General features: G+C 70.5%; 44 protein-coding genes (1 of these 44 cut by a window edge). 25 read left to right on the top strand and 19 right to left on the bottom strand.

The window, feature by feature from the left end; translation table 11 throughout:
* Nucleotides 1–47 precede the first annotated feature (47 nt).
* Entirely contained in the window at nucleotides 48–1,949 is a 1,902-nt protein-coding gene (locus ACFSVL_RS17575; protein ID WP_378305408.1) for a glycosyl hydrolase family 18 protein, read from the bottom strand.
* A 391-nt stretch (nucleotides 1,950–2,340) separates the two neighbouring features.
* Here ACFSVL_RS17575 and ACFSVL_RS17580 point away from each other — a divergent pair, with 391 nt between their 5' ends.
* Nucleotides 2,341–3,477, top strand: a complete 1,137-nt coding sequence (locus tag ACFSVL_RS17580) for an acyltransferase (protein WP_378305410.1) — start codon at nucleotides 2,341–2,343, stop codon at nucleotides 3,475–3,477.
* 330 nt (nucleotides 3,478–3,807) lie between these two features.
* Here the strand turns inward: ACFSVL_RS17580 and ACFSVL_RS17585 are convergent, their stop codons facing one another.
* Nucleotides 3,808–4,518 (bottom strand): aspartate/glutamate racemase family protein, encoded by a 711-nt coding sequence (locus ACFSVL_RS17585; RefSeq protein ID WP_378305412.1) that lies wholly within the window; start codon nucleotides 4,516–4,518, stop codon nucleotides 3,808–3,810.
* Entirely contained in the window at nucleotides 4,518–5,945 is a 1,428-nt protein-coding gene (locus ACFSVL_RS17590) for an NCS1 family nucleobase:cation symporter-1 (RefSeq protein WP_378305414.1), read from the bottom strand. Before ACFSVL_RS17590 ends, ACFSVL_RS17585 begins: the two co-directional genes overlap by 1 nt.
* Before the next feature lie 134 nt (nucleotides 5,946–6,079).
* Between ACFSVL_RS17590 and ACFSVL_RS17595 the strand changes: the two genes are divergently transcribed.
* Both ACFSVL_RS17595 and ACFSVL_RS17600 read left to right on the top strand, forming a co-directional pair.
* A complete protein-coding gene (locus ACFSVL_RS17595; RefSeq protein WP_378305415.1) occupies nucleotides 6,080–6,757 on the top strand; it encodes a GntR family transcriptional regulator in 678 nt (225 codons plus the stop codon).
* Between the two features lie 100 nt (nucleotides 6,758–6,857).
* Nucleotides 6,858–7,703, top strand: coding sequence for an alpha/beta fold hydrolase (locus tag ACFSVL_RS17600; protein WP_378305417.1), 846 nt, complete (start codon nucleotides 6,858–6,860; stop codon nucleotides 7,701–7,703).
* On the opposite strand, the gene aroA is transcribed toward ACFSVL_RS17600, so the two are convergent.
* On the bottom strand, nucleotides 7,696–8,982 hold the full coding sequence (gene aroA / locus ACFSVL_RS17605; protein WP_378305419.1) for a 3-phosphoshikimate 1-carboxyvinyltransferase: 1,287 nt from the start codon (nucleotides 8,980–8,982) through the stop codon (nucleotides 7,696–7,698). The two genes, ACFSVL_RS17600 and aroA, sit on opposite strands and share 8 nt — an antisense overlap.
* A gap of 97 nt (nucleotides 8,983–9,079) precedes the next feature.
* Between aroA and ACFSVL_RS17610 the strand changes: the two genes are divergently transcribed.
* The 9 genes from ACFSVL_RS17610 to ACFSVL_RS17650 all read left to right on the top strand — a co-directional run bounded on the left by ACFSVL_RS17610 (nucleotide 9,080) and on the right by ACFSVL_RS17650 (nucleotide 18,527).
* Entirely contained in the window at nucleotides 9,080–10,780 is a 1,701-nt protein-coding gene (locus tag ACFSVL_RS17610) for a CTP synthase (RefSeq protein WP_378305421.1), read from the top strand.
* Nucleotides 10,777–11,409: an NUDIX domain-containing protein gene (locus ACFSVL_RS17615; protein WP_378305422.1), complete on the top strand. Its 633-nt coding sequence runs from the start codon at nucleotides 10,777–10,779 to the stop codon at nucleotides 11,407–11,409. Before ACFSVL_RS17610 ends, ACFSVL_RS17615 begins: the two co-directional genes overlap by 4 nt.
* A 39-nt stretch (nucleotides 11,410–11,448) precedes the next feature.
* A complete protein-coding gene (gene xerD / locus ACFSVL_RS17620; protein WP_378305424.1) occupies nucleotides 11,449–12,381 on the top strand; it encodes a site-specific tyrosine recombinase XerD in 933 nt (310 codons plus the stop codon).
* A 132-nt stretch (nucleotides 12,382–12,513) separates the two neighbouring features.
* Nucleotides 12,514–13,563: a ParA family protein gene (locus ACFSVL_RS17625; RefSeq protein ID WP_378305426.1), complete on the top strand. Its 1,050-nt coding sequence runs from the start codon at nucleotides 12,514–12,516 to the stop codon at nucleotides 13,561–13,563.
* On the top strand, nucleotides 13,560–13,979 hold the full coding sequence (locus ACFSVL_RS17630) for a cobyrinic acid a,c-diamide synthase (RefSeq protein ID WP_378305428.1): 420 nt from the start codon (nucleotides 13,560–13,562) through the stop codon (nucleotides 13,977–13,979). The genes ACFSVL_RS17625 and ACFSVL_RS17630 overlap by 4 nt, the downstream gene beginning before the upstream one ends.
* Nucleotides 13,979–14,956: a segregation and condensation protein A gene (locus ACFSVL_RS17635; RefSeq protein ID WP_378305429.1), complete on the top strand. Its 978-nt coding sequence runs from the start codon at nucleotides 13,979–13,981 to the stop codon at nucleotides 14,954–14,956. Before ACFSVL_RS17630 ends, ACFSVL_RS17635 begins: the two co-directional genes overlap by 1 nt.
* Nucleotides 14,953–15,795 carry an SMC-Scp complex subunit ScpB gene (scpB, locus tag ACFSVL_RS17640; RefSeq protein WP_378305431.1) on the top strand — a complete coding sequence of 281 codons (843 nt, stop codon included), beginning with the start codon at nucleotides 14,953–14,955 and terminating at the stop codon, nucleotides 15,793–15,795. The genes ACFSVL_RS17635 and scpB overlap by 4 nt, the downstream gene beginning before the upstream one ends.
* Nucleotides 15,785–16,537: a pseudouridine synthase gene (locus tag ACFSVL_RS17645; RefSeq protein WP_378305433.1), complete on the top strand. Its 753-nt coding sequence runs from the start codon at nucleotides 15,785–15,787 to the stop codon at nucleotides 16,535–16,537. The genes scpB and ACFSVL_RS17645 overlap by 11 nt, the downstream gene beginning before the upstream one ends.
* Nucleotides 16,538–16,625: 88 nt before the next feature.
* Nucleotides 16,626–18,527 carry a Xaa-Pro dipeptidyl-peptidase gene (locus tag ACFSVL_RS17650; protein WP_378305435.1) on the top strand — a complete coding sequence of 634 codons (1,902 nt, stop codon included), beginning with the start codon at nucleotides 16,626–16,628 and terminating at the stop codon, nucleotides 18,525–18,527.
* A 59-nt stretch (nucleotides 18,528–18,586) separates the two neighbouring features.
* Here ACFSVL_RS17650 and ACFSVL_RS17655 read toward each other — a convergent pair whose 3' ends face one another.
* Genes ACFSVL_RS17655 through ACFSVL_RS17665 form a run of 3 tightly spaced genes read right to left on the bottom strand, consistent with a single transcriptional unit; the run spans nucleotide 18,587 to nucleotide 20,663 of the window.
* Nucleotides 18,587–19,777: a cation:proton antiporter gene (locus tag ACFSVL_RS17655; protein ID WP_378305436.1), complete on the bottom strand. Its 1,191-nt coding sequence runs from the start codon at nucleotides 19,775–19,777 to the stop codon at nucleotides 18,587–18,589.
* Nucleotides 19,777–20,259, bottom strand: a complete 483-nt coding sequence (locus ACFSVL_RS17660) for a cation:proton antiporter regulatory subunit (RefSeq protein WP_009079551.1) — start codon at nucleotides 20,257–20,259, stop codon at nucleotides 19,777–19,779. The genes ACFSVL_RS17655 and ACFSVL_RS17660 overlap by 1 nt, the downstream gene beginning before the upstream one ends.
* Before the next feature lie 35 nt (nucleotides 20,260–20,294).
* On the bottom strand, nucleotides 20,295–20,663 hold the full coding sequence (locus tag ACFSVL_RS17665; protein ID WP_378305438.1) for a DUF4267 domain-containing protein: 369 nt from the start codon (nucleotides 20,661–20,663) through the stop codon (nucleotides 20,295–20,297).
* Between the two features lie 195 nt (nucleotides 20,664–20,858).
* Between ACFSVL_RS17665 and cmk the strand changes: the two genes are divergently transcribed.
* The 7 genes from cmk to ACFSVL_RS17700 all read left to right on the top strand — a co-directional run bounded on the left by cmk (nucleotide 20,859) and on the right by ACFSVL_RS17700 (nucleotide 34,607).
* A complete protein-coding gene (gene cmk / locus ACFSVL_RS17670) occupies nucleotides 20,859–21,584 on the top strand; it encodes a (d)CMP kinase (RefSeq protein WP_378305838.1) in 726 nt (241 codons plus the stop codon).
* A complete protein-coding gene (locus ACFSVL_RS17675; RefSeq protein WP_378305440.1) occupies nucleotides 21,581–22,237 on the top strand; it encodes a lysophospholipid acyltransferase family protein in 657 nt (218 codons plus the stop codon). The genes cmk and ACFSVL_RS17675 overlap by 4 nt, the downstream gene beginning before the upstream one ends.
* A gap of 16 nt (nucleotides 22,238–22,253) precedes the next feature.
* The gene (gene der, locus ACFSVL_RS17680; protein WP_378305442.1) at nucleotides 22,254–23,735 is read left to right on the top strand and encodes a ribosome biogenesis GTPase Der; all 1,482 of its coding nucleotides are present in this window, start codon (nucleotides 22,254–22,256) and stop codon (nucleotides 23,733–23,735) included.
* 301 nt (nucleotides 23,736–24,036) lie between these two features.
* Nucleotides 24,037–27,924: a Pls/PosA family non-ribosomal peptide synthetase gene (locus ACFSVL_RS17685; RefSeq protein WP_378305444.1), complete on the top strand. Its 3,888-nt coding sequence runs from the start codon at nucleotides 24,037–24,039 to the stop codon at nucleotides 27,922–27,924.
* Between the two features lie 82 nt (nucleotides 27,925–28,006).
* Nucleotides 28,007–29,362, top strand: a complete 1,356-nt coding sequence (locus ACFSVL_RS17690; RefSeq protein WP_378305446.1) for a M1 family metallopeptidase — start codon at nucleotides 28,007–28,009, stop codon at nucleotides 29,360–29,362.
* A gap of 627 nt (nucleotides 29,363–29,989) precedes the next feature.
* Nucleotides 29,990–32,284, top strand: coding sequence for a glycosyl hydrolase family 95 catalytic domain-containing protein (locus ACFSVL_RS17695; RefSeq protein WP_378305839.1), 2,295 nt, complete (start codon nucleotides 29,990–29,992; stop codon nucleotides 32,282–32,284).
* Between the two features lie 16 nt (nucleotides 32,285–32,300).
* A complete protein-coding gene (locus ACFSVL_RS17700; protein ID WP_378305448.1) occupies nucleotides 32,301–34,607 on the top strand; it encodes a glycosyl hydrolase family 95 catalytic domain-containing protein in 2,307 nt (768 codons plus the stop codon).
* Between the two features lies 1 nt (nucleotide 34,608).
* Here ACFSVL_RS17700 and ACFSVL_RS17705 read toward each other — a convergent pair whose 3' ends face one another.
* From ACFSVL_RS17705 to ACFSVL_RS17725, 5 genes are all read right to left on the bottom strand, one after another.
* Nucleotides 34,609–36,339, bottom strand: coding sequence for an FAD-dependent oxidoreductase (locus ACFSVL_RS17705; protein WP_378305449.1), 1,731 nt, complete (start codon nucleotides 36,337–36,339; stop codon nucleotides 34,609–34,611).
* Nucleotides 36,326–38,251 carry a maleylacetate reductase and hydroxyquinol 1,2-dioxygenase domain-containing protein gene (locus ACFSVL_RS17710; RefSeq protein WP_378305451.1) on the bottom strand — a complete coding sequence of 642 codons (1,926 nt, stop codon included), beginning with the start codon at nucleotides 38,249–38,251 and terminating at the stop codon, nucleotides 36,326–36,328. The genes ACFSVL_RS17705 and ACFSVL_RS17710 overlap by 14 nt, the downstream gene beginning before the upstream one ends.
* Before the next feature lie 94 nt (nucleotides 38,252–38,345).
* On the bottom strand, nucleotides 38,346–39,227 hold the full coding sequence (locus tag ACFSVL_RS17715) for a helix-turn-helix domain-containing protein (RefSeq protein ID WP_378305453.1): 882 nt from the start codon (nucleotides 39,225–39,227) through the stop codon (nucleotides 38,346–38,348).
* Between the two features lie 369 nt (nucleotides 39,228–39,596).
* Nucleotides 39,597–40,421, bottom strand: a complete 825-nt coding sequence (locus ACFSVL_RS17720) for an NAD-dependent epimerase/dehydratase family protein (protein WP_378305455.1) — start codon at nucleotides 40,419–40,421, stop codon at nucleotides 39,597–39,599.
* An 83-nt stretch (nucleotides 40,422–40,504) separates the two neighbouring features.
* Nucleotides 40,505–41,302 (bottom strand): IclR family transcriptional regulator, encoded by a 798-nt coding sequence (locus ACFSVL_RS17725; protein WP_378305457.1) that lies wholly within the window; start codon nucleotides 41,300–41,302, stop codon nucleotides 40,505–40,507.
* 129 nt (nucleotides 41,303–41,431) lie between these two features.
* Between ACFSVL_RS17725 and ACFSVL_RS17730 the strand changes: the two genes are divergently transcribed.
* The 6 genes from ACFSVL_RS17730 to ACFSVL_RS17755 all read left to right on the top strand — a co-directional run bounded on the left by ACFSVL_RS17730 (nucleotide 41,432) and on the right by ACFSVL_RS17755 (nucleotide 50,244).
* Nucleotides 41,432–42,364 carry a 5-dehydro-4-deoxyglucarate dehydratase gene (locus ACFSVL_RS17730; protein ID WP_378305458.1) on the top strand — a complete coding sequence of 311 codons (933 nt, stop codon included), beginning with the start codon at nucleotides 41,432–41,434 and terminating at the stop codon, nucleotides 42,362–42,364.
* Nucleotides 42,364–43,620, top strand: a complete 1,257-nt coding sequence (locus tag ACFSVL_RS17735; RefSeq protein ID WP_378305460.1) for a glucarate dehydratase family protein — start codon at nucleotides 42,364–42,366, stop codon at nucleotides 43,618–43,620. The genes ACFSVL_RS17730 and ACFSVL_RS17735 overlap by 1 nt, the downstream gene beginning before the upstream one ends.
* Nucleotides 43,621–43,624: 4 nt before the next feature.
* Nucleotides 43,625–44,773: a hypothetical protein gene (locus ACFSVL_RS17740; RefSeq protein WP_378305462.1), complete on the top strand. Its 1,149-nt coding sequence runs from the start codon at nucleotides 43,625–43,627 to the stop codon at nucleotides 44,771–44,773.
* 23 nt (nucleotides 44,774–44,796) lie between these two features.
* On the top strand, nucleotides 44,797–46,251 hold the full coding sequence (locus ACFSVL_RS17745; protein WP_378305463.1) for an aldehyde dehydrogenase (NADP(+)): 1,455 nt from the start codon (nucleotides 44,797–44,799) through the stop codon (nucleotides 46,249–46,251).
* A 78-nt stretch (nucleotides 46,252–46,329) separates the two neighbouring features.
* Nucleotides 46,330–48,651 carry a polysaccharide lyase 8 family protein gene (locus ACFSVL_RS17750; RefSeq protein WP_378305465.1) on the top strand — a complete coding sequence of 774 codons (2,322 nt, stop codon included), beginning with the start codon at nucleotides 46,330–46,332 and terminating at the stop codon, nucleotides 48,649–48,651.
* A gap of 138 nt (nucleotides 48,652–48,789) precedes the next feature.
* Complete coding sequence (locus ACFSVL_RS17755) at nucleotides 48,790–50,244, top strand: flavin-containing monooxygenase (RefSeq protein ID WP_378305841.1); 1,455 nt, start codon at nucleotides 48,790–48,792, stop codon at nucleotides 50,242–50,244.
* 6 nt (nucleotides 50,245–50,250) lie between these two features.
* Here ACFSVL_RS17755 and ACFSVL_RS17760 read toward each other — a convergent pair whose 3' ends face one another.
* The 7 genes from ACFSVL_RS17760 to ACFSVL_RS17790 form a co-directional block, all read right to left on the bottom strand.
* Complete coding sequence (locus tag ACFSVL_RS17760; RefSeq protein WP_378305467.1) at nucleotides 50,251–50,736, bottom strand: VOC family protein; 486 nt, start codon at nucleotides 50,734–50,736, stop codon at nucleotides 50,251–50,253.
* Between the two features lie 39 nt (nucleotides 50,737–50,775).
* Entirely contained in the window at nucleotides 50,776–51,207 is a 432-nt protein-coding gene (locus tag ACFSVL_RS17765) for a helix-turn-helix transcriptional regulator (protein WP_378305469.1), read from the bottom strand.
* A 356-nt stretch (nucleotides 51,208–51,563) separates the two neighbouring features.
* A complete protein-coding gene (locus ACFSVL_RS17770) occupies nucleotides 51,564–52,721 on the bottom strand; it encodes a VWA domain-containing protein (RefSeq protein ID WP_378305471.1) in 1,158 nt (385 codons plus the stop codon).
* Nucleotides 52,718–54,898, bottom strand: a complete 2,181-nt coding sequence (locus ACFSVL_RS17775; protein ID WP_378305472.1) for a DUF5682 family protein — start codon at nucleotides 54,896–54,898, stop codon at nucleotides 52,718–52,720. The genes ACFSVL_RS17770 and ACFSVL_RS17775 overlap by 4 nt, the downstream gene beginning before the upstream one ends.
* Nucleotides 54,895–55,980: an ATP-binding protein gene (locus ACFSVL_RS17780; RefSeq protein WP_378305474.1), complete on the bottom strand. Its 1,086-nt coding sequence runs from the start codon at nucleotides 55,978–55,980 to the stop codon at nucleotides 54,895–54,897. The genes ACFSVL_RS17775 and ACFSVL_RS17780 overlap by 4 nt, the downstream gene beginning before the upstream one ends.
* Nucleotides 55,977–57,419: a DUF5691 domain-containing protein gene (locus ACFSVL_RS17785; protein ID WP_378305476.1), complete on the bottom strand. Its 1,443-nt coding sequence runs from the start codon at nucleotides 57,417–57,419 to the stop codon at nucleotides 55,977–55,979. The genes ACFSVL_RS17780 and ACFSVL_RS17785 overlap by 4 nt, the downstream gene beginning before the upstream one ends.
* On the bottom strand, nucleotides 57,416–57,671 hold the 3' end of the coding sequence (locus tag ACFSVL_RS17790; protein ID WP_378305478.1) for an SWIM zinc finger family protein. 1,058 nt of this gene lie beyond the right edge of the window; 256 of the gene's 1,314 nt are visible here — the last part of the coding sequence; its start codon lies off the right edge, out of view; the stop codon is at nucleotides 57,416–57,418. Before ACFSVL_RS17790 ends, ACFSVL_RS17785 begins: the two co-directional genes overlap by 4 nt.

Genomic DNA, 57,671 nt, shown 5'->3' on the forward strand with positions numbered 1-57,671 from the left:
TGGGTGAGGAAACCCGGTACCGCCGCCGACTCATGTGTTACCGCGGATCAGCAGGTGCCGTTGTCGGCCCACACTGCCGCGCTGCCGGGCGTTTCGCCCCGCGTCCACCACTTGGCGGACCAGCGATGCCCGTTGTAGGACACCACCGCGCCCGCGTTGTAGGACTGGGAGGTGTTCCACGCCGCCGGACACGCGGTCGTGGGACCGCCCCCGCCGGAGCAGGCTCCGTTGTCCGACCAGACGTCCGAGGTGCCGGGCGTTTCGCCCTGCGTCCACCACTTCGCCGTCCAGGTGTGGTTGTTGTACGACACGACCGCGCCGCCGTTGTACACCTTTCCGGAGTCCCAAGCCGCCGCCGTGCACTGGTTCGGCGTAGTCGTGGGAGTGGTCGGCGTAGTGGGCGTGGTCGGGGTCGTCGGCGTGGTCGGGGTCGTGGGGGTCGTCGGCGTAGTAGGCGTCGTCGGCGTGGTCGGCGTCGTCGTCGGTGGGTTCGAGCAGTTCGTCGTCGGCGCGGCGAGCCCGTCCACGACGGCGTGGAACAGCGTCGACGCCGGATCAAGGTCATACAGCGAGAACATCATCGCGCCGCCGAGGCCGTTGCAATGGATGTAATCGGTGCGCGCCTTGATCGACTGTTTCGACGAACCGCCGTAGAAGCTCGTCCCGTCGTAGAACCACGCGGATTGCGTTGTGGGGTCCCAGAACGTCGTCGACGGGTTGTCGACCACCCCCAGGAGTTCCTTGTACATCGCGACGCCGGGCACGTTGCCGCTCAACGGATGCGGAGCGGACGGACCGGTGGCGGTCTGGTACAGCCCGTGGTTCGAGCCGGCCGGCACGCCGGTCCAGCCGCGGTAGTAGAACGGGATGCCCAGGGTCAGCTTCGACGCCGGGAACCCGCCGGGGATGCCGTACGCCGGATTTCCTTGCGTGTACGACTTGATCACCGAGTCGATGTCGTACTTCTCCGTGCCCGGCGGGATGGTCGGGGACGGGTCGCTCGGCGAGGGGTAGAGCGGGTCCTGGAAGTTCGTCGGGCCGGTCTTGTCCCACGCGCCGTGCATGTCGTAGGTCATCGGGTCCGCGAAGTCCATGTACTGGTGGATCTTGTCGGTCTCGATCTTCGCGACCTTGTCCTGGCCGCCGGGCAGGGCGGCCGAGAGCGCGTAGTGCTTGCCGCCCAGCGCGTCCAGCTGGCCGCGGAACTCGGCGAGCAGCTTGGTGAAGTTCTGGGTGTCGTTCGGGCTGTAGTGGTTGCCCTTGTGCCCGCCGGGGTGTGCCGGGTACTCCCAGTCGATGTCGAACCCGTCGAAGATGTTCGCGGCGGTGCCGGGGCCGCCGAAACCGCCGGCGGCGGGGATGTTGCCCTTGATGAACATGTCCACGCAGGAGCTGACGAACTTCTTGCGCGAGGCGTCCGTGGCCGCGGCGTCGGAGAAGTACTTCGAGTACGTCCAGCCGCCCAGCGACAGCAGCACCTTCAGGTTCGGGTGCCGCGCCTTGAGTTCCTGCAGCTGGTGGAAGTTGCCGACGATCGGCATGTTGTAGGTGTCGGCCGTGCCGTCGACGCTGATGTCCGCGCCGAACGACTTCTGGTAGTCGGCGAACTGGTCGCCCGCGCCGTCGCCCGCGTTCGGGTCGTCCTCGCCCTCCGGGTCCGGGGTCGTGGCCTTGGTCGTCTCGAAGCAGGTGAGGTCGGTCGGGTGGATGTTCTCGAAGTCGTAGAGCAGGTAGTCGATGTTGTCGGCGATCTTGTCGACGTTCTTGAGGTAGTAGGCGTTCTGGTAGATGCTCCATTGGTCGAAGTAGGCGATGCGCAGGCCTCCTGAGGAAGGCGCGGGCGTCGCGGTCGCCGGGGCGGGCCGGGCCAGGATGGTGAGACCGGCCACGACCACGGCGGCCACGGCGGCGCAGGCCACGGCCAGCGGTCTCAGGGTCCGGTGGGGCATAAGGGTTCTCCCTCGCACAAGCGAAGTCCGCCCGCCGCACCGGAATGCGCGGCGAGCGTCGGACATCGGGTGATCACTGCAGGAGCGGGGCCGGCCCGCTTTCGAATGTGAACCAGGGCACAGCCGGAGTCAATACTGTGGACTAGACCAATTTTCAGGCGTGGGCGATTTGTGGTGAAGTGTCCGGAAAGGCCCGACGAACGGCCTGTTCCACGAGGGGCGAGTGGTCCGTGATTGCCGGGAGTAAGCGGTTCACCCGTACGGGTGTGGCTGACCCGACACCCGTTCCGCGCGGCATCAGCCGGGTCTCAGGAAGATCATGGGTGGCTCACAGCTGCGCACGAGAGCCTGGCACGATGAGCGCCAACGACCCCGGGAGCACGGCCGAACGATGACCACTACCGAGATCCCGCTCGTCCGCGCGGACGAGCCGGCGCCCGCCCGATCGCCGCACCTGCGTCAGCTCGATTTGTATCGGGTCGTCACGTTCGCCCTGGTCATCCTCATCCACGTGATCGGCTCCACGACGTTCCAGCAGGACGTCGTCGCGGACGCGATCCAGACGCCGCTGCACCTGACCCGCGAGGCGTTCTTCGCGCTGACCGCGTTCGTGCTCGTGTTCCAGTACCGCGACCGGCCGGTGCCCGCCGGGAAGTTCTGGCGCAGGCGGTTCCCGCTGGTCGCGGTGCCGTACGTGGTCTGGACGGTCATTTACCGGGTCTATTCGCTGATCACCTCGGACCAGCCGTTCGGCTCGATCGGCGCGCAGCTGCGCACGCTCGGGCTGGACCTGCTCACCGGGAACGCCTGGTACCACATGTACTTCATGCTGGTGACGCTGCAGGTGTACCTGCTGTTCCCGCTGCTGGCGAAGCTGTTCGGGCTGATCCGCCGCCGTCCGTGGACGGTGCTCGCGGTCTCCGGCGCGGTGCAGATCGCGGTGGCGATCTTCATGAGCTACCCGCCGGCCGCGCTGGGCTACGGCTTCGTGAGCCAGTTCTTCGCGACTTTCGTCGTGTACCAGTTCTACATGGTGCTCGGCACCGCCGCGGCGCTCCACTTCGAGGCGGTGCACGCCTGGCTGCGCGCGCATTCGCGCTGGATTCTGCTGGCGATGGCGGGCGGGCTCGTCATCGCGGAGACCGGCTACTTCGTGAGCGTTCATTTCGGCGAATGGCCGGAGATGGCGTCGGACGCCTTCCGCCCGTACCTGATCCCGTGGTTCGTCGCGGTGATCGCCGGGATCTACCTGGCGGGCGCGCGCTGGGCGGCGGGAAGGCAGCGCGGCGGGCGGTTCGTGTCCTGGGCGGTGAACCGGTCGTTCGCGGTGTTCCTCACCCACCCGATCGCGATCGCGCTGCTGGACCCGCTGTTCGTCTTCGTCGGCGACCGGTACGGCGCGCCGTGGACGACGCTGGTGGCGTACCCGGCGACGGTGGCGCTGACCTTCGCGATCGTCGAGGTGCTGCGGCGGCTGCCGTGGAGCAAGGCGCTGACCGGCCGGGCCCGGGTGCCGGTGCGGTCCTGAGCGGCATGCGGCTCCGCCACGAGCTCGCGGCGAGGGCCTGAGGGAGTCAGCGTCCAACGCCAGGGCTTAAGGCGGCGTTATGGGCGTGGCTGAGGCGTGTTCGCCAAGCCGAAGCCACTGACGGACCGGGGCGATTTGCGCCGGGGCCGTTGCGGGCAGCGGGCACTGGCCGTGTCATCCGTGAGGGGAACCCTGAGGGAATCAGATTCCCTCAGGGTTCCCCTCACGGACTTGACGAGACGGGCATTCCGGCATCACTCGGGCATTTAGCTGACGTGGGTGTCCTTTATGGACGATCGGCAGGCTGAGACCACCCGGCTTATTGCGGCGTTATGTGCCGGGCCAGGTCCGGTGCTTGTCGAGCGGGCGGGCGTAGGACCCGGCCCTGCTGGTGCGCAGTCCCAGCGCCACCAGTGATTCCGCGAGCCGGACCGCGGCGGCGACGCCGTCGACCACCGGGACGTCGAGCATCGCCGACATCTTGCGGTCCAGCCCGGTCATCCCGGCGCAGCCGAGCACGAGCACCTCGGCGCCGGCGTCGCGGGCCCGCAGCCCGGCGGTGAGCAGGGCGGATTCGGTGCGTTCCGCGTCGCGCAGCTCCAGCACGCTCAGCCCGGTGCCGACGACCGCGACGCAGTTCCGGTCCACCCCGGCCGAGTGCAGGCTGTCCTCGATCAGGCCGCACGTGCGGTCCAGCGTCGTCACTACCCCGTACCGGCGGCCGAGCAGTCCGGCGAGGTGCGCGGCGGCCTCGGTGATGTCGACGACCGGGACGTCCAGCAGTTCGCGCGCGCCCTCGCGGCCGTGTTCGCCGAAACCGGCGAGCACGACCGCGTCGAAGGTTTCCCCGGTGGTGCGCAACAGGTCCAGCACAGCGGCGGCGGACAGGAAGCTGTCGAGCCAGCCCTCCGCGGATTCCGGACCCCACTTCGGGGTCAGGGCGAGGATTTCGGTGCCGGAGCTGGCTGCCGCCCGCGCCCCGGCTTCGATCTCCTTCGTCATGGCCTCGGTGGTGTTGCAGTTGGTGACGAGGATCCGCATCAAGCCCTCCGCTGGCGGTACGAAACGGCGTAGTAGAGCAATCCGGCGCTGGCGGTGCCGAGGAACCAGGAGTAGGGCGCGGCGGGGGCGAAGAACGGCACGAGCGCGATCACCGCGGACAGCACCGCGCACGGAACAAAGGTGACCATCGCGCGCGGATTCACCTTCGGGTACTTGCCGTCTCGCACGAACAGCTGCTCGACGTCGACCTTGCCGCGGCGGATCAGGTAGTAGTCGACGATCATGATCCCGAACAGCGGGCCGAGGAACGCGCCGAGCCCGCCGAGGAAGTAGTTGACCACCACCGGCGACGAGTACAGCTTCCACGGCAGCACGCACAGCGCGGCGACGGCGCTGATCATCCCGCCGATGGTGAACGAGATCCGCTTCGGCCAGATGTTGGCGAGGTCGTAGGCGGGGGAGACGAAGTTCGCGACGATGTTGACGCCCATGGTGGCGATGGCGAAGGTCAGCGCGCCGACGATCAGCACCGGCGTGTTGTGCACCCGGGCGAGCAGTTCGGCGGGATCGGTGATCGCCTCGCCGAACACCTGCAGGCTGCCCGCGGTGACGATCACCGACAGCAGCGCGAAGGCCGTCGAGTTCACCGGAAGACCCCAGAAGTTGCCGCGCCGCACCGTTTTCTGGTCCGGGGCGTTGCGGGAGAAGTCGCAGAAGTTGAGCATCAGCGTGCCGTAGGTGGACAGGATCAGCCCGGCCGCGCCGAACCACTGCCGCACCTGCTCGCCGCCGGACAGGTGCCGCGGGCTGCTGGTGAACGAGATGTGCCAGTCGCTCGCGGCGAGGATCCAGATCGCGAGCGCGATCATCACGACCCAGATCAGCGGGCCGCACCAGTCCTGGAACTTTCGCACCGCCTCCATGCCGCGCGTGAGCACGAGCGCCTGCACGAGCCACAGCGCCACGAAACACATCCAGCCGAGCGCGTGCAGGCCGAGGAAACCGTGCTCGGTCAACGGTTTCAGGCCCGGGTCGATCGCGAGCACGAGCAAGGTGATGGCGACGCTCGCGAGGTAGGTCTGGATGCCGTACCAGAAGATCGCGATCACCGCGCGGATCAGCGCGGGGAGGTTCGCGCCGTAGGTGCCGAAGCTGATCCGGGCGACCACCGGGAACGGGACGCCGGTGCGCTGCCCGATCCGGCCCATCAGGTTCATCCCGAAGAAGATGACCACGAACCCGAACAGCAGCGCGGTGAACACCTGCCAGGCCGACAGGCCGAGCACGAACAGCCCGGCGGCGAAGGTGTAGTTGCCGAGGTTGTGCACGTCCGACATCCAGAGCGCGAAGATGTCGTAGACCTTCCAGCGCCGCTCCTTCGCGGGGGCGAGGTCCTCGTTCCAGAGCCGAGGATCGGGTTCGGGCTGGACGGTCGCGCTGGTTTCGGTGGACGGGGCGTGCGTCATTGCAGACCTCCGGTCGACGTGCCGGCTGCTTTGGGATCCCAAACTTGGGATCCCAAATATCGCTCCGCGCGGCTGCTGCGTCAACCCTCTTCCCGATAAACTCGGCGCCTGTCCAGTGTCGGAGAGGGGGACGGGTGGGCGCCACGGAGGAACGGCAGCCGCTCGCGGCGACGCGCCGGCGGGTGCTCGGCGAGCTGCGGGAACGGATCCTGACCGGGCGGTTGAAGCCGGGGGACCGGCTGGTCGAGCGCGAATTGGCGGAGGATCTCGGGGTGTCCCGGGTGCCGGTGCGCGAGGCGATCCGGAGCCTGGAGTCCGAGGGCTTCGTGGTCGTGCCCTCGCCCCGGCGGGTAGTGGTGCGGCAGCTGGCCAGGGTGGACGTCGAGGAGCTGTTCGACGTCCGGGAGGCGCTGGAGAGCCTCGCCGCCGCGCGCGCCGCGGAACGCGCGGGGAAGCCGGAGATGCGCCGGCTGGAGCGGCTGCTGGCGGAGTCCGCGCGGGTCACCCAGGGCGGTGACGGGGCGCGGATCGCCGAGGTCAACAGCAGGCTGCACGACGAGATCATCGCCATCGCGGGCAACCGCCTGCTCACCACGATGCTGCATCCGCTCGAAGGCCAGCTGCGGTGGCTGACCAGCCAGAACGAGCACTGGGCCGAACTGCTCGACGAACACCGGCGGCTGGTGGACGCGATCGGGTCCGGCGACGTGGAGCGGGCGCGGGAGTATGCCGCGGAGCACGTGCGGGTGAACCGGGCGGTGACGTTGCGGGATTTGTTCGGGGAGGAGCGGGGTGAGCGGCCGGCGGGCTGAGGTGGGGGTCGTGAGTGGCGATCGCGGTTCTAACCGGGATAAGCACTCACGAGGCCCGCAGGAGTAAGGTGACCCTAACTTCGAGCGGAGGGGGTCGCCGATGGCGCACGTGCAGGGCGAGCCGGAGTGGGTGTCCACAAAGGACGGTCGACGGCTGTACGCGATGGTGCTGCCCGGCCCCGGGTCCGGGCCGACGGTCGTGTTCGAGGCGGGAGCCGCGGCGAGCCGGTCGTCGTGGGGGCTCGTGCAGCCGCTGGTCGGCGAGTTCGCGCGGGCGGTCGTGTACGACCGGTCCGGGCTCGGCCGCAGCGCGCCGGATCCGTCCGGGCGCACGCTGGACCGCATGGCCGACGATCTCGTCGACGTGCTGAGTCACTTCGGGACCGGGCCGTACGTGCTCGTCGGGCACAGTGCCGGGGGACCGATCGTGCGGCTCGCCGCGTCGCGGACCGCGGCGGACATCGCGGGTCTCGTCCTGGTCGATCCGACCGACGAGGCCGCGGAGGTGCTGTTCTCGCCCGAGTTTCGCGGCATGGAACGGAAGCTTCTGCGCACTGGCCGGATACTCGCGGCGACCGGACTGCTGAAGTTCTTGTACCGCCCCATGTTACGGGCCGCCCCGGAGGACGTCCGGCGCGATCTGGTGCGGGAAGGCTTTACGCCGCAAGTGCTGCGCACGCAGACCGAACAGGCGCGGACCTTCCTCGACGAGCTGGAAGCCTGGCGGACGAACCCGCCGCCCTCAGGCAGCTATCCGGTCACGGTCGTGTCCGGCGGCCGCGCCGGGGACGGGATGAACGACGCGGTGCGCGCGGAGGCGAATGCCGCGCACGCGCAACGGGTTTCGCCGGGCGGGCGGCATCGGATCGCGGAGAAGTCCGGACATCTGGTGCCGCTCACCGAACCCGAGGTGGTGGCCGAGGAGATCCGCCGGTTGCTCAGCTGACGAGATCGCTCCACGTCTCGACGAACTTCGGGAACGTTTTCCCGACCGTCTCCGGGTCTTCGACCAGCACGCCGGGCACGCGCAGGCCCAGCACCGCCGCGGCCATCACCAGCCGGTGGTCCTCGTAGGTGTGGAAAACGCCGCCGTGCATCGGGGCGGGAGTGATTTCCAGGCCGTCCTCGAGTTCGGTGACGCCCGCGCCGAGGCCGGACAGTTCGGTGGCCAGCGCGGTGAGCCGGTCCGTCTCGTGGCCGCGCAGGTGCGCGACGCCGGTGATGCTCGACGGGCTCTCGGCGAAGCACAGCATCGCCGCGATGACCGGGGTCAGCTCGCCGACCTCGTGCAGGTCGAGGTCGATCCCGGGGAACGCGCCGCCGCCGGTGACGGACAGGCCGTCGTCGTCCAGCGTTGCCTTCGCGCCGAGTTCGGTCACCAGGCCGCGCAGCCAGTCGCCCGGCTGCGTGGTCTGCTTCGGCCAGCCGTGCACCCGGACCGTCCCGCCGCCGACCACCGCGGCGGCCACGAACGGGGCCGCGGTGGACAGATCCGGCTCGACGACGTATTCGGGGCAGGACAGTTTCGCGGGCTCCACGTGGAATTCCGTGCCGGAACGCTCCACAGTGGCCCCGAACCGGCGCAGCATGTCCAGCGTCATGGCGATGTGCGGTTCGCTCGGCGGGGCTCCGCCGACCAGCCGCACGGTCACGCCCTGCTCGAACGCCGGGCCGGCGAGCAGCAGCGCGGACAGGAACTGGCTCGACGCCGACGAATCGAGGTCCACCCGGCCGCCGCGCAGGCCGCCGGTGCCGTGCACGGTGAACGGCGGCGCGCCGCGTCCGCCGTCGTCGATCCGCGCGCCGAGCTTGCGCAGCGCGGCCAGCAGCGGGTCGATCGGGCGGCGGCGGATCGCGTCGTCGCCGTCGAACTGGACCGAGGCGTCGCCCAAAGTGGCGAGCGCGGGTGTGAAGCGGGCGACGGTGCCCGCGTTGCCGAGCGTGACGGTCGTTTCGTCGCCGCGGCCGCTGATGGTGCCGAGCGGGTGGACGAGGAAGCCGTCGATGGTCTCTTCCGAACGTGCGCCCAGCGAGGCGAGCGCGCCGAGCATCAGCCGAGTGTCGCGCGAATCGAGCGGATGGCGCACCCGGGTGGGCGCGCTCGCGAGCGCGGCGAGCACGTAGGCCCGGTTGGTGATCGACTTCGATCCGGGGACGCGCACCGCGGCGTCCAGCGAGGCGCCCGCGACCGGGGCGGTCCAGTGGTCATCGCGGATGTTCGTCACGCCGCGCAGCCTAGCGCGGGCGAGGTGAACCGATTCCGCCGCGCCGGGAAGAGGCGTCGGCGAGCGATCTGCCGGGAGTGGGATATGCTGGCGGCCCGTGGGACTTCAGTCGCGGGCTACCAAGTATGTCTTTGTCACCGGAGGCGTTGCCTCCTCTCTGGGTAAGGGTCTGACGGCGTCCAGCCTCGGACAGCTGCTCACTTCGCGCGGACTCCGCGTCACGATGCAGAAGCTCGACCCGTACCTCAATGTCGACCCCGGGACGATGAACCCGTTCCAGCACGGCGAGGTGTTCGTCACCGACGACGGCGCCGAGACCGATCTCGACATCGGGCACTACGAGCGCTTCCTCGACCGCTCTCTCGACGGGAAGGCGAACGTCACCACCGGGCAGGTGTACTCGGAGGTGATCGCCAAGGAACGCCGCGGCGAGTACCTCGGCGACACCGTCCAGGTGATTCCGCACATCACCGACGAGATCAAGGCGCGGATCACCGCCGCGGCCGGGCCGGACGAGAACGGCGTCGCGCCGGACGTGGTGATCACCGAGGTCGGCGGCACGGTCGGCGACATCGAGTCGCTGCCGTTCCTCGAGGCGTGCCGCCAGGTGCGCCACGACGTCGGCCGCGACCAGTGCTTCTTCCTGCACGTGTCGCTGGTGCCGTACCTCGCGCCGTCGGGCGAGCTGAAGACCAAGCCGACCCAGCACTCGGTCGCCGCGCTGCGCAACATCGGCATCCAGCCGGACGCGCTGGTGTGCCGCGCGGACCGGGAGATCCCGGACGACCTCAAGCGCAAGATCGGCCTGATGTGCGACGTCGACACGGAGGCGGTCATCGCCTGCCCGGACGCGCGGTCGATCTACGACATCCCGAAGGTGCTGCACAGCGAGGCGCTCGACGCGTACGTGGTGCGCCGGCTGGGCCTGCCGTTCCGCGACGTCGACTGGACGGTGTGGGGCGACCTGCTCGACCGCGTGCACAACCCGAGCGAGATCGTCCGGGTCGCGGTGGTGGGCAAGTACATCGACCTGCCGGACGCGTACCTCTCGGTCACCGAGGCGCTGCGCGCGGGCGGATTCGCGCACCGGGCCAAGGTCGAGATTGTGTGGGTCGCCTCGGACGACGCGCAGACCGAATCCGGCGCGGCGTCCGTGCTGTCCGATGTGGACGGTGTGCTGATCCCGGGCGGGTTCGGCATCCGCGGCATCGAGGGCAAGGTCGGCGCGATCCAGTACGCGCGCACGCACGGCGTGCCGCTGCTCGGGCTGTGCCTCGGCCTGCAGTGCATGGTCATCGAGAGCGCCCGGAACCTCGCGGGCATCGAGGGCGCGAACTCGGCCGAGTTCGACGAGGACACCAAGCACGCGGTGATCTCGACCATGGCCGACCAGCGCGACGTCGTCGCGGGCGAGCGCGACATGGGCGGCACGATGCGGCTCGGCGCGTACCCGGCGAAGCTCAAGGCGGGTTCGCAGGTCGCCAAGGCGTACGGCACGACCGAGGTGTCCGAGCGCCACCGGCACCGCTACGAGGTGAACAACGCCTACCGCAAGCAGATCGGCGACGCGGGGCTCGTGTTTTCCGGCACCTCGCCGGACGACCGGCTCGTCGAGTTCGTCGAACTGCCCGCGGACGTGCACCCGTTCTTCGTGGGCACCCAGGCGCACCCCGAGCTGAAGAGCCGCCCGACCCGGCCGCACCCGCTGTTCAGCGCGTTCGTGAAGGCGGTCGTGGACCGCAAGGTCGCCGAGCGGCTCCCGGTCGAACTGCCCGAGACGCCCGTGGCGGCCCGGTGAGCGCGCCCGGCACGCACGAGTTCTCCGTGGCCGGCAGCACGGTCGTCCACGTGGGACGGGTCGTCGGCCTCCGGGTCGACGACGTCGTGATGCCCGGCGGCGGCACCGCCAAGCGCGAGGTGGTCGAACACCTCGGCGCGGTGGTGATCGCGGCGCTGGACGAGCACGACAACGTGACGCTGGTGCACCAGTACCGGCATCCGCTCGGGCGCAGGCTGTGGGAGCTGCCGGCCGGGCTGATCGACAAGCCGGGGGAGGACCCGGTCGACGCGGCCCGGCGCGAGCTGGCCGAGGAGGCCGGGGTCGCCGCGGGCCGCTGGGAGACGCTGGTCGACGTCGCGGCCTCGCCCGGGTTCACCGACGAGGTGGTGCGCGTGTTCCTCGCGCGCGATCTGTCCGAAGTGGACCGTGAGGTGCTCGGCGAGGAGGAGGCCGACCTGGTGGTGCGGAAGTTCCCGCTCGCCGAGGCGGTCCGGATGGCGCTTTCCGGCGAGCTGGTCAACGGGGCGACGGTCTCGGGCGTGCTGTCCGCGCACGCGGTGCTGACCGGGGTGGCGGAGACACGCCCGGCCGACGCGCCGTGGCAGGACCGGCCCTCGCGGTTCGCTCGCCGACTGGCCGAGGGCTGAATTCTCGGTTCTGTCGGTGTGCCGTCCTAGAGTGGCGGCGTGAATGAAGCGGGTGTCGAGGTGCGGGGCGCGATCGCCACGTACCTCGACCACCTCGTCGTCGAACGCGGCACCGCACGCAACACCCTCGACAGCTACTCCCGCGACCTCCGCCGTTACGCCGCCCACCTGGAAGCGGCGGGGGTCGCGCGGCTGACCGAGGTCACGCCCGCGCACGTCACGTCGTTCGGCGCCGCGCTGCGCGAGGGCGACGAAGAACACCAGCCGCTGGCCGCGTCCTCGGCCGCGCGGGCGCTGGTCGCCGTGCGCGGGCTGCACAAGTTCGCGCACGCCGACGGTCTCACCGAACACGACCCGGCCCGCGACGTCCGCCCGCCCGCCGCGGCGAAACGGCTGCCTAAGGCGCTGCCGGTCGCGGACGTCCTCAAGCTGCTCGACACCCCGCCGCCGGACGGGGAACGCTCCTTGCGCGACCGCGCGCTGCTGGAGCTGCTCTACTCGACCGGGGCCCGGATTTCCGAGGCGGTCGGGCTCGACGTGGACGACGTGGACGACACCGAGCGCACCGTCCTGCTCGACGGCAAGGGCGGCAAGCAACGGCTGGTGCCGATCGGCCGTCCCGCACTGGAAGCCCTCGACGCGTACCTGGTCCGCGCCCGTCCCGCGCTCGCCGCGAACGGACGGGGCACGTCGGCGATCTTCCTCAACGCCCGCGGCAGCCGGCTCTCCCGGCAGAGCGCGTGGCAGGTGCTCAAGGACACCGCCGAGCGGGCCGGGATCACCGCCGCGGTCTCGCCGCACACGCTCCGCCACTCGTTCGCGACCCACCTGCTCGAGGGCGGCGCGGACGTCCGGGTGGTGCAGGAACTGCTCGGCCACGCGTCGGTGACCACGACCCAGGTGTACACGCTCGTGACGGTCACGACGCTGCGCGAGGTCTACGCCACCGCGCATCCGCGCGCGCTCGGCTGAACGCTCGACGCTCCCTAGAGCCTTCCCACGCTGCGGTGACTCGGCCCGTGCGGCCCGGCGCGGCGCTTTGCCGGTGCTCCGGAAATCCGCATAGGCTGCCGGAGACCCCGCCGAACAAGGAGCTTTCGCGCCATGTCGACACCGACCCCGAACCAGCCGGAGGACCCGGCAGCGTCCGCCGGGCCCGCAGGGCTGTCCGGGTCCGCGGGGCCCGCCGGGTCCTCCGGTTCGGCCGCGGCGAACCTCGAGCACGCGCGGATCGCCACCCCGGCGGACCACGAGGGCGACGAGCCGGAACGGCCGCTGACCCGCGCCGAACGCGCCCGGATGCGGGCGAAGGAGCGCGCGGAGAGCGGGATCGGGCCGACCGGGCGCCCGCTGCGCGAGATCCCCGAGCCGCCGCCGCTGGAGCGGCACGGCCCGGCGAAGGTGCTCGCCATGTGCAACCAGAAGGGCGGCGTCGGCAAGACCACGTCCACGATCAACCTCGGCGCCGCGCTCGCCGAATGCGGCCGCCGCGTGCTGCTGGTCGACTTCGACCCGCAGGGCGCGCTGTCGGTCGGGCTCGGCATCCAGCCGCACGAACTGGACCAGACGGTCTACAACGTCATCATGGAGCGCTCGGTGCAGATCGAGGACGTGCTCCGCAAAACCCGCGTCGACGGCGTTGACCTGCTGCCGAGCAACATCGACCTGTCCGCGGCGGAGGTCCAGCTCGTCGCAGAGGTAGGGCGCGAGCACACGTTGTTACGGGTCCTTCGTCCGGTGATGAACGACTACGACTATGTTCTTGTCGACTGCCAGCCCTCGCTCGGCCTGTTGACGGTGAACGCATTGACCGCCGCGGACGGTGTGATCATCCCCCTGGAGTGCGAGTTCTTCAGTCTGCGAGGCGTCGCGCTCCTGATCGACACGATCGAGAAGGTGCAGGAACGCCTCAACCCCAAACTGGACATCACGGGGATTCTCGCCACGATGTACGACCCGAGAACCCTGCACTCGAAGGAGGTCATGGCTCGCGTGGTCGAGGCATTCGGCGACACCGTGTTCGACACGGTGATCAACCGCACCGTGCGGTTCCCCGAGACGACGGTCGCGGGCGAGCCCATCACGACCTGGGCCCCCAAGTCCGCCGGCGCCGCGGCTTACCGCGCGCTGGCCCGCGAGGTGATCGCTCGGTGAGCAGGCGCGCTTCCCTGCCCGGAGCGTCGGAGCTGTTCCGCCTCACCTCCAGTCCGGCGACCCCCGCCCTCGAACGTCCCGCCGTGCCCGCCCCGGCGGAACCGGTGGCCCCGCCGCGGGCCAAGCCGGGCGCTCCCGCGGACACCGACCAGCTCGCCCGCAACGCGGCGCGCAGCGGGTCCGGGCGCACCAAGCACGACGCGAAGATCACCGTCTACGTCTCCGGCGAGGAACTGCTCGCGATGGAGCAGGCCCGGCTGAACCTCCGCGCCAAGCACGAGCTGGTGGTCGACCGCGGCAGGCTGGTCCGCGAGGCGGTGGCCGTGCTGCTCGCCGACTTCGACCAGCGCGGCGAGGAGTCCGTGCTGGTGCAGCGATTGCGGGCGAGCGGCGAGGACGGCGGAACCGAGGGCTGATGGACGAACCGGCATCGGCCGAGCCGCCGGAGCCGGAAGCGGCAGCCACCGAACCGGCGGAGACTCCGGCGGCCCCGGACCCCACGGACAGCCCGGCGGCTCCGGACGCTCCGGCGGAGCACGAGACGGTGCACGGCGGCACCATCCCCGAGGGATACGCCGCCGCCGACGAGAACTCGTCGAAGTTCAAGGTGCGGCTGCAGAACTTCGAGGGCCCGTTCGACCTGCTGCTGCAGCTGATCTCGCAGCACCAGCTGGACGTCACCGAGGTCGCCCTGCACACGGTCACCGACGACTTCATCGCCTACACCCGCGCGCTCGGCCCGGACTGGAACCTCGACGAGACCACCGAGTTCCTGGTGATCGCGGCGACCCTGCTCGACCTCAAGGCGGCCCGGCTGCTGCCCTCGGCCGAGGTCGAGAACGAGGACGACCTCGCCCTGCTGGAAGCCCGCGACGTGCTGTTCGCGCGGATGCTGCAGTACCGCGCGTACAAGCAGGTGGCCGCGCTGTTCGGCGAGCTGGAGGAAGGCGCGCTGCGGCGGTACCCGCGCTCGGTGGCGCTGGAGGAGCGGTACCTCGGGCTGCTGCCGGAGGTGATGCTGGGCGTCACGCCGGAGCGGTTCGCGGAGATCGCGGTCGCGGTGTTCCGGCCGAAACCGCCGCCGCAGGTGTCGATCGCGCACATCCACATGGGACGCGTGTCCGTGCGCGAGCACGCCGCGCTGCTGCGGGTGAAGCTCGCCGAGGCCGGGCAGGCGACGTTCAAGGAACTGACCTCGGACTGCGAGCACACGGTGGAGGTCGTGGCCCGGTTCCTCGCGCTGCTGGAGCTGTACCGCGAGTCGTCGGTGCAGTTCGACCAGCTGGAGGCACTGGCGGAACTGCACGTCCGCTGGACCGGCGGCAGCGTGGCCGAGGCGTCCGCCGCCGCCGAGCACGACCGCGCGGCGGCCGAGGAGGAGGAATACGGGTGAGCACCGAAGACGACCGCGCGCCGGTCGAGGAGGAGACTCCGGCGGAAGAGGCCCAGGTCGAGGCCGAGCCGGTCGCGGAGACCGAGGAGGCGGAGCCGGAAACCGCGCCGCAGCCGGAAAACGAAGCTGAGCCCGCCGACTCCGTCGAGCCGGAGCCCGAGCCGGAGACCGTTGAAGCCCGACCGGAATCCGCCGAAGGCGAGCCGGAAGCCGAAGCCGCGCCGGAGACCCCCGAAGCGGAGCCCGTGCCGTCCGACGACGAAGGCCTGGTCGCCGTGGACAGCGGCCTGCCCAGCGTCGAGGACGACGAGGCGCTGGAAGCCGCCCTCGAAGCGCTGCTGCTGGTCGTGGATTCGCCGATCGGCGAGGACGCGCTCGCCGAAACGCTGGAGCAGCCGGTCGCCAGGGTGACCGTCGCGCTGCGGACGATGGCGCAGAAGTTCACCGAGCGGGCCAGCGGGATCGACCTGCGGCGCGTCGGCGAAGGGTGGCGGTTCTACACTAGGGACACCTACGCCCCGTTCGTGGAGAAGCTCCTGCTGGACGGCCAGCGGTCGAAGCTGACCAGGGCCGCGCTGGAGAGCCTCGCCGTGATCGCGTACCGGCAGCCGGTCACCCGGGCCCGGGTCGCCGCGGTGCGCGGGGTGAACGTGGACGGCGTGATCCGGACCCTCCTGGCGCGGGGGCTCATCGAGGAGATGGGCACCGACCCGGAGACCACGGGCACGCTGTACGTGACGACCGAGCTGTTCCTGGAGCGACTGGGGCTGTCGTCGCTGAACGACCTGCCCCCGATCGCTCCGCTGCTACCCGAAGTGGACACCATTGATGACATCTGACGAACACCCCGACGGCATCCGCCTGCAGAAGGTCCTGTCGCAGGCAGGCGTGGCGTCGCGCCGGGCGGCCGAGGACCTGATCGCGGCCGGCCGGGTCGAGGTGGACGGCGAGGTCGTCACCGAACTCGGCCGCCGCGTGCATCCGGACGAGGCCGTGATCCACGTCGACGGCACGCGGGTCAACCTCCGCGACGACCTCGTGTACCTCGCGTTCAACAAGCCCAAGGGCGTGCACTCGACGATGTCGGACGACCGGGGCCGCCCGTGCGTCGGCGATTACCTGCGCGGCCGGTGGGATGAGACCCCGGGCGTCGTGCACGTCGGGCGGCTCGACGAGAACACCGAGGGCCTGCTGCTGCTCACCAACGACGGCGACCTCGGGCACCGGCTGATGCACCCGTCGTACCGGGTGCTCAAGACGTACTTCGCGGAGGTCGAGGGCCTGGTGCCGCGCGGGCTGGGCAAGGAGCTGCGCGCGGGCTGGGAGCTGCCGGACGGGATCGTGAAGGTCGACCAGTTCCGGGTCAAGGACATGCACTCCGGGCGCAGCATGATCGAGCTGGTGATCCACGAGGGCCGCAAGCACATCGTGCGCAGGCTGATGGCGGCCACCGGGCACCCGGTGCGCAAGCTGGTGCGCACCGCGGTCGGCGACGTGCAGCTGGGCAACCAGCGCCAGGGCACGATCCGCAGGCTCAACCGCGGCGAGGTCGGCACGCTGTACCGCACCGTGGGACTCTGACCGGTTCCCCACTTTCGGCCCTGATGCGGGGCCCCGCCGTCCCGGTTGAGTTGTCGGAACCCGACGACGACTCTGGAGGGCGACGGGAATGCGTGTGCTGACAGGGCTGTGCGCCGCCGTGGTGCTGGCCGCGGGAGTGGCGGTGCCGGCGGCCGCGACGGCCGCCCCGGCGAGAACCGGGACCGAACCGCAGTACGACTACGCCGGGGCGATCCGCGAAACAGTGTGGGTCGACCTCGGCCGGGACGGCGACGGGGACGGCGTCTCCGACCGGGTCGCCGCGGACATCGTGCGGCCGAAGGAACCGGCCGAGGCGGGCAAGAAGATCCCGGTGATCATGGACGCCAGCCCGTACTACTCCTCGGTGGGGCGCGGCAACGAAACCCAGTTCAAGACCTACGACGACCAGGGCCGCCCGGTCGGCTTCCCGCTGTTCTACGACAACTACTTCGTCCCGCGCGGGTACGCGACGGTGCTCGTGGACCTGGCGGGCACCAACCGGTCGACCGGGTGCGTGGACGTCGGCGGCCAGTCGGACGTGCAGTCGGCCAAGAAGGTCGTCGACTGGCTGAACGGCCGCGCGACCGGCTACACCGCGAAGACCGGCGGCACGAAGATGTCGGCGGGCTGGAGCGACGGCGGCGTCGGGATGATCGGCAAGTCCTACGACGGCACCATCGCCAACGGCGTCGCCTCGACCGGCGTCGAAGGACTCAAGACGATCGTGCCGATCTCCGCGATCAGCTCCTGGTACGACTACTACCGCTCGGACGGCGCGTCGTTCGGCTTCAACCCGGACGGGCTCGCGCAGACCGTCGAGCGCCGCAACGGCGGCCAGGATTGCTCGGCGCAGCACCGGAAGCTCGCCCAAGGCGCGACCGCGAACGGCGACTACGGGCCGCTGTGGGCGGAGCGCGACTACGTGGCGAACGCGAAGAACGTGCGCGCCAGCGTGTTCGTCTCGCACGGCGTCAACGACCTGAACGTCATGCCGATCAACTACGGCCAGTGGTGGGACGCGCTCGCCGCGAAGGGCGTGCAGCGCAAGATCTGGCTCGCGCAGACCGGGCACGTCGACCCGTTCGACTACCGCCGCACCGAGTGGGTCGACACCCTGCACCGGTGGTTCGACCACTACCTGATGGGCATCGACAACGGCATCGAGAAGGAACCGATGGCGACCGTCGAACGCCAGCCGGACCAGTGGGCGAACGAAGCGACCTACCCGGCGCCGGGCACGAAGGCGACGGTCCTGCGCCCGCAACCGGGCCGCACCCCGGGCGTCGGCACGCTCGGCACCACGGGCAGCCGGGGCACCGCGTCCTTCACCGACAACCCGAAGGTGGGGGAGAACGAGTGGGCGGCGAATCCGTCGGCCACGTCGGCGAATCGCGTCCTGTACAGCACCGGCGCGCTCACTTCGCCGGTGCAGGTTTCGGGCACCTCGTCGATCACCGTGACGGCCACGCCGAGCACTTCGACCGCGCGCCTGTCGGCGATGCTGGTGGACTACGGCCCCGCGAAGATCCGTAATTTCTCGGGACCTGGCGAGGGAATCGTGACCGGCACGGACCGCACCTGCTGGGGTTCGAGCACTGACGGCGACAGCGCTTGCTACAAGGTGACCAGCGCGGACACGACGAACGTGGACTACACGATCATCAGCCGGGGCTGGGCGGATCTGGCGAACTACCAGTCGCTGAGCCGGGAAGCGCGGCTGACGCCGGGCAAGGCGTACACGATGACGTTCCGGCTGGCGAGCACGGACCACGTCGTCCCGGCGGGGCACCGGCTGGCGCTGGTGATCGGCGGGACGGACAACGGTTTCGTGACCGCGCCCGCGAACCCGCCGAAGCTGGCCATCGACCTGGCCAGGACGTCGGCGCAGGTTCCGCTGGTGGGCACGGTCCCGGCTCGCCCGCGGACGGAGTCCGCTCCCGCCGGCGAGCTGGCGCACGTCCCCGCGGCCGCGCGTTTCGACCTGCGCTGAGAAGTCCGTGAAGGGAACCCTGAGGGACTCTGATTCCCTCGGGGTTCCCCTCACAGACGTCAGTTGGCGGTGACGGTTTCCTTCGCGGCTGCTTTGCGCTGCAAGGCTTTCGCGACCGGCTCGACCACCCGGGCCGCAGTCGGCCCGAGGATCGCCATCAGCAGCACGTAAGCCGTCGCCAGCGCGGCCAGTTCCCCGTCTACCGCACCCGCTGTCACGGCCAGACCGGCGATGACGATCGAAAACTCCCCGCGCGCGACCAAAGCCGCACCGGCGCGGGCCCGGCCCAACCGGCCGATCTTCTGCCGCCGGGCGGCCCACCATCCGGTGGCCACCTTCGTCAGCGTCGTCACCACGGCGAGCACCGCGGCCCAGCCGAGCACCGGCGGGATCGACGCCGGGTTCGTGTTCAGCCCGAACACCACGAAGAACATCGCGGCGAACAAGTCCCGCAACGGCTCCAGCAGCCGGGTCGCGTTGTGCGCGGTGGACCCGGACACCGCGATGCCCAGCAGGAACGCGCCGACCGCCGCGGACACCTGCAGAGCCGAGGCGATCCCGGCCACCAGCAGCGCCGCGCCGAGGATCTTGAGCAGGAACACTTCCCGGTCGTCGCTGTCCACCAGCGCCGAGACGTACCGGCCGAACTTGAGCGCGATCACCAGCACCACGGTGATCACCAGCAGCGAGATCCCGACCGCTTCCAGCCCGCCGAGCAGGCTCACCCCGCCCAGGATCGCGGTGAGGATCGGCAGGTACAGCGCCATCACGAGGTCCTCGAACACGAGGATCGACAGCACCACCGGCGTCTCGCGGTTGCCCAGCCGGCCGAGGTCGCCGAGGACCTTCGCGATGATGCCGGACGACGAGATGTACGTGACGCCCGCCATGACGATCGCGCCGATCGGGCCCCAGCCCAGGATCAGCGCGACGATCGCGCCCGGCGCGGCGTTGAGCACGATGTCCACCAGGCCGGCGGTCCACGACCGCCGCATGCCGGTGAACAGTTCGGCCGCGGAGTACTCCAGGCCGAGCAGCAGGAGCAGCAGCACCACGCCGATTTCGCTGGCGAGGTGGGCGAAATCGCCGATGTCGGCGAGCGGGATCAGGCCGCCGGAGCCGAAGCACAGGCCGCCGAGCAGGTACAGGGGGATGGGGGAGAGGCCGATCCGGCCGGCGAGCCTGCCCAGCACGCCGAGCACGAAGAAGACCGCGCCGAGTTCGACCAGGGAGAGTGCGGTGTGATCCATCAGCCGTGCTTGAGGATCTTGGCGGCGGCTTCGAGCCCCTCGGACGTGCCGACCACCACGAGCAGGTCTCCCGCGGTGAAGAGGAAGTCCGGCGTCGGCGACGGGTGCACCTGGCCTGCCCGCATCACCGCGACGATCGAGACGCTGGTGCGCGTGCGCATCGCGGTGTCGCCGAGCGAACGGCCGTCGAACGGGCTGTCCGCGGTGATCGGCAGCTGCTTGGTGTTGATGCCCGGCAGCTCGCGGTGCTCCTCGTTCAGCTGCGCCACCAGCTGGGGCGCGCCCAGCAGATTCGAGAGGGCGCCCGCCTCGTCCGCGGTCAGCGGCAGCGACGCGAGGCAGGCGTCCGGATCGTCCGACTTGGAGACGATCAGCTCGATCTTGCCGTCCCGCTGGGTGACGACGCCGATGCGGCGTCCCGCGCGGGTGGCGAAGTCCTTGCGGACACCGATTCCGGGAAGAGGGGTGACTTCGACGTTCACGTAAGCCACGGTAACTCATTGTCCGATTCGCGGAGTTAGCCCAGCAGGAACAAGATCGCGGTGGCCGCCATCAGCGCGGCGGTCGCGCCGTGGACGCCGTAGGCCATCGCCTTCTTTCCCTTGTGCCGCAAGATGATCAGCATGTCGCAGACCGGCATCACGGCCGCGGCGAGCAGCAGCCAGCCGACGAGGTGCGGGGTGCCCGCGAGCATCGCGACGCAGAGCATCAGCCCGGCGCCGAGGTCGCGGTTGCCCTTGATCTCGAAGAAGGCCGTCGATCCGGCCGGGATCGTGCGCAGGCCGAACGTGGCGGCGCTCTTCGCCGGGGCGAACAGGTAGCCGAACCCGATGTAGATGATGCCGAGCGCGGGCACGCAGGCGAGGACGTAGGCGGCGACAAGCATGGGAACCCCAGTGAGTTAGCAGTGCTAGGAACAAGTGCAACGCTAATATAGCGCCGCTAGATTGTCTAGCGTCGACTGGGCATAGGCCCGGCGGACGCCGCCTGAGGTGCCGCGACGGGCTCCGGGCAGAATGAACCGGACCGGGTGTGCGGGACGAACGTGAGGAGAACATCGGTGACGGGAGCCCTACGTGGGGTGGTCGCGCTGGACGGCCCGTCGGGAACCGGCAAGACCACGGTGGCGCGCAAGCTCGCCGGCCGGCTGAGCGCCCGCTACCTCGACACCGGCGCGATGTACCGCGTGGTCACGCTGGCCGTGCTGCGGGCCGGGATCGACCTCGCCGACGAACACGCCATCGGCGCCTTCGCGCACGACGTCGACTTCGCGCTCGGCACCGACCCGGAGCGGCCGGATGTCCGCCTCGCCGGCGAGGACGTGGCCGCCGAAATCCGCGGTCCCGAGGTGACCGGCGCGGTGTCGCCGGTCTCGGCGGTGCCGCAGGTGCGCGAGGTGCTGGTCGCCCGCCAGCGCCGGATCATCGCCGACGCGGTCGAGGACGACGGCGGGATCGTGGTGGAGGGCCGTGACATCGGCACCACCGTCGCGCCGGAATCGCCGCTCAAGATCTACCTGACCGCCTCGGCCGAGGTCCGCGCCGCGCGGCGGAACACCCAGGACTCCGCGGCGGGCCGGGCCTCCAGCGTCGAGTCCGCCCGCGAATCGGTGGAGCGCCGCGACCGGATCGACTCCACCCGGGCCGCCTCGCCGCTGCGCGCGGCCGGGGACGCGGTCCAGGTGGACACCTCCGAGCTGACGATCGACCAGGTGATCGTCGCGCTGGCCGAACTCGCCCGCGGCCGGGGCCTGCTCGGCGACTGCCCGGCCGAACCGGCCGCCGCCGAGGCCGGGGTCAGCCGGTGAGCGGGGCCCTCCCCGAGGGGGCGAACGGCCTCCTGCTCGACATCGGCCGGATCTCCGGCCGGTATTATCTGCGTCCGGCGTTCCGGATCCGGGTGCACGGCCGGGAGCGGGTGCCCGCCGACGGGCCGCTGCTGGTGATCTCGAACCACAGCTCGAACGTCGATCCGCAGCTCGTGATCGGAATGCTTCCGCGGCGCAGCGCGTTCTTGGCCAAGGCCGAGCTGTTCACGGGGATCGGAGGCCGGTTCCTGCGGGCGATCGGCCAGATCCCGGTCCGCCGGGGCGAGATCGACCGGACGCCGCTGACCACGGCGGTCGGAGTGCTCAAAGCGGGCGGGGCGGTCGGCATCTTCCCGGAAGGCACCCGGGGCGAGGGCGACGTCGGCGCGGCCGAACGCGGCGCGGCGTGGCTCGTGCGCGCTTCGGGAGCCACCGTGCTGCCGATCGCGATCCGCGGGACGCGCAAGCCTGCCGACGGCAAGCGCCGCTGGCGCCCGCGCGTGGACCTCCTGTTCGGGGAGCCGTTCGCGCTGAAGGTCGGTCCGGGCCGCAAGGGCCTTGACCAGGGCACCGAAGAGCTGCGCACGCAGCTCGCGGCGCTCGTGCAGTCTTTGGACGACTGGCGTGGCGAACACGGGTTCGCCACGCCGTAGGTGAAGTTGGGAAACGATGACAGGGTTTGACGCCGCCGACAGCTCGGTGGACGGTCTCGGCGAAATCGACGGAAGCTGGTCCGACGAGTCCGAGTTCGCGGCGCTCGACGCGCAGGTCGAGGCCGAGGAGGCGGACGGCCGGGCGGCCGCCGCGCAGCCGGTGCTCGCCGTGGTCGGACGGCCGAACGTGGGCAAGTCCACGCTGGTCAACCGCATCCTCGGCCGCCGGGAAGCGGTGGTGCAGGACGTGCCGGGCGTGACGCGCGACCGCGTCGCCTACGACGCGTTCTGGGCCGGGCGCCGCTTCACGCTCGTCGACACCGGCGGCTGGGAGCCCGACGCCACCGGCCTGCAGGCCTCGGTCGCGGTGCAGGCCGAGATGGCCATGCAGACCGCGGACGCGGTGCTGCTGGTGGTCGACGCGACGGTCGGGGCCACCGCCACCGACGAGGCGGTCGCGCGCGTGCTGCGCCGCTCGAAGAAGCCGGTGCTGCTGGCCGCGAACAAGGTGGACGACGACCGGCTGCTGGCCGACACCGCGTCGCTGTGGTCGCTCGGCCTCGGCGAGCCGTACCCGGTCAGCGCGCTGCACGGGCGCAGCTCGGGCGACCTGCTCGACGCCATCATGGCGGCGCTGCCCGAGGCTCCGCGCGAAGCGGGCACGGTGACCGCCGGGCCGCGCCGCGTCGCGCTGGTCGGCAAGCCGAACGTGGGCAAGTCCAGCCTGCTCAACCGGATTTCCGGCGAGCAGCGCTCGGTGGTCGACTCGGTCGCGGGCACCACGGTCGACCCGGTCGACTCGCTGGTCGAGCTGGACGGCGAGGTCTGGCGGTTCGTGGACACCGCGGGCCTGCGCAAGCGCGTCAACTTCGCCGACGGCGCGGAGTACTACGCCTCGCTGCGCACCAAGACCGCGATCGACGCGGCCGAGGTCGCGCTCGTGCTGCTGGACGCCTCGGAACCGCTGACCGAACAGGACCTGCGGGTGCTGACGATGGTGGTCGAGGCGGGCCGCGCGTGCGTGCTCGTGTTCAACAAGTGGGACCTGGTCGACGAGGATCGCAGGCACGCCATGGTGCGCGAGCTGGACCGCGGCCTGGTGCGGGTGCCGTGGGCGGAGAAGGTCAACGTCTCCGCGCTCACCGGGCGCGCGGTGCGCAAGCTCGCGCCCGCCCTGCGCACCGCGCTGTCGTCGTGGGACCAGCGCGTGTCGACCGGTCAGCTCAACGGCTGGCTGTCCGACCTCATCGCGGCCACGCCGCCGCCGGTGCGCGGCGGCAAGCAGCCGAAGGTGCTGTTCGCGACGCAGGCGGGCATCCGGCCGCCGACGCTGGTGCTGTTCACCACCGGGTTCCTCGAGGCCGGGTACCGCCGGTTCATCGAGCGGAAATTCCGCGAGCAGTTCGGCTTCGCGGGCTCTCCCGTCCGGGTGAATGTGCGCGTCCGCGAAAAGAAGCAGAAGCCGAAGGCGGGCGGAAAAGCGGCCCGCAACCGCTGACCGGCAATCGCCCCAATGCCACATTGGGTGCGTTGGACGCACCCAATGTGGCATTCGGTGCGTGAGATGCACCCAATGTGGCATTGGGGTCATTTCCTGTCGGACCTGCGCAGGGGTGACGTCCGACACGCGGCCGTTACCCTGACGCGACCTGACCTTGATCGCCGCGTAAAGTGGACGGTCGCTACGGGCGCCTCATTCGGATGGCCAGCCCGAATGACGCTCGCGAAAGGTGAGTGATGGGCTTGCGCGCCCAGAGTTCGACCCTGTTCCCGTCGTTCCGGAATACCGGGGTGGCCCGGTGACGCTGACCGCCGATTCCGGCAGCACCGACGCCCTGACGCTTGCCGTCGAGGCCGCGCTCTCGCCCGCTCTGTTCGAGACCGAAGCGGCGACGGCCGAGCGCACCCTCCTGGACATTCTCACCGCCACCGCGGAGCGGCACCCGAACGCCGCCGCGCTCGACGACGGCACCGGCCCGCTGAGCTACCGCAGGCTGATGGAAGAGGTCGAGGCATACGCCCGCAGGCTGCGCGAGCACGGCGTCGGCCTCGGCGACCGCGTCGGCATCCGGATTTCCTCGGGCACCGCCGAGCTGTACGTCGCGATCCTGGCGACCTTGTCGGTCGGCGCGGCGTACGTGCCGGTCGACGCGGACGACCCCGACGAGCGCGCTGAACTGGTGTTCGGCGAGGCAGGCGTCGCCGCGATCGCCACCGACGGCGAGATCACCGTCGCCGGGACGCCGAGCGAGGCCACTGGCACGCCCGGTCCGGCCGACGACGCGTGGATCATCTTCACCTCCGGCTCCACCGGCAAGCCGAAGGGCGTCGCGGTCACGCACGCCTCGGCGGCGGCCTTCGTGGACGCCGAAGCACAGCTTTTCCTCACCGACGAGCCGGTCGGCCCCGGAGACCGGGTGCTGGCCGGGCTGAGCGTCGCGTTCGACGCCTCCTGCGAAGAGATGTGGCTGGCCTGGCGGCACGGCGCCTGCCTGGTGCCCGCGCCGCGCGCGCTGGTGCGCACCGGCGTCGACCTCGGCCCGTGGCTGGTCGCGCAGGGCATCACCGTCGTGTCGACGGTGCCGACGCTGGCCGCGCTGTGGCCGGCGGACGCGCTGGAAGACGTGCGCCTGCTCATCTTCGGCGGCGAAGCCTGCCCGCCGGAGCTGGCCGAGCGCGTGGCCGTCGAAGGCCGCGAAGTGTGGAACACCTACGGCCCCACCGAAGCGACCGTCGTCGCCTGCGCCGCGCAGATGACCGGCGAGGGCCCGGTGCGGATCGGCCTGCCGCTGGTCGGCTGGCAGCTCGTCGTGGTGAACGAAGCGGGCGAACCGGTCGCGATGGGCGAGACCGGCGAGCTGGTCATCGGCGGCGTCGGGCTCGCCCGGTACCTCGACCCGGAGAAGGACGCGGAGAAGTACGCGCCGCTGCCGTCGATGGGCTGGGAACGCGCCTACCGCAGCGGCGACATGGTGCGCGCGGAGCCGGAAGGCCTGCTGTTCCTCGGCCGGATGGACGAGCAGATCAAGCTCGGCGGCCGCCGGATCGAGCTGGGCGAGGTCGACGCGGCGCTGCAGGCGCTGCCCGGCGTGCGCGGCGCGGCCGCCGCGGTCCGCCGCACCAAGGCGGGCAACCAGGTCCTGGTCGGCTACGTCGTGCCCGAGGACGGCGAAACGCTCGACACGGACGATGCCGCCACCCGGCTGCGCGCGCAGCTGCCCGCCGCGCTGGTGCCGCTGCTCGCGACGATCGAAGACCTGCCCACCCGCACGTCCGGCAAGGTCGACCGCGCCGCGCTGCCGTGGCCGCTGTCCACTGTGGACGCGAGCGCGGCCGGGCTGTCGCCGACCGAGGCGTGGCTGGCCGAGGGCTGGAGCGAAATTCTCGGCGTGTCGGTGAGCAATGCCGGCGCCGACTTCTTCACCAACGGCGGCGGCAGCCTCACCGCGGCGCAGCTGATCGCGCGCATCCGCACCCGCCACCCCGAGGTGTCGGTCAGCGACATCTACCAGAACCCGAAGCTCGGCGCGCTGGCCGCGAAGCTGGACGCGCTGAGCGGCGAGGAGACCGAGCGCCGCGAGATCGCGCCGACGCCGCGCCGCGCCGGGCTCGTGCAGTCCCTGCTGATGGTCCCGCTGATGGGCCTGGTCGGGCTGCGCTGGACCACGCTCGCCGCCGTCTGCTCGAACGTGCTGGCGCTGCTGGGCGTCTCCTGGGCGCCGACGCTGAACTGGGCGTGGCTGGGGCTCGCCTGGGTCGTGCTGTTCACCCCGGCGGGGCGGATCGCCATCGCCGCGGGCGGCGCGCGCGTGCTGCTGTCCGGGGTGCGCCCCGGCACCTACCCGCGCGGCGGCAGTGTCCACTTGCGACTGTGGACCGCCGAGAAGCTGGCCGAGTTCAGCGGTGCGGACAGCGTCGCGGGTGCGTCGTGGATGACGACGTACGCGAAGGCGCTGGGCGCGCGCATCGGCAAGGACGTCGACCTGCACTCGCCGCCGCCGGTCACCGGTTTCCTCAAGCTGGGCCGGGGTGCCGCGGTGGAGCCCGAGGTCGATCTGTCCGGCCACTGGGTCGACGGCGACGTCGTGCACATCGGCAAGATGCGGATCGGGGCTGAGGCCAGGGTCGGCGCGCGCAGCACGCTGTTCCCCGGCGCCCGCATCGGCAAGGGCGCGGAGATCGCCGCCGGTTCGACGGTGCGCGGCGCGGTCCCGGCGGGCCAGCGCTGGGCAGGTTCGCCCGCGGTGCGCTCGGACGTGAAGGACGCGCTGAAGTGGCCGTCGAGCCGTCCGCCGCGGTCGCGGTTCTGGGCTTCGGTGTACGGCGCGACCTCGGTGTTCCTCGGTCTGCTGCCCGGGATCGCCGCGCTGCCCGCCGTCGCGGTGCTTGGCTACGCGGTGTCCGGCACCTCGAGCCTGGGCGCCGCGCTGGGCCAGGCGCTGCTGTTCGTGCCGGTCGCCACCGTCGCCTACTTCCTGACGTACGCGCTGCTGGTCCTGGCCGGCGTCCGCGCGCTGGGCGTCGGGATGGTCGAGGGCTACCACCCGGTGCACGGCCGCGTCGCGTGGCAGGTCTGGGCCACCGAGCGGCTGATGGGGATGGCCCGCGAAGGCCTGTTCCCGTTGTACGCCAGCCTGTTCACGCCGGTGTGGCTGCGGCTGCTCGGCGCGAAGGTAGGCCGCAACGTGGAGGCGTCCACCGTGCTCGCGCTGCCGAAGATGACCAAAGTGGACAGTGGCGCGTTCCTGGCCGACGACACCATGGTCGCCACCTACGAACTGGGCCACGGCTGGCTGCACGCCGCCCCGGCGCGGATCGGCAAGCAGGCGTTCCTCGGCAACTCGGGGATGACCGCGCCGGGCCGTTCGGTGCCGAAGCGCGGGCTGGTCGGGGTGCTGTCCTCGACGCCAGCGAAGGCGAAGAAGGGCTCGTCGTACCTGGGCATGCCGCCGCTGCCGGTGCGCCGCGCGGTGGAGGAGAGCGACACCAGCCGCACGTACACGCCGCCGCTGCACCTCAAGGCGGCGCGGGCGCTGGTCGAGCTGTGCCGGATCCTGCCGGTGATGTGCGCGGTCGCGCTGACCGTCGGCGTGGCGGGCGCGCTGCTGGCGCTGGCGGCGCAGGGCGGCTTCTGGGTCGCCGCGCTGCTGTCCGGGCCGGTGCTGCTGGCCGCCGGGGTCGTCGCGGCGCTCACCGCGACCGCGGCGAAGTGGCTGCTGGTCGGGAAGTTCCGCGAGATCGACCACCCGCTGTGGAGTTCGTTCGTGTGGCGCAACGAGCTGGCCGACACGTTCGTCGAGGCGCTCGCGGTGCCGTGGCTGATCGGGTCGCTCGGCGGCACGCCGCTGCTGCCCGCGTGGCTGCGCACGATGGGCGTGAAGATCGGCCGCGGCGTGTGGCTCGACACCTACTGGCTGCCCGAATCGGACCTGGTCGCGCTCGGCGACGGCGCGACGATCAACCGCGGCTGCGTGGTCCAGACGCACCTGTTCCACGACCGGATCATGACCATGTCGCGGGTGACGCTCGACGAGGGCGCGACGCTCGGCCCGCACGGGATCGTGCTGCCGGGCGCGAGCATCGGCGCGCGCACCACGGTCGGCCCCGGCTCGCTGGTGACCCGCGGCGACGCGGTGCCCGCGGACTCGCGCTGGCTCGGCAATCCGATCTCGGCCTGGCGGCGGTGAGGGCAGAGGCGTTGCGGACCCGGTCCCGGCGCCTCATCCTGGAAAAGATCACGGCGGCGGGCGAAAGCGGGTTTCGGTGCGGGTGAACGGGAAAGCGGCCGCGCCCGGAGCGGAGACCTCGGGCGACGGGTACCTGCCCGCGCACGGGAACGGCGGCTACCGGGTCCGGCACTACGATCTCGATCTCGACTATCGCATCGGGCCGAACCGGTTGTCCGCCACGGCCGTGCTCACGTGTGAAGCCACGCAGGCGCTTTCGCGGCTGACGCTCGACTTCGGCGAGTTCCGGGTTTCGCGCGTGCTGGTCGAGGGCAAACCGGCGAAGTACGTGCGGCGCGGGCTGAAGCTGCAGGTGAAGCCGGCGCGGTCGGTGCCGTCCGGGACCGTGTTCGAGGTGGAGATCCGCTACGCGGGCAACCCGAAGCCGGTCGGCACCCGGTGGGGCGACATCGGCTGGGACGAGCTGACCGACGGCGCGCTGGTGGCGAGCCAGCCGGTGGGCGCGCCGTCGTGGTTCCCGTGCAACGACCATCCGGCGGACAAGGCGAGCTACCGGCTCTCGGTCGCCACGTCGTCGCCGTATCTCGTTGCGGCGACGGGGAATCTCGTGTCGCGGTACCAGTCGGCGAGCACCGCCAAGTGGGTCTTCGAGCGGCCGGAGCCGACCTCGACGTACCTGATGAGCGTCCAGATCGGGCGGTACGAGGACCTCGAATTGTCCGAGGGCGCCTGGGTTCCGGAGATCGTGGTCGACCGGCCGGGCGGGGTGGTGCAGCGAGCCGCGGTGCCGCCACGGCTGCGGCGGGCGTTCGAGCGGGACTTCGGCCGCCAGGGGCGGATGATGGACGCGCTGGAGGAGTGGTTCGGGCCGTATCCGTTCGGCGAGTACGTGGTGGTGGTGACCGATGACGACCTCGACGATCCGATCGAGGCGCAGGGGATGGCGATCTTCGGGGCCAATCATGTCGACGGCAAGCGGACCCACGAGCGGCTGGTGGTGCACGAGCTGGCGCATCAGTGGTTCGGGAACAGCCTGACGGTCGCCGATTGGCAGCACATTTGGCTTAACGAGGGGTTTGCTACTTACACCGAGTGGTTGTGGTCGCCGTTGGCTGGCGGGGAATCGACGGAAGCGTTGGCCCGGGCGTGGCATGCGCGGATGCGGGCGAAGCCGGCGGACGTGACGATCGGTGATCCTGGGGTGGCTCGGATGTTTGACGAGCGGGTGTACAAGCGCGGTGGGTTGACGCTGCACGCGCTGCGGGGGGAGATGGGGGATCCGGCGTTTTTCGCGCTGGTGAAGGCTTGGGCGGTGGAGAACCGGCACGCGGCGGTGACTACGGGGGAGTTCGTGGCGTTGGCGGAGGCTTATGCCGGGCGGTCTTTGCGGGGGTTCTTCTCGGCTTGGCTGGAGCGGGTGGAGTTGCCGTCGCTTTAGGTTGCGGTGGGCAGGCTGCCTCGATGGGGCGGGTGCATCGGTGGCGGTTTGGTAGGGCGTTACGGCGGCCCAGGTCCGTGAAGGACTCCTTAAGGGAATCTGGGGTCAATGCCAGGGACTTAAGACGGCGTTATGGGCGCGGCTGAGGCGCGTTCGCCCGGGCCGAAGCCACTGGCGGACCGCTGGCTTGCACCGGGGCGACGCGGGCGGCGGGAGTTGGGCGTGTCGTCTGTGAGGGACTCCTTGGGGGAATCAGATTCCCTCAAGGAGTCCCTCACAGACTGAAAGAAACGGTCATACTGGTGTTAATCGGGCATTTCGCTGACGTTGGCAGGCTGAGGGCACCCGAGCTTAAGTCCCTGGCATTGGAATCTGGGGTCGTGAAGGAGTCCCTCACGGACGGTCAGGGGTCGCCGAGGTCGTGAGGGGAACCCCGCGGGACTCTGCGTCCGTGAAGGTGGCCCTCATTGCTTCACGTATCTGAACGAGCGCGTCCTCGATCCCAGTCATCGGATGTCTGTGCGGCTTTCCGGGTGAACCGCTCTGGCTTTCGCTTGCTCTGTCTGGATATATTCCGCTCACCCCGCGTCAGCGAGGGCGAAACGTAATATGAATCCGGAGGACGTCATGGTCGGGGTGTCGCGGCGGACGGTGCTTCGATCCGTGTCCGTCGCCGCGGGGGCGGCGGCGTTCGGCGGGCTTTGGGCGCAGGGAGCGCCGCCGGGGCTGGCTGCGCAACGCAGCCCGCATCGGGACGTTGCCATGGATGCTCGGATGCGCTGGCGGCGGTTGCCGAAGAACTGGCAGGAAGCGCCGTTCCTGGCCAACGGGTATCTCGGCGTCCAGGCGTACGCCGGGGACCAGCCGCAGGTGCTCAAGTTCATGCTCAGCCACACCCAGGTCCAGGACCAGCGGAATCAGTGGGAAGCGGGGATCGGGCTGTCGCGGTTGCCGATCGGCGCGATCACGCTCGCCTTCGCGGGGGCGATCACGGGCGTCGACTGGACGCTCGATCTGTACAACGCCGAACTCGGTGGCACGATCACCACCACGCGCGGGCAGGTGGCGTTTTCCGCGGTGGTGCACAACGATCTTGGCGTGCTGCTCGTCTCGCTGGATCCGAGTGCGGGCGAATCCGGGGCGGCGTGGGGGTTCGCGCCGCTCGTGTCGGCGACGACCCGGACGGTGCGCAAGCCGCCGGAGTACACCGCGAATCCGGAACCTGAGCGGGCCAACGGGTATTGCGCGCAGCCGTTGCTCGCCGGCGGTGGGTATACGACGGCGTGGCGGGAGAAGCGGGTCGGGTCGAAGCGGTTGTTCGCGGCGGCGGTCGCGTATTCGTTCCCGCGTTCCACGCACACTCGCGACGCCGTTTCGCTGGTCGGGCGGGCGCTCGCGCTGAGTCCGGATCTGCTGCTGGCCTGGCATCGCCGCTGGTGGAACGGCTTCCATCAGCGCAGTTTCGTCTCCGTGCCGGACAAACAGGTGCAGCGCTTCTACTGGATCCAGCTGTACAAGATCGCCTCGGCGACCCGCGCGGACGGGCCGGTGACCGCCGAATGGGGGCCGTGGTTCCCGGAGGTCGGCAACAGCTGGACGGCGGTCTGGTGGAACCTGAACGTCCAGGTCACGTATCCGATCGTGAACAGCACCAACCATCCGGAACTGGACGCGGTCACCGAAACCTTCCGCCGTGATCACGCGAACCTGGAGGTGTCGGTTCCGCCTGCCTATCGGGACGGTGACACGTACGCGCTTTCGCATCCGGGGGACTGGCGGCTGCGGCCCGGTGGTGTGCGGACGGTCGGGGTGCCGGGGACGACGTCCAAAACGGACCAGACCGGGAATCTGTTGTGGGGCCTGCACAATGTGTGGCTTGCGTACCGGCATCATCTTGACCAGTCGGTGTTGCGCGACGTGTTGTATCCGACGTTGGCGAAGGCGCTCAATTTCTATCGGCACTTCCTCTTCGCCGGGCCGGACGGGCGGTTACATCTGCCGCTCACGCGGTCGCCGGAGTATGCGGATGCGGCTGATTGCACTTACGATCTCTCGTTGATTCGCTGGGCCGCGACGACGCTGGTGGACTCGGCGCGGATTCTGCGGATCAACGAGCCGCGCGTGCCCATGTGGCAGGAGATCGCGACGAAACTCGTTCCGTACCAGGAGGATCCGGCCGACGGGGTGCTGATCGGCGACGGTGTCCGGCTGGCTGCTTCGCATCGGCATTTCTCGCATCTGCTTTGGCTTTATCCGTTGCGGGAACGGAATTGGGAGAAGCCCGCCGATCGGGACGTCATGACGCGTACCTTCCGGCATTGGGCGGCGGACCAGTCGGCCTGGCACGGCTACAGCTATGCGGCCGCGTCGTCGATGAACTCGGTGATGGATCAGCCCGAGGAAGCATTGCGGTACTTGAAGTTCTTCCTGGATCGCAACATCGTCGCGGACACTGAGCTGACCGCGAACACGATGTACCGGGAGGGCTCGAACTTCGCGATCGAAAGCCCGATCACCGCCGCACAGTCCGTTGTGGACATGGTGCTGCAGGGGTCCGGGGGAGTGGTGAAGGCGTTCCCGTCGGTGTCGGAGAAGTGGCCGGACGCGTCGATCGCGGGGCTGCGGACCGAGGGTGCGTTCCTGGTGGACGCGTCGCGGCGGCGGGGAGCGACGGAATTCGTGCGGGTGCGCAGTGAAGCCGGGGCGCCGTTGGTGCTGGACCACGGGATCGACGGGGACATCGACGTGCGCGATCAGTGGGAGCGGCGGTTGCCGTGGCGGGCGGTGGGGCCGCGGCGGATCACGGTGGCGTTGCGGCGGGGCAGCACGGTCACGGTCACCCCGCGTGGTGCCCGGCCGGACTTCGGGCCGCGTGACGTTCCTTCGCTCGGCAGCGTTCCGGCGTGGGGTTTGCCTGACTAGAAGGAGGTTGGCGGACATGGACATCTCGCGCCGGACAGTGCTCGGCGGAGCGCTCGCGGGGATCGCCGCCGGAGCAGTCGGAACAGCCGGAGCGGCCGGGCTGTCTCCTGCGGCGGCCGCGGAGCTGGGCGGGGACGGCGTCGACTGGGCGGATTTCCTGGCGACGGCGGACCTGCGCTGGCGGCGGATGCCGAAGACCTGGTACGAGGGACCGTTCCTGGGCAACGGTTTCCTCGGCTCCGGGATCTACGCCGAGCCCGGCCGCAACGCCGTGCGGTTCAACGTCCAGCACAGCCAGGTGCAGGACCACCGGCCGCAGTTCGGGTCGCTGTTCGGCCTCGCGCGGCTGCCGATCGGGTATTTCACGCTCGAACCGGTCGGCGCGATCACCGGACTCGACTGGCGGCTCGACGTCTGGAACGCCGAACTCGCCGGCACGATCACCACCGCGGCGGGCAGCCTTGAGCTGCGCGCGATCGTCCACACCGGACAGTCGCTGCTGGCGGTGGCGGTGCGGCCGTCCGAGGGCGAACGCGGGTTCCGGTGGGTGTTCCATCCGGCGAAGGCGGTGAGCCCGCGGGCCGATCCGGTGTGGAACAAGCAGCCGCCGGCCGGGTACGTGGAGAATCCGCCCGTGCAGCTTCAGCAGGCCGGCGACGCGCATCTCGCGGTACAGCCGTTGCTGGCGGGCGGCGAGCACGTGACGGCGTGGCGCGAGGTCAGCCGGGGCAGTGCGCGGACGTTGTACACGTCGGTCGAGTGGTCGCATCCGGAGCGGACCTCGGCGGCCCGGGCGTTGCACACGGTGCGGCGGGCCAGCGCGCTGGACGTGCTGACCTGGGAGCACCGCCGCTGGTGGCACGACTACTACCGGCGCAGCTTTCTGTCCATTCCGGACACCCGGTTGCAGAGCTTCTACTGGATCCAGCTGTACAAGGTCGCGTCGGCCGCGCGCCGGGAAGCGCCGGTGATGGCGACTTCCGGGCCGTGGCTGGAAAACACGCCGTGGCCCGCGACGTGGTGGAACCTCAACGTGCAGCTGGAGTACTGGCTCATCCAGGGTTCCAACCACCTCGAACTCGACGCGGTCAGCTACGCGCTCGGCAAGTACCGGGACCGGCTCACCAGCCAGGTCGCCCAGCCGTATCAGGCCGATTCCGCGGGCATCCCGCGCACCACCGACATGACGCTGCTCAACGGCCTCGCCGACTCGACCAGCGGCTACCCGGTCGGCATCCCCGGCAAGGACACCCCGACCCCCGAGGTCGGCAACCTGACCTGGGCGCTGCACAACGTGTGGCTGACCTATCGGCACACCATGGACCGGCGGCTGCTGCGCGACACGCTGTTCCCGTTGCTGCGCAAGGCAATCAACTACTACCTCCATTTCCTCGCCCCGGGCCCGGACGGACGGCTGCATCTCCCGGCGACCTTCTCGCCCGAGTACGGCGTGAACGCGCCGGACACCAACTACGACCTCGCCCTGATCCGCTGGGGCTGCAAGACTTTGCTGGACACCGCGCGCGAGCTGCGCATCGCCGACCCGCTGGCGGGGAAGTGGCAGCAGGTGCTCGCCACGCTCACCGGCTATCCGGCGGACGAGAACGGCTACATGATCGGTGCGGGAGTGCCGTTCGCCAAATCGCACCGGCATTATTCGCATCTGCTGCAGATCTATCCGCTTTACGAGATCACCTGGGAACAGCCGGAGCATCGCAAGATCATCGAAACCTCGCTCAACCATTGGGTCGGCTTCGAGGGCGCGTTGCAGGGCTACACCTTCACCGGTGCGGCGTCGATCTCCGCGCAGATGCTGCGTGGCGAGAAAGCCGCGTATTACCTCGGCGAACTGCAAAAGCGTTATATCCAGCCGAACACGATGTACAAGGAATCCGGGCCGGTCATCGAAACACCGTTGTCGGCGGCGAAATCCATGCAGGACATGCTGGTGCAGAGCTGGGGCGGCGTCATCCGGCTGTTCCCGGCGGTACCGGCTGCGTGGGGCGATATCGCGCTGCGCGACTTCCGGACCGAAGGCGCGTTCCTGCTCAGCGCTTCCCGTTCTGGTGGGAAAACGCGCTGGCTGAAGGTGCACAGCGAAGCGGGTGCGCCGTGCGTGCTGCGGCCGGGGATCGACGGTGAGCTGACGGTGACGGACAAGCACGGCTGGCCGCGACGGTGGCGGCGGTTGGCGAACGGCGATGTCCAAGTCGATCTCGGACGCGGTCAGGACGCGTATGTGTATCGCCGTGGCGACCGGCCGGACTTTGCGGTCCGGCCGGTGGCGCCGGGCGGGGCGAGCGATCCGTGGGGGATGCCGTGAGCTAACGGTCGAGGAGGCGGCGAAGTGCTTCCACCAGGCCGGTTCCTCTGGTGACCCTGCGCCAGGCGACGTAGCCGTCCGGCCGGATCAGGAGGCAGCCGTCTTCCTCGATACCGCTGATCCGCGCCCAATCACCATAGGCGTCGCGGGCTTCGGGCGAGCCGACGGTGACGATCCGCAGGTCCAGTCCGAGGTCCGCGCCGGCTTTCGCGGCGGCTTCGCGCCAGGCACCGCCGGTGAGTCCAGTGAGGACAGTCCACCGGCCGCGGCCGACGAGGTCCAGTGTGGACACTCGGCGGCCGTGCGGGCCGACGAGCCAGACGTGCGGCAGTTTCGCGCCCGGCGTGGTCGTCGGACGGTGGTACAGCTCGGGATCCCTTGCCGCGAACGGTTCTGCGGTGTCGGGAAGTACTGCGTTCGAGACGTACCGCTGGTCCATTTCCACGCCGTGCGCGTTGAATTCGTAATTCTTCAGCTCGATGGCTTCCTGCAACCGCTTCCGCCGCAGCATTCCGTCCTCGGTGGCGGCGGTGCAGGCGGCGAGACCGGCGGTGATGGCGTCCGAATCGCTGTCGCCGCCGATGCCGAGCGCGGCGAAGATCGGCCCGAACTGGTCGCGGCTGAGGTTCGCCCGGTCCACGATCTGCTTGCCGACGGGTGCGCGCTCGGCGCTGTAGCTGTCGAGAAGTCCTTCGCCCGCCTCGCCGCGGACGACCATCGCGAGCTTCCACGCCAGGTTGTACGCGTCCTGCACCGAGGTGTTGGACCCGAGCCCGTTGGACGGCGGATGCCGGTGCACCGCGTCGCCCGCGCAGAAAACGCGGCCGGACGAGTACTGCGTGGCGTAGCTGTGGTTGACCGTCCACAGTGAAGTCGAGGTGATCTCCACCGGCAGGTCCGGAGCGCCGACGAGGTCCCGGACGATCCGGGTCGCCTCCGCACTGTCCACTTCGGGCGGTGGCTGCGTGATGTCGTAACCCCAGGTCAGCAGCCACTCGTTCCACGGCCGGACCATCCGCACCAGGCCCATCCCGATGCCGCCGAGGTGCGCGCCCGGCCGCATCACCCAGTACAGCACGCTCGGCCGGTGCGCGACGTATTCGGAAAGATCGGCGGTGAACGTGATGTTCATGCTTCCGGCCTTGCCGGACTGGCCGTCGATCGGCAGCCCGGCCTGCTCGGCGACGCGGCTGCGGGCGCCGTCCGCGCCGATAAGGTAGCGGGCGCGGAGGGTGAACTCGTCGCCGCGGACCCGGTCGAACAGCCGCGCGGTGACGCCGTCGGCATCCTGGGTGAAGTCGAGGAATTCCGTGTCCAGGCGCAGTTTCGCCCCGCGCGCGGCGGCATTCGTGGCGAGGATCGGTTCCAGATAGGTCTGCGGAAGGTCGATCATGTGGCACGGGCTCGCCGAGGCGTACTCGGTGGCGGAGCGGTCTGCGGTGCCCCAGCTGGCGATCCGGCCGATCTCGTCGCCGGCGAGCGACGTGCACAGCACGGTGTCGCCCATCAGCTCCGGGGGAGTGCCTTGCGCGAGCGCCTGGTCTTCGATGCCGAGGTCGCGCAGGATTTCCATGGTCCGCTGGTTGGTGATGTGCGCGCGGGGCGTGTGCGCCGTCCAGCCGTACTTGGTGGCGAGCACGGTGCGGACGCCGTAGGTCGCGAGCAGCAGCGCGGCCGAACCGCCTGCCGGGCCGCTGCCGACCACGAGGACATCGGTGTCATAGGTCGTCATGGCTGGTCTCCGGGGAGATGCGGAAGGTGAAATCGAGGCGGCGCCAGGGTTCGCGTCCGTCCGGCGCGGGGCCGGTCTGCTCGGCGAAGTCGACGATCAGGCCGTCCTTCACGCCGAACACGGTGTCCGAGTCGAGGTAGTCGCCGCCGCGCACGAACAGCTGGGTCACGAGCGTGCGATAGCCCGGTTTGGCGATCATGAAGTGGACATGCGGAGCGCGGTACGGATGCCGTTCCACCGCGGTGAGCATCCGGCCGACCGGGCCGTCGTCCGGGATCGGGTACGCCGAGGGCACGATCGTCCAGAACCGCAGCCGTCCTTCGGCGTCGGTGCGGAACCGGGCGCGCAGCACCGGACCGTCCAGATCGGGCAGCTGGACGTCGTAGAAACCGTCCTCATTGGACTGCCACACGTCGACGATCGCGTCCGGCACCGGGGTTCCGTCCGGTTCGGTCACCTGGACGTCGGTCCACAGTGGAGTGCCCGGCAGTCCTTCGGCGAGGTCCGCGCCCTGCTCGGTTTCCGGCGGACCCTCCACATAGAACGGACCCAGCACGGCCGAGGGCGTGGTGTCCGGCGTGCGCGAGTTCGTGAGCACGTCGACCACGCTCGAAACGCCGAGGGTGTCCGACAGCAGGATGAACTCCTGCCGCGTGTCGGAGCTGATTTGCCCGGTGCGGGTGAGGAATCCGATCGCGTACTCCCACTCCTCCTGCGTGAGATCGGTGCGCACGACGTAGGAGTGCAGTGTGCGGACCAGCTCGGACAGCAGGTCGCGCAACCGGGGATCCGGTGTACTGGCGAAACTGTCCACGACCTCCTGAGTGAGCCCGCGCAGATCCGGCGGCGTGCCTTCCGCCGGGGCCGGGCGGGTGCCGGACCACGCGTGCCGCAGCAGGTCCTCGATGCCGTCGCGGGTGAGTTCGCGAGGGTTCGGGTACGGTGCGGCAGTGGCCAGCTCGGCCGCCTTCGCGAGATCGCCTTCCGCGAGACCGATTTCGGCGAGCGAATGCGGCACCGGGAGGCCGGCGATCAGGTCGAACACCGCGGTCGGCGCGTCCGGAGCACCGAGCGCCTCGGCGATCCGTCGCATCGCCTCCGGGGCGTTCGGTGCGTTGTACGCCATGGCGTGCGGGAGGACGATGGTGTGCGTTTCCGCGTGCGGCAAGCCAAAACTGCCGCCGAGGGTGTGACAGAGCTTGTGGTGCAAGCCCATTCCGACCGAGCCGAGGCACGAACCGGACAGCCACGCGGCGCGCAACGCATCCGTCCGGGCGTCCACATCGGACGGGTCGGCGGCGATCTTGGGCAGTGCGCCGGCGAGCAGCCGGATGGCTTCGAGCGCGAACTGGTCGACGACCGGGTTGGCCTGCGCCGAATAGAGCGCCTCGACCGCGTGCGCCATCGCGTTGACGCCGCTGGCCAGCGAGGTCGGCACGGGCAGTCCGAGGGTCAGGTCGACGTCGTAGACGACCACCTCGGGCAGCACCTTCGGCGAGGACTGGACGGTCTTGCGGCCATTCTCGGTCTGGCCGACCGACGGCGTCATCTCGGACCCGGCGTAGGTGGTCGGCACGATGATCTGCGGGAGGTCGGTGCGCAGCGCGAGCGCCTTGGCCAGACCGGTCGCGGACCCGCCGCCGATCGCGACGACGCAGTCCGCCGAATGCTCGGTGACCAGCGCGAGCGCGCGTTCGGTGACCTCGACCGGGGTGTGCATGGTGGGCTCGCCGAAGCGGGCGGCGAGCAACGGGCCGAGCGCCTTCGCAGTCTGGTCGGCCGCCGCGGTCGCGGACTTTCCGGCCACCAGCAGCACCCGGCTGGCGTCGAGCCGCTGCACTTCGTCGGGCACGACGGCGAGCGTGCCGCGGCCGAACACGACCCGGGCCGGGTTGGCGGTGTAGGTGAACATCAACGGTCCTTCCACGCGGGTACGTCGAGTATCCGGGTGGTGGGGCGGGAGCGCCTGCACAGACGTGCTGGGCGGGCTGCACGAAACGCGCGCGTCAGCCGTCCCGGCGAAGCGCGGCGGGCGTGGTGCCCAGGTGCGCGCGCAGCACGCGGGTGAGGTGTTCCTGGTGGGAGAAACCGCAGCGCACGGCGATGTCCGCGATCGGTTCGGTGCCGGTGCGCAGCAGCAATCCGGCCTGCTCCACGCGCAGCCGCAGCAGGTACCGGTGCGGCGGCAGCCCGGTCCGCGCCTTGAACCGCCGCGCGAACCGGCTGACGCTCAACCCGGCCGCTGCGGCCAGCTCCACCAGCCCGAGCGGTTCGGCGAGCCGCGCATCCATCAGCTCGCGGACCTGGGTGAACTGGCGGTCAGTCAGCGCTTCGGCGGGCCGCGTCGCTGCGGGCGCGCTTCGACCGGCTCGATGCTGGCGTGCGAGTTGCGCGGCGACGAGCGCGCCGAGCTGGTCCGCATACGCGCGGGCACCGGGCTCCCACTCCCGCACGACGCTGTCGAGCGCGAGCACCAGCTGCTCCAGCAGGGGATCGACGCTGCCGAGTTCGTCGGCGAGCCGGACCGGGGCGTCCGATCCGGCGGCCTCCTGCACGGCCGAATCGGGGAGGTAGACGTGCAGCGTGTCCAGCTCGCCGCCGAGTTCGACCGACAGTTCCTGGTGCGAGGGCTGGAGAAAGAGCCCGCCCGCCGGGATCCGGCGGCTGCGCTCGGCGGGCGATCCGACGCCGCGGCGGACCGTCACCGGACCGGCGAGATGCAGGATCAGCTGGTGCGTGCGGGCGGGCCCGAACTCCGCGCGGTAGGGCCGTTCGCGCTGTTTGGACAGGTAGACCCGGTCCCAGCCGAGGCCCGCGCTGGTGCGTTCCGGGCAGATCCAGGGCAGGGAAAGGATGCCGTTGGTGTCGGCAGGCCCCAGCTCGCCCACGGCGTCCTCCTCTTCGAGGGTCCCGTGGGCGAGGGTACCTCCGATGCGAGGAACTTCAGTGGCGCTGAGGGTGAGGTCTCGGCCCGGTCGGGTCGATGCGGGTCTCGCAGGGGCCGGCGGGGGCGGGATTGTCTGTGAGGGCCACCTTCACAGCCCCGGGCCTCAGCCCGCTGACCGTCCATAAAGGACACAACGTTCAGTGAAATGCCTGATTAATGTTGAAATGACCGTTTATTCAAGTCTGTGAGGGGACCCCTGAGGGAATCTGATTCCTTCAGGGAGTCCCTCACAGACGGCACGCTCAGCTCCCGCCGTCCCTGGCAGAGGGATCGGATTCCCGCAAGGAGGCCCTCACCGACCCGCAGGCGCTCAGAGGGGGTTGAACACTCCCAGCGGCGCCGTGCAGAACGGCCCGCCCAGGTACTCCGCCGCCACACCAGTCGGCGCGGGCTTGTCGGCGAGTTGCTCGGCGTAGACCTCGGCGTTGTCGTGGGACTTGTAGCCCAGCGCCTCGGCCTCGGCGAGCGAGTAAACGCGGCGGGTGTTGTCCGAGACGCCCCAGATCATCCGGTAACCCGGCGACGGCGCGCTCAGGCACGCCTCGAACAGCCGCGCGCCGTCGTCCGGCGACAGCCAGGTCGACAGCCCACGCGGGCCGAGCGGCAGCGGCGTCTCGAAACACGAGCCGATGCGGATGACGATCACGTCCATGTCGAAGCGCGACGCGTACAGGCTGCCCAGCGCTTCGATGGCGGCTTTGCTTACGCCGTAATAAGTGTCCGGCCGGGTGCTGGAGTCGGCGGGGTGCCCGCCTTCGCCCGCCTCGTCGTTCCGGCGGAAGCCGACAGCGTGGTTGCTCGACGCGAGCACAACCCGGCGGATCCCGGCTTCGCGCGCGGCTTCGAGGACGGTGTGCGTGCCGTTGATGTTGACGTCGAGTGTGGCGTCCCACGACGCCTCGCGGCTGAGCCCGCCCAGGTGAATCAGCGCGTCCGCGCCCGCGCAGGCCGCGGCCATCGCCTCGGGGTCGGTGACCGAGCCGGTGACGATCTCGACCGCTTCGCCGTCCTCGGCGGCGGGCTGCTCGGCGAGGTCGAGCAGCCGCAGCACCCGGCCGGGACGGCGCAGCCGCGGCCGCATCAGGGTGCCGACGACGCCGGCCGATCCGGTGATCAGCACACGCTGGTCTGGCATGGAGTTCCTTTCATGAGGCGTCGTGAGTGCTGATCACGGTTCTAACCGCGATAAACACTCACGAGGGGCACGGGTGGCGGCGGTCAGCGGATTCCGGCCCGGCGCAGCTGCTGGCCGAGCTCGGCGGTGGTTTCGGCCAGCAGTTCGCCGACGCGTTCGACGTCGGCGTCGGTGACCTTGCCCAGCGGCATCGAGCAGCTCATCGCGTCGGTGCCGGGAATGCGGTACGGGATCACCGCGGCCACGCAGCGCACGCCGAGGGTGCCCTCTTCGATCTCGGCGGCGTACCCGCGTTCCCGGGTGCGCGCGAGGTCGGCGTGCAGCGCGTCGAGCGTGGTGATGGTGTTCGGGGTGAGCGCGACCAGCTCGTCCGGCATGAGCGCCTCGACCTCTTCGTGGGTCAGTTCGGCGAGCAACGCCTTGCCCAGCGCGGTCGCGTGCGTCGGCAGGGTGCGCCCGACACGCGAGATCAGGTGCGTGGAGTGCTGCGATTCGCGCGTCTCCAGGTACACGACCTCAGTGCCGTTGCGGCGCGCGAAATGCGCGGTGAAGCCGGTCTTCTCGCGGATGCGCTCTAACGCTTCGGTGGCGTAGGGGACGATCGCGTCGCGGTCGAGGTACGCGGTGCCGCAGATCAGCGCGCGCACGCCGAGCCGGTAGCGCGCGGAGTTCGCGTCGGCCTCCAGCCAGCCCGCGTCCAGCAGGGTGCGCAGCAATCCGTGCAGACTGGAGCGGGGGAACCCGGTGCGCGCATGGAGATCCGACAGCGACAGCCACACGTCGTTCGCGGCGAACGTCTCGATCAGGTCGATGGCGCGCCGCGCCGACTTCACGCCCGCCGACTCCGCGGGAGCGGCGGCGGGGTCTGTCTTCTGCGCCATGCGCGTCCTCCAACCGGGCCGTTGACTTGTGAGTCCGGCCATATTAGCGTCCCGAACAGCGTTCTTGTGGGTGAACATAGTCACGATAACAGACTCCATTCAAGAATGTGAACATTGGAGCAGAAACTGATGGCACAGACCGAGATCGAGCTGGACGGCTTGCTGGCGTTCCCGCTGACCCCCTTCACCGAAGCCCTCGAGATCAACCTCGACGGGTTCGCGGAGAACGTGGAGAGCCACATCGCCGCCGGTGCGGGCGCGCTGTTCGTCGCGTGCGGCACCGGGGAGTTCAGCTCGCTGTCGGTCGACGAGGTCGCCGCGCTGCTGGCGAAGGCGCGCGAGGTGGCGAACGGCCGCGTGCCGGTGTGGGTCGGCGCGGGCGGCGGTGCCGCGGGTGCGCGCGCGGGCGTCGCGGCGGCGCAGGCGGGGAACGCCGACGGGGTGCTGCTGCTTCCGCCGTACCTGGTCACCGGGCCGCAGGACGGTCTGGTCGACTACGTGCGCTACGCGATCGGCGACACCTCCGTGCCGGTGATCGTCTACCACCGCAGCACGGGCGTCTTCACCGCGCCGGCTGCGGCGAAGCTGCTGGACATCCCGTCGGTGGTCGGGATCAAGGACGGCTACGGCGACGTCGAAGCGATGACTCGGATCGTCACCACGATCCGCGCGCTCGGCACACAGCGGTCCGCGGACTTCTTGTTCTTCAACGGTTTGCCGACCGCCGAGGTGTCCGCGAAGGCGTACGCGGCGGCTGGCGTCGCGCGCTACTCCTCGGCGGTGCACTGCTTCGCGCCGGAGATCGCGCACCGCTTCCATCGCGCGCTCGCCGAGGAGGACAACGCGACGATGGACGCGCTGCTCGCCGGGTTCTACCTGCCGCTGGTGGCGTTGCGCGACGAGACGCCCGGCTTCGCGGTGTCGCTGGTGAAGGCCGCTGCCCGGTTGCGCGGCGACAAGGTCGGCACGGTCCGGCCGCCGCTGATCGAGCCGACGCCCGAGCAGATCGACCGGCTGGGCAAGGTCGTCGAGACCGGTTTCGCCGTGCTGAAAGGCCTCTGATGCAGATCCGGGACGTGGTGCTGACCCCGGTCGCCTTCGCGGACGCACCGCTGCTGAACGTGATGGGCGTGCACGAGCCGTTCGCGTTGCGCAGCGTGGTCCAGGTGGTGTGCGACGATGGCGTGGTCGGCCTCGGCGAGTCGTACGGCGACGCGGCGTTCCTCGGCGAGGTGCGCAAGGTGCTGCCGGAGCTGGCCGGACACGACGTGTTCGATCTGCCGGGCCTCAAGCGGATCGTCGCGCGCACGCTCGCCGGCACAGTGCTGACCGACGAGCACGGGCTGATCGGCGGGTTCTCCATCCGCAAGACGATCGCCAGCGTGTACTCGCTGTTCGAGGTCGCCTGCCTGGACGCGCAGGGGCACTTCCTCGGCCGTCCGGTCGCGGACCTGCTCGGCGGGAAGGCGCGCGACGCCGTCGACTTCTCCGCGTACTTGTTCTACAAGTACGGCGCGCACCTCGGGGCCGAGGAGGACAGCTGGGGCGACATCCGCACGCCGGAAGCGCTGGTCGGTTCGGCGCGGCGGATGGTCGACGAGTACGGGTTCCGTTCGATCAAGCTCAAGGGCGGGGTTTTCCCGCCGGAGCAGGAGATCGAGGGCATTCGCGCGCTCGCCGAAGCGTTCCCCGGGCACCCGCTGCGCATCGATCCGAACGCGGCGTGGACGCCCGAGACGAGCATCCGGGTGGCCGCCGAACTCGACGGCGTGCTGGAGTACCTCGAAGATCCGACGCCCGGCATCGAAGGCATGGCGCGTGTTGCGCGTGAGGCGAGCATGCCGTTGGCCACCAACATGTGCGTGGTGAATTTCGGCGACGTGGAGCCGGCCTTCCGGGCGCGCGCGATCGGTGTGCTGCTGTCTGATCACCACTTCTGGGGCGGCATGCGCGACACCCAGGCGCTGTCGGTGGCCTGCGAAAGCTTCGGCGTCGGGCTGTCCATGCACTCGAACAGCCACCTCGGCGTCAGCCTCGCCGCGATGGTGCACGTCGCGGCTGCGACCCCGCACCTGACGTATGCCTGCGACACGCACTGGCCGTGGAAGACTGCCGACGTGATCGAGCCGGGTGTGCTGGATTTCGTCGAAGGAGCGGTGGCGGTGCCGGACCGGTCCGGGCTCGGGATCACGCTGGACCAGGACGCGCTCGCCAGGGCGCACGAGGACTATGTCCGATGTGGACTGACCAAACGGGACGATGTGACGTACATGCGCAAGTACACGCCCGGCTTCGAGCCGAACACGGCGAGGTGGTGAGCCGGTGAAGGTGACCGGATACGCGTATCCGTGGGACGTGCTCGGCGAGACCGCGTTCGCCGAGCGAGTGCAGGATCTGGGGGTCGACGAGGTCGCGGTGGCCTTGGCCTACCACAGCGCGCGGGCCGCGACGCCGTGGTCGACGGAGCGGACTTCGGTGGTCGCGCGGACCGCCGCGCTGTACCGGCCGGTGCGCGCGGAGGCGTGGGCGGGCCGGGATCTGGTGCCGGCCACACCGGATTGGGTGTCGGCGGAGGACAGCGGCGGCGACGCTGTCCGGCGGCTCAACGAGGCCGGAATCCCGGCGGCCGCGTGGATCGTGCTCACGCACAACTCGCAGCTGGGCACCGAATTCCCGCAGTACGCCGTGCGCAACTGCTTCGGCGAGACGTACCCGTGGGCGCTGTGCCCGGCGCAGCCTGCGGTACGCGAGTACGCGGCGACGCTGACGGCGGAATCCGTTGCGGGGCTGAAGCTTTCGTCGGTGCTGCTGGAGGCGTGCGGTCCGCTCGGCGGGGTGCACCAGCATCAGCACGAGAAGACCGACGGCGTGTGGGCACCGGCTACCGCGCGGCTGTTGTCGATCTGCTGCTGCGACGCTTGTGCGGACGGCTGGACTGGCCTTGACGCATCGGATGTCCGCGAGATTTTGCGTGCTGAGGTGCAGCGGCTGATCGGTACGGCGGATTTGTCGGTGGTCGAGGATAGACTCCCGGCTGAGTTAAAAGAGAAACTGCTTTCCGGACGGCAGCAGGCGACTGACGCGTTGCGCGCGGCGGTTCTGGCGGTGCTGGAACCAGGCACGCGGGTGGTGTTGCACGGTGCGCTCGACCCGTGGGTCACCGGAGCGCTGCCTGGTCTCACGCCGACGGCCGCCGACGACGCGGAGACGGTGGTGCTGCAGAACTGGGCCCCGGGCCAGGGCAGCGTCGACGCGGTCGCGGCCGCGCGGCGGGCGTTGCCGGAACGGGTCGCGATCGGCAGCTACATCACGGCGGTCGCGGCGAGTGCCGTGCCGGACATCGAGGCGTACGTGGCCGAGCTGGCCAAGGCCGGCGCGACCGAACTGCACCTGTACCACCTGGGCCTCGCCGGGCCTGCGCGCTGGCCGGACCTGCACGCCGCCACCGCCGCCGCGCACTCGGCGCCCTGAACCGTGTTCGACGAGGAGATCCATTGAGCCGCGAAACTTCCGCCCCGGAACTGGAAAACGTGCTGGCCGCCGCCGCGGCGGCCGCCCGTCCGTTCGCCGAAAGCACGCCGGCCGAGCGGGCGCGCTGGCTGGCCGCCGCCGCGGACGCGCTCGACGCCGCCGCCGAAGAGCTGATCCCGTTGGCACACCAGGAAACTCGCCTCCCGGCCGCGCCGCGGCTGAAGGGCGAACTCGCGCGGACGACGTTCCAGCTGCGGCTGTTCGGCGAGGTGCTGCGGGACGGCGAATTCCTGGGCGCGACCGTCGACCACGCCGACCCGGCCTGGCCGATGGGCGCCCGGCCGGACCTGCGCCGGGTGCTCGTGCCGATCGGGCCGGTGCTGGTGTTCGCCGCGAGCAACTTCCCGTTCGCGTTCAGTGTCGCGGGCGGCGACACCGCGTCGGCGCTGGCTTCGGGGTGTCCGGTGGTGCTCAAGGCGCACCCGGGGCACGAGGAGCTTTCGACGCGGACCGGCGAGATCGTCGCGCAGGCGTTGACCGCCGCGGGTGCGCCGGAGGGTGCGTTCGCGGTGATCCACGGGGTCGAACAGGGCGTCACGGCGCTCAAGGACCCGCGGATTGCCGCCGCCGCGTTCACCGGTTCCGTGCCGGGCGGGCGCGCGTTGTTCGACATCGCGGTCTCGCGGCCGACGCCGATTCCGTTCTACGGCGAGCTGGGCAGCGTCAACCCGGTCGTCGTCACGCCGGGTGCGGTGGCCGCGCGCGGTGAAGCGGTGGCTGCGGGTTACGCGGGGTCGTTCAGCCTCGGCGCGGGCCAGTTCTGCACCAAGCCGGGTCTGCTGTTCCTGCCCGAAGGCCACGGATTGGCCTCGCATCTGCGCGAGGCGGTCAGCGCGGTGGCTCAGCAGGAGATGCTGAACGACCGCATCGCGGCCGGGTTCGCGCAGAAGCTGGCGGATCTGCGCGCGGTATCGGGCGTCGAATCGGTGGTGGAAGGCACGCAGGACGGCGACGCGTTCACGCCGTCGCTGCTGGCGACCACCGCGAAGGAATTCCTGGCGGGCGGCGAGGCCGTTCGTGAGGAGCACTTCGGCCCGGCGTCGCTGATCGTCACCTACTCGGACCAGGCCGAGCTGATCGAGGTGCTGGACAGCCTCGAACCCGGCCTCACCGCGACGGTGCAGGGCGAGGACGGCGACGCCGACTTCGTGCGTCCGCTGCTGCCGTCGCTGACCCGCTTGGCCGGGCGGCTGCTGTGGAACGACTGGCCGACCGGCGTCACGGTCAGCTGGGCGCAGCAGCACGGCGGCCCGTACCCGGCGACGACCGCGCCGACCACGACCTCGGTCGGCACCGCCGCCATCGAACGCTTCCTGCGCCCGGTGGCGTGGCAGAGCTTCCCGGACGCGCTGCTGCCGGAGGCCCTGCAGGAGGCGAACCCGTGGCAGCTGCCGCGCCGTGTGGACGGAGCGCGCTGAGCAGACCCCCTCGTGAGTGGCAATCCCGGTTCTAACCGGGATTGCCACTCACGACCAACCCCACTGGGAGGCACCGTCATGCCCGTGACCCGCAGAACCGCCTTGCGCGGCGGTGCCCTCGCCGCCGCGCTCGTTGCCACCGCGCGCCCAGCGTTCGCCGCGCCCTCGTCGCGGGCTTCCGCTGATCCGTTGAAGACCATCGTCACCGGCTACCGCGAGCTGCAGACGGGCATCAACCGTCCGTCGCCGGAACGCACGGCCGCGCTGAGGAACCTCGGCCGGGTCGCGAAGTCGTACTACGACAGCATGACGGTCTCCGGAAACGGTCCACTGTGGACCGACCTGCCGCTGGGCCCGGGCAGCGACTACACGACGTCGATGTACGCCCGGCTGCGCGCGATCGCGGTCGACTGGGGGACGCCGGGCGGCACGCTGTCGGGCGATCCGAAGGTGCTCGACGGCATCAAGAAGGCGCTGGAGCTGATCTATGCCAGCCAGTACAACCCGCAGGTCGGCGAGATCGGCAACTGGTACACCTACGAGATCGGCGTGCCGTACTACCTGCTGCACACCCTCGTCACGGTCGCCGACCAGCTGACCGCCGAGGAGCTGGCGCGGTACGTCAGCCCGGTCAAGCGGTTCGTCGGCAACCCGAACCTGCGCGCGAACAACCCGAAGGTCGTCGAAACCGGCGCGAACCGCGCGGACAAGGCGCTGATCTCGATCGTGTCCGGCGCGCTGACCGGCGACACCGCGTGGATCCGGACCGGCATCGACGCGATCACCGACGTCGCCGGCGGGGGAGCGGCCAGCGTCCTGGCGAAGCTGGACCGCGCGGCGGGCGACGGCTTCCACGCCGACGGCTCGTTCATCCAGCACGACACGATCCCGTACCCCGGCCACTACGGCATCGTCCTGCTCACCGCGCTCGCCGGGACGATCCACGTTACCGAAGGCACCGAGTACGCGCTGCCGGACGACCTCAAGCAGCAGGTGTACGCGCTGGTCGGCGACACGTTCGCGCCGTTCGTCTACGCGGGTGCGCTGATGGAGCCGGTGCGCGGGCGGATGCTCTCGCGCCAAGGCGAAACCGGGCACGACATCGGACACCAGCTGACGGTCGCGACTCTGGTCCTCGCGCGGTCGGCGACCGGACCGGTGAAGTCCGAACTGGCCGGGCTCGCCGCCAAGTGGATCAAGGAAGGCACGTACGCGCCGTTCCTGGAGATCCCCGATCCCGAACGGTTCGCGCCGGGCCCGGACCTCGTCGCGACGCCGGGCATCGAGTTCGCCCAGGAGATGCTCGCCGGCCGCGTCCGGCCCGCGCCGATCGTCGCGGCGCACCGGATCTTCGGCCAGCAGGACCGGATGGTGCACGTGACCGAGGGCTGGTCCGCGTCGCTCGGCGTCGGTTCCCAGCGGATCTCGCGCTACGAGTCGATCAACGGGATGAATCTGCACGGCTGGCACGTCGGCGACGGTGTCCTGTATTTGTTCCTTCCCAACGCGAAAGGCCACTACTCGGACGCTTATTGGCCGACTGCCGATCCGGCTCTGCTGCCGGGCACCACCGCGAAGGCCGGTCCGCCAGGGCCGCTGGCGGGCACGCCGCTGACGACGAAGGCGCACGTCGGCGGCGTGCGCTGGGACGCGCGGCACGGTGCGTACGCGATGGATTTCGTGTCCGAAGACGGTTCTTTGTCAGCGAAGAAGTCGTGGTTCTTCACTCCGTCGGGCATTGTCTGCCTCGGGGCGGGGATCACCGACGCGTCCGGGCAAGCCGTCCGGACCACGATCGAAAACCGGAACCTCGGCGAAAACGGACGCGGCACGCTGCTGGCCGACGCACGCGTAGTCGGCGATTCGAGCACGCTGCACCGGCCGCGCTGGCTGCACCTCGATCATGTCGGCGGGTACGTCTTGCTCGACAACGCCGAGGTCACCGCGCTGCGCGAAGACCGGACCGGCGCGTGGCGCGACGTCGACACCGGTGCCAACACGAAGGGCACTACTACGCCGAACACGCGGCGGTACCAGAAACTGGTGATCGAACACGGCGCGAAGCCGGTGGACGCGAAGTACGCGTACGCGGTTCTGCCCGGCGCGTCGGTGGTCGGGACGGTCGCTTCGGTGCTCGCGTGGCGCGTCCGGGCCAATACGGCCGATGTCCAGGCCTTGCGGCTGTGGGATAACACACTGCTGGCAAACTTCTACAGTGCGGGTACCGTAGACGAGGTATCCGTCTCAGGACCGGCTTCGGTAGCGCTCGGCCGGAACAGCGTCGCTGTTTCCGACCCGACGCAGCTGCAGGACAGCGTCCGCGTGACGGTGCGGCGGCGCACGGTGGAGGTTCCGCTCAAGGACACCTTCGGCGCCACCAAGATCGTCCCCCTGCGGTGAGCACGGTTTTCCCCGCCGGGCCGGTGGTTCCCGGCCTGGCCCGGCGGGGCCCCACTTCGGCGCGGCCGCGGCCTTAGGCTGGAGCCCGTCGAACGGGTCCAGCGGATCCGGCCGGTCCAGTCGGTCCAGCGGGGAGGAATCTTGGCGCATTTCGATGTCCTGATCGTGGGGGCCGGGCTGTCCGGCGTCGGCGCGGCCTGCCGGCTGCGGCAGCAGTCGCCGGGCCGGACGTACGCCGTCCTCGAAACCCGGGACACGATCGGCGGAACCTGGGACCTTTTCCGGTACCCGGGCGTGCGCTCGGATTCGGACATGTTCACGCTCGGCTACCCGTTCCGGCCGTGGCGCAAGCCGGAGGCGATCGCGTCCGGCGCGGAGATCCTGGAGTACATCCGGGAGACCGCCGCGCACTACGGGGTTTCCCGGCACATCCGGTTCGGCCACCGGGTGGTGCGGGCGGCCTGGTCGTCGGAGTCGGCCCGCTGGACGGTGGACGCCCTCCACGAGGGCGAGATCGTCACCTTCACCTGCTCTTTCTTGTTTTTGTGCAGCGGCTACTACAGCTACGAGGACGGGCACGTCGTCGATTTCCCCGGCCGCGACGAATTCCGCGGCGAGATCGTGCATCCGCAGTTCTGGCCGGAGGACCTGGACTGCGCGGGCAAACGAGTCGTGGTGATCGGCAGCGGGGCCACCGCCGTGACGCTGGTCCCGGAGCTGGCCGCGCAGGCGGAATCGGTGACGATGCTGCAGCGCTCGCCGAGCTACGTCCTGTCGCGGCCGTGGACGGACTCGCTCTCCCGCCGGCTGCGGGGAATCCTGCCCGCGCGGCTGGCCTACCACGTGGTGCGGGCGAAGAACGTCCTGGTGACGACGTTGCTGTACCAGTTCTCCCGACGACAGCCCGAACGCGCGGCACGCTTCTTGCGGGACGCGGCGGCGAAGCAGCTTCCGGCCTCGATCCCGGTCGACCCGCATTTCTCGCCGCAGTACCAGCCGTGGGATCAACGGCTGTGCCTGACGCCCGGGGCGGATTTCTTCCGGGCACTCCGCAGCGGGAAAGCGGACGTCGTCACCGACCGGATCGACCGGTTCACGCCGGACGGCGTCGCGCTGGAATCGGGCTCGCGACTGCCCGCGGACGTGGTCGTGACCGCGACCGGGCTGCGGGTGATCGCGTTCGGCGGCATCGAGCTGAGCGTGGACGGCCGGGCGATCGAGCCGTCGGAACAGCTGGTGTACAAGGGAATGATGCTCGCCGGGGTGCCGAACCTCGCGTGGTGCGTCGGCTATGTGAACGCGTCGTGGACGCTCCGGTCGGACCTCGTCGCCCAGTACGTGTGCCGCTTGCTGAATCACCTGTCCCGCAAGGGTTTCGACACCTGCGTGCCCCGCCCGCCCGCGATCCCGGCGGCACAACGGCGGCCGCTGATGAACCTGACGTCGGGCTATCTCACCAGAGCCTCCACGGTGCTGCCGCGCCAGGGAAACCGGCGGCCGTGGCTGATGCGGCAGAACTACGTGCTGGACGCCGCCGACCTGCGACTGCGCCGGCTCAACGACGGCGTGCTGCGCTTCGACCGCGCTGCTTGATCTCCGTCAGCAACTCCAATCCCGGTCGAGATCCAGATTCTCGCGACGCTGGGTGAAGGAGAACCAGTTGCCGGAATCGTCGCGGAAAATGGCCTCGGTGCCGTAGGGCCGCTCTTGCGGCTCCTGCAGGAACTCGACGCCGCGCGCCTTCAAGGTCTGGTAATCGCCGTGAATGTCGTCGGTCGCGAAAACGCCCGCGCCGAGCACCCCCTTGGCGACGAGTTTCTTGAGCGCCTCGGCGGACTCCGGGTCGAGCGCGGGCGGGCCGGGGACCATCAGGGTGATCTCGAGATCCGGCTGGTCCTTGGCCCCGACGGTGAGCCAGCGCATCCCGCCGTCGCCCATCGTCAGGTCGGTGCGGATTTCGAGGCCCAGCTTCCCGGTGTAGAACTCCTTGGCGCGGTCGTGGTCGAGGACCCAGACGTTGGCGATGGACATGCCCTTGATCACGGACAGCTCCTCAGTACTCGCGGGCGCCGTTCGCCCGCTCACTGAGATCCACCGTAGTTACGGAGCCGACCGCCGGGCTTCTCAAGAATTGCGCTCTTCGCCGAGGCCCTTGAAACCCCCGTGCCACAGCAGTGCGTAACACCCGGGGACCAGGCCTTCGCCGCGCCTGACGTTGCGGGCCCGGTATTCGCTCGGGGTGAGGCCGGTGTGTTTCTTGAAGCTCGCGGAGAAGGAGCCGAGGCTGCTGAAGCCGACCAGGGCGCAGATTTCGGTGACGGACAGATCGGCGGTCCGCAACAGGTCTTCAGCCCGCTCGATCCGGCGTCGGCTGAGGTACTGGCCGGGCGTCTGCCCGTAGACGGCCCGGAAGAGCCGGACGAAGTGGTAGCGCGAGTACCCGGCGTGCGCGGCGACGGCGTCGAGGTCTAGGGGATTGGCCCAGTCCCGGTCCATGGCGTCTTTGGCCATGCGCAGCTGCCGCAACTGGGAGAGCTGGGTGGGGGTGGTTCCCATGCCCCGATGGTGACATATCCGGTGGGGTGGCGGGTTTGGCGTGGGTGGGGGCAGTCTTTGGTGGGTTTGGTGGTGGCGTAGTCGGGCTGGCGTCGGCATCGGTTGGAGGCTGGGTCGTCTGCGGTGTGCCTGGCGGTGACACAGCCGCAGCGGCGGCGTTGGCACGGGCGGGTTTCACGCTGCCCGCGCTGAATCCGGTGGCGGCGTAACCGGCGCGGCGGTGGCTTCGGGCCGGGCAGGTTTCGGGGTTTCCCGCACTGAGCCTGGGTAGTTTCGCAGCGTGGCCCGCCCCGGAGAGTCTGATGTCCTCGCCGTCCCGGCGCAGGTCGGTCCACCAGCGTCTCCCCGGCACGCGCTCACTCAGCCGTAGCCGAGGCGGCCCAGCGGCTCAAATCCTCCCTCCGGAGCGCGGCGGCCATCAGATCCGGAAACAGATCCGGCGTGCAAGCGAAAGCAGGCACACCCAGTTCGCTCAGCGCCGCAGCGTTCTCGCGGTCGTAGAACGGCGCGCCGGAGTCCGACAGCGCCAGCAGCGTCACCACCTGCACCCCGGATCCGACCAGGTCCGCTACCCGGCGCAGCAGGTCGTCGCGTACTCCGCCTTCGTACAGGTCGCTGATCAGCACCAACAGCGTCTGCTCCGGGCGTTCCACCAGTCCTTGGCAGTAGGCCAACGCGCGGTTGATGTCCGTGCCGCCGCCTAGCTGGGTGCCGAAGAGGACGTCGACGGGGTCGTCCAGGTGGTCGGACAGGTCGGCGACCGCGGTGTCGAATGCGACGAATTTCGTGCTCAGTGCACGCATCGAGGCGAGAGCCGCGCCGAAAACGCCGGAGTACACCACGGATTCCGCCATCGAGCCGGACTGGTCGACGGCCAGGATCACGTCCCGGCGGACGCTGTGCTCCCGGCGGCCGAAGCCGAAAAGCTGTTCGGGCACAATGGTTTTCAGCTCGGGGGAGTAGTGTTTCAGGTTCCGGCGGACGGTGCGGTCCCAGTCGATGTCCGCGCCGCGAGGGCGTTGGGTGCGGGACGCGCGGTCCAGTGCACCGCGGACTGCCGCCCGGGTGCGTTCGGCGAGGCGTTCTTCCAGCTCCGTGACGACTTTGCGGACGACGGTGCGTGCGGTTTCCTTCGTCTCCTCGGGCAGGACGTTGTTGAGGGACAACAGGGTGCCGACCAGGTGGACGTCCGGTTCCACCGCGCTCAGCAGCTCCGGTTCCAGCAGCATCCGGGTGATGCCCAGCCGGTCGACGGCGTCGCGTTGCATGACCTGGACGACCGAGCCGGGGAAGTACTGCCGGATGTCGCCCAGCCAGCGCGCGACGCGGGGTGCGGAGGCTTGCAAGCCGCCGCTGCGCTGGCCGCCGCTGCGCGGGTTCTTGGGGCCTTCGTCGTAAAGGGCGGCCAGCACGTTGTCGACGCCGGTGTCTCCTTCGGACAGTGCGTGTCCGGTGCCGTCGGAGTCTCCGCCCAGCACCAGGCGCCAGCGGCGGAGGCGTTCGGGATCGGTCATGGCGTGGCTCCCAGGAGAGTGGCGAATACCGGCAGGGCGGCCGCGGCGCGGATCTCGTCCAGGTCCTCGGCGAGCGCCGGGGCGGCTCGGCGGGCGCCGGACAGGGTGGCGGCGCGTTCGCCGATCGCGCGTTTTTCCGGACCGGCGAACGCACCGAAAGTGCGGCGCAGCAAGGGAAGCACCTCAGTGAAGACCTCGGGCGGGATCGACGTCAGCCAGGTGTCGACGACGCGCAGCATGCGTTCGTCGTGGACCAGCAGGAGCGCGCCGCCGGCGAAGAAGCCTTCGACGTAGCCCGCGCCGTCGGTCGGGGTGACGCCGGGGGTGAGCATGCGGCCAAGGCGAATCTCCACCTCGGCGCCGTCGAGCAGGTCGGCGTCGTGCAGCAGGCGCACGATGCGGCCGGCCAGCAGCGGAGGCAGCGAATCGCGGGCGGACAAGCGGGCGAGGGCGGTGAACCAGCGGTCCCGGGCGGCGTCGCCCAGGAGGTCGGTGGCCTCGTGGACGTCGTCGACCAGTTCGCAGAATTGTGCCGCGGCGTCCTCGTCGATGCCGTGCACCGCGGGCGGGAGCCCGGCGCAGACCCGGGTGAGGATCCGGTCGGCGACCTCGCGCAGCCGCGCGGTGTCCGTGCCGCGGACGTCGCCGTAGCGGGTCGCCCGCGCCAGCGGAGGCAGGGCCGTCATGAGGTGCGCGACGTCGGCGTCGGCGGCGGCCCGGGTGTCCAGGGCGGCGAGGGTTTCCGGCAGCGCGTCGCCCAGGTCGGCCAGGAGGCAGCGTTCTACCGCGGCGGTGATGTCGGCGAGCGAGGGAGATTCGGCGACCGTTTCGCGGACCACCGCGGTGGCGGCGGCGGGCACGGTGGTTCCGTGCACCGCGGCCGCGACCAGGTCGACCTCGAAACCGGGCTCCCAGCACAGGGTCCAGGTTTCGCGAAAGGTCCCCTTGCTCCGGACCGACGAAAGTTCCGGCTCGCCCCAGGGGATGCCGAGGATCTGCAGCCGGTGCAGCAGGCGCGACCGGTCCAGGCCGCCGGGCGTGCGCAGGTCCAGGTCCAGTTCCTTGGCCTGGGGCTCGCGTTTGAGCCGGAGCCGCCGGGCGGTGGCGGTGAGATCGGCGGCCAGCGGGGCCTGCGGGACGCGGTCCGGGACCTCGCCGAGCAGTTCGCCGACCACCAGCCGCCGGGTGACCAGGTCGGCCTGGACGTCGTCGCCTCCGCACAGGACCGCCCGGGTGGCGGCGTCGACCTCGGCCAGCCCGGCGGAGGACCGGCCGCGCAGCGCGGCCAGCGTGTCGGCCAGCCGCACGGCCTCGATCACGTGCGCGGTGGAGACGGGCAGGTCTTCCTCGCGCAGCACACCGGCGACGGCGGTGAGCCACCGAACGGTGACGTCGTCGGCGGTGCTGAACAGATGGTGGTACCAGCCGGGGGAGCGGACGCCCGCGCCGTAACCGGTGACCGACGCGAGCCTGCCGTGCGTCCACGGCACCCACGTGCACACGACTTTCCGCTTCGGCAGTCCTTTGAGGACAGCTTGGTCCTTGGACGCGGGCGGCAGCGGATCGGCCAGCGCGGGCACGTGCCAGGCCCCGCACACCACCGCGATCCGTTCGTAGCCTTCCTTCCGCGTTTTGCGCAGCACGGTGCGCATGTACGCCTCGCGGCGCTGTTCGTGCGGATCGTCCGGGCGGTCGCCTTCGCGCAGCGCGGTCATCGCGTCGGCGATCACCTCGAACGGCGATTCCTCGCCCCGGCGGGATTCGACGAAGTCGTCCCACCAGCGTTCCGGATCGTCGTACCCGCCCGCCGCGGCGAGTTCCGCGAGCGGGTCGGCGCGGGGTGCGGTCCGCTCCTCGCCGAGCGCGAACTGGTGTGCCGCCGGAAGATCGCAGAACTTCACCGGCACTCCGGCCGCGGCGGCGTACCGCAGCGCCTGCCATTCCGGGCTGAACACCGCGAACGGCCAGAACGCCGCCCGCGACACGTCGTCGGACGCGTACGCCAGCAACGCGACCGGCGGCCGCATGTCGTCGTCCGCGGCGAGGTCGACGAGCTGGTCCGCCTCCGGCGGTCCCTCGATCAGCACCACGTCCGGTTCCAGTTCGGCGAGGCGGGCGGCCACCGCCCGCGCCGAACCGGGGCCGTGGTGCCGGATGCCGAGGAGATGGGTGCTCATCCGGCGATCTCCTGGCCTGCCCGGTAGAAGTCGGCCCAGCCCTCCCGCTCGCGCACGACGGTCTCCAGGTACTCGCTCCAGATCGCGCTGTCGGCCACCGGATCCTTCACGACCGCACCGTGAATCCCGGCCGCGACGTCCTGCGCGCGCAGCACGCCGTCGCCGAAATGCGCGGCCAGCGCGAGACCGCCGGTGAGCACGCTGATGGCTTCCGCGGTGGAGAGCGTGCCGGACGGCGTTTTCACCGCGGTGCGGCCGTCTTCGGTGCGGCCGGCCCGCAACTCGCGGAAAACCGTGACCACGCGCCGGATTTCGGCGAGATCGGCGGCTTCGGCGGGCAGCGACAGCGCGGTCCCCAGCTGGCCGACCCGCCGCCGGACGATCTCCACCTCGGCCTCGGCGGTGTCCGGCAGCGGCAGCACGACGGTGTTGAACCGCCGCCGCAGCGCGCTCGACAGCTCGTTGACGCCCTTGTCCCGGTTGTTCGCCGTGGCGACCAGCGTGAAACCCGGCCGGGCCTGCACCTCGGCGCCGAGTTCGGGAATCGGCAGCGTCTTCTCGGACAGGATGGTGATCAGCGAGTCCTGCACGTCCGCCGGGATGCGGGTGAGCTCCTCGAGCCGGGCGACCTTGCCGTCGCGCATCGCGCGCAGGATCGGGCTTTCGACCAGCGCCTGGTCGCTCGGGCCTTCGGCGATGAGCCGCGCGTAGTTCCAGCCGTAGCGGATCTGCTCCTCGGAGGTGCCCGCGGTGCCCTGGACGAGCAGCGTGGAGTCCCCGCTGATCGCCGCCGCGAGGTGTTCGGACACCCAGGTTTTCGCCGTGCCCGGCACGCCGAGCAGCAGCAGCGCGCGGTCGGTGGCGAGGGTGGCGACCGCGACCTCGATCAGCCGGCGCGGGCCGACGTACTTCGGGCTGATCTCGGTGCCGTCGTCGAGTTTCCCGCCGAGCAGGTAGGTGACCACCGCCCACGGCGAAAGCCGCCACGACGGCGGCTTCGCCCGGTCGTCGGCCGCGGCGAGGGCGGCCAGTTCGCCGGCGTATTCCTGTTCGGCGTGCGGCCGGAGGACGGGGGAGGTCATGCTAGCTCCTTGTGCATTTCACGGCGGAAGGACAGGGTTTCGGCGACTGCGCGCCGCCACGGGGCGGCCTCGCCGGGAAGCGGGATCTCGGCCAGCGGGTGGTTCAGGCACGGGACCGGCACGGCTTTCGAGATCAGCGCGGCCGCGTGCGCGACCAGCCGGTGATCTCGCTGGCCGGCGACCCAGTCGAGCAGCACCGTGCCGAGCGCGGCCGGCCACGGCTGCGGCAGGTCGAGGATGAGCCGCGTGAGGGCTTCGACCGGCAGCCCGCGCGTCAGCTTCGCGACCGTGGCGGCCTGCTGTTCGGGCGACAGCACGCCGATGAGCGCCGCGGTGCTGCGTCCGCCCGGTTCGGCTTCCACGAGGGCTTGCGCCCACTGTTCGTCGCGTTGCCGGAGCGCGGCGGTGGCCCAGCTTTCGCGCACCACGTTGAGCGGCGGGCCTTCGACAAGCATCCCGGCCAGTTCGCCCGGGGTGCCGTACTCGGCCCAGAACCGCAGGGGAGTGGCGGCGATGATCGCGCGCAACCGGGCGGTGCCCTGACCGGGACCGGCCGGCACGCGGATGCCGTCGCGCTGCAGGCTGTCGTCCGGCTCCGGCGGGGTGAATTCGAGGACGTCGGCCCGGAGCGCGCGGCTGCGCACGGTGACACAGGACCGCATCCGCTCGATCATCCGCTCGCCGGAGGTCGAATCGGGGTACCGGCCGATCAGCCGCAGCGCGATGTCGCGCACCCCGGCCGCCCGGTCTCCGAGCGCTGCCTCGATGAACGGCTCGTCCTCATCGGTGAGATGCTCGCCGAGCAGGGACAGGAACGTCGCCCGGAGATCGGCGGGCTCATTGCTCCAGGCCGCCGCGAGAGTCTCCCGCGCGCGAGCGGGATCGGTGCCGAGCACGCGCTCCAGCCACGCCTGCCGTCGTGCGGCGGTGCCGAACTCCCAGGCGTCGTCGCTGGTGTCGTCGTCGGCGGCGACCAGGAACGCCCAATCCGGGTTGCGTTCGCCGAGCCACGCGCCGACCGGACCGGCGACGGTGGCGAGCGGAGCCCGCAGCGACACCCGGGTGCGCGCCGCGTCGGCCAGCGCGGGCAGCCGCTCGACGGGCACGCGGAATCCCTTGTCCGCCACCGTGATGAGCCATTCCTCCACCAGTTCGGGCCGGTTGGCGCCCAGCAGATGCCCGAGCCGCGCCCGCGCCACGGCGGGGACGAACGGGCGGCTGTCCGGCGCGGCGGCGGACTCGGGTTCGACGCCGGCGAGCGGCCGTTGCCCGGCGCGCCGATACCCAGTGAACGCCGCTGCGGCGACCAGCGCTTGGTCGGCGGGTTCGGTGCGCTGTCCGGCGATTTCCGTTACCCCGGAAGGCAAACTGGCGAGGTCGACAGTCCTGCGGCGGGTGCCGAGCAGAACGGTGCCGACGAGGTCGTCCCAGGCGGTCACAGTCGCACCATCCCGTTCTGATGCCAGCAGCTCAACGGCCGCAAGCCCGCGGTGGTCCACTCCGCGGCGACAGTGACCGGCCGCTCGGCCGAGAGCGCCAGCAGCGGCCACGGATCCATCGCCGCCACCAGTGGCAGCGCCGCACCGTCCACATCGGACAATGCCCAGCCCTCGCCGTGCCGGGCCGGGCGGAGATCGCCCACCAGCACCGGCCACCGGTCCAGCCACGGATCGGCCGCGAGCGCGGCGGCG

The organism is Amycolatopsis silviterrae (assembly GCF_042684085.1).
Lineage (GTDB): Bacteria > Actinomycetota > Actinomycetes > Mycobacteriales > Pseudonocardiaceae > Amycolatopsis > Amycolatopsis silviterrae.

Excerpts from the sequence above, each read along its gene's own strand:
- ACFSVL_RS17705 (WP_378305449.1), bottom strand. The coding sequence starts at position 36,339 with ATGACGACCTATGACACCGATGTCCTCGTGGTCGGCAGCGGCCCGGCA.
- ACFSVL_RS17730 (WP_378305458.1), top strand. The coding sequence starts at position 41,432 with ATGGCACAGACCGAGATCGAGCTGGACGGCTTGCTGGCGTTCCCGCTG.
- ACFSVL_RS17600 (WP_378305417.1), top strand. The coding sequence starts at position 6,858 with ATGGCGCACGTGCAGGGCGAGCCGGAGTGGGTGTCCACAAAGGACGGT.
- ACFSVL_RS17765 (WP_378305469.1), bottom strand. The coding sequence starts at position 51,207 with ATGGGAACCACCCCCACCCAGCTCTCCCAGTTGCGGCAGCTGCGCATG.
- ACFSVL_RS17665 (WP_378305438.1), bottom strand. The coding sequence starts at position 20,663 with ATGCTTGTCGCCGCCTACGTCCTCGCCTGCGTGCCCGCGCTCGGCATC.
- ACFSVL_RS17575 (WP_378305408.1), bottom strand. The coding sequence starts at position 1,949 with ATGCCCCACCGGACCCTGAGACCGCTGGCCGTGGCCTGCGCCGCCGTG.
- ACFSVL_RS17625 (WP_378305426.1), top strand. The coding sequence starts at position 12,514 with ATGTCGACACCGACCCCGAACCAGCCGGAGGACCCGGCAGCGTCCGCC.
- ACFSVL_RS17590 (WP_378305414.1), bottom strand. The coding sequence starts at position 5,945 with ATGACGCACGCCCCGTCCACCGAAACCAGCGCGACCGTCCAGCCCGAA.
- ACFSVL_RS17750 (WP_378305465.1), top strand. The coding sequence starts at position 46,330 with ATGCCCGTGACCCGCAGAACCGCCTTGCGCGGCGGTGCCCTCGCCGCC.
- ACFSVL_RS17580 (WP_378305410.1), top strand. The coding sequence starts at position 2,341 with ATGACCACTACCGAGATCCCGCTCGTCCGCGCGGACGAGCCGGCGCCC.
- ACFSVL_RS17655 (WP_378305436.1), bottom strand. The coding sequence starts at position 19,777 with ATGGATCACACCGCACTCTCCCTGGTCGAACTCGGCGCGGTCTTCTTC.
- ACFSVL_RS17720 (WP_378305455.1), bottom strand. The coding sequence starts at position 40,421 with ATGCCAGACCAGCGTGTGCTGATCACCGGATCGGCCGGCGTCGTCGGC.
- ACFSVL_RS17735 (WP_378305460.1), top strand. The coding sequence starts at position 42,364 with ATGCAGATCCGGGACGTGGTGCTGACCCCGGTCGCCTTCGCGGACGCA.
- ACFSVL_RS17770 (WP_378305471.1), bottom strand. The coding sequence starts at position 52,721 with ATGACCGATCCCGAACGCCTCCGCCGCTGGCGCCTGGTGCTGGGCGGA.
- ACFSVL_RS17775 (WP_378305472.1), bottom strand. The coding sequence starts at position 54,898 with ATGAGCACCCATCTCCTCGGCATCCGGCACCACGGCCCCGGTTCGGCG.
- der (WP_378305442.1), top strand. The coding sequence starts at position 22,254 with ATGACAGGGTTTGACGCCGCCGACAGCTCGGTGGACGGTCTCGGCGAA.
- ACFSVL_RS17635 (WP_378305429.1), top strand. The coding sequence starts at position 13,979 with ATGGACGAACCGGCATCGGCCGAGCCGCCGGAGCCGGAAGCGGCAGCC.
- ACFSVL_RS17710 (WP_378305451.1), bottom strand. The coding sequence starts at position 38,251 with ATGTTCACCTACACCGCCAACCCGGCCCGGGTCGTGTTCGGCCGCGGC.
- ACFSVL_RS17585 (WP_378305412.1), bottom strand. The coding sequence starts at position 4,518 with ATGCGGATCCTCGTCACCAACTGCAACACCACCGAGGCCATGACGAAG.
- ACFSVL_RS17650 (WP_378305435.1), top strand. The coding sequence starts at position 16,626 with ATGCGTGTGCTGACAGGGCTGTGCGCCGCCGTGGTGCTGGCCGCGGGA.
- ACFSVL_RS17700 (WP_378305448.1), top strand. The coding sequence starts at position 32,301 with ATGGACATCTCGCGCCGGACAGTGCTCGGCGGAGCGCTCGCGGGGATC.
- ACFSVL_RS17695 (WP_378305839.1), top strand. The coding sequence starts at position 29,990 with ATGGTCGGGGTGTCGCGGCGGACGGTGCTTCGATCCGTGTCCGTCGCC.
- ACFSVL_RS17780 (WP_378305474.1), bottom strand. The coding sequence starts at position 55,980 with ATGACCTCCCCCGTCCTCCGGCCGCACGCCGAACAGGAATACGCCGGC.
- ACFSVL_RS17725 (WP_378305457.1), bottom strand. The coding sequence starts at position 41,302 with ATGGCGCAGAAGACAGACCCCGCCGCCGCTCCCGCGGAGTCGGCGGGC.
- ACFSVL_RS17645 (WP_378305433.1), top strand. The coding sequence starts at position 15,785 with ATGACATCTGACGAACACCCCGACGGCATCCGCCTGCAGAAGGTCCTG.